The sequence below is a fragment of the Streptomyces sp. NPDC050504 genome (assembly GCF_044458065.1).
In the GTDB taxonomy this organism is placed as follows: domain Bacteria; phylum Actinomycetota; class Actinomycetes; order Streptomycetales; family Streptomycetaceae; genus Streptomyces.
This window is the reverse complement of record NZ_JBITHO010000015.1, coordinates 115,343-156,481: the sequence shown is the minus strand read 5'-3', so window position 1 is coordinate 156,481 and position 41,139 is coordinate 115,343. Positions and strand designations below refer to the sequence as shown.

29 protein-coding genes and 1 pseudogene (1 of these 30 running past the window's edge) are annotated in these 41,139 nt (G+C 73.0%); 9 read left to right on the top strand and 21 right to left on the bottom strand.

The window, feature by feature from the left end; all coding sequences use genetic code 11:
• The first annotated feature begins 194 nt into the window (after positions 1 to 194).
• Positions 195 to 644 (top strand): hypothetical protein, encoded by a 450-nt coding sequence (locus tag ACIBNE_RS38675; RefSeq protein ID WP_399280316.1) that lies wholly within the window; start codon positions 195 to 197, stop codon positions 642 to 644.
• 17 nt (positions 645 to 661) lie between these two features.
• Here the strand turns inward: ACIBNE_RS38675 and ACIBNE_RS38670 are convergent, their stop codons facing one another.
• The 12 genes from ACIBNE_RS38670 to ACIBNE_RS38615 form a co-directional block, all read right to left on the bottom strand.
• A complete protein-coding gene (locus tag ACIBNE_RS38670) occupies positions 662 to 2,572 on the bottom strand; it encodes an ABC transporter ATP-binding protein (protein ID WP_399280314.1) in 1,911 nt (636 codons plus the stop codon).
• 185 nt (positions 2,573 to 2,757) lie between these two features.
• Positions 2,758 to 3,675, bottom strand: a complete 918-nt coding sequence (locus ACIBNE_RS38665; RefSeq protein ID WP_399280312.1) for a branched-chain amino acid transaminase — start codon at positions 3,673 to 3,675, stop codon at positions 2,758 to 2,760.
• Complete coding sequence (locus tag ACIBNE_RS38660; protein ID WP_399280310.1) at positions 3,672 to 4,724, bottom strand: Ldh family oxidoreductase; 1,053 nt, start codon at positions 4,722 to 4,724, stop codon at positions 3,672 to 3,674. Before ACIBNE_RS38660 ends, ACIBNE_RS38665 begins: the two co-directional genes overlap by 4 nt.
• Before the next feature lie 11 nt (positions 4,725 to 4,735).
• The gene (locus tag ACIBNE_RS38655) at positions 4,736 to 6,715 is read right to left on the bottom strand and encodes a diiron oxygenase (RefSeq protein WP_399280308.1); all 1,980 of its coding nucleotides are present in this window, start codon (positions 6,713 to 6,715) and stop codon (positions 4,736 to 4,738) included.
• A gap of 50 nt (positions 6,716 to 6,765) precedes the next feature.
• A complete protein-coding gene (locus tag ACIBNE_RS38650; protein WP_399280306.1) occupies positions 6,766 to 8,115 on the bottom strand; it encodes a KamA family radical SAM protein in 1,350 nt (449 codons plus the stop codon).
• Positions 8,112 to 8,786: a TauD/TfdA family dioxygenase gene (locus ACIBNE_RS38645; protein WP_399280304.1), complete on the bottom strand. Its 675-nt coding sequence runs from the start codon at positions 8,784 to 8,786 to the stop codon at positions 8,112 to 8,114. Before ACIBNE_RS38645 ends, ACIBNE_RS38650 begins: the two co-directional genes overlap by 4 nt.
• A 270-nt stretch (positions 8,787 to 9,056) precedes the next feature.
• Positions 9,057 to 9,965 (bottom strand): helix-turn-helix domain-containing protein, encoded by a 909-nt coding sequence (locus ACIBNE_RS38640; protein WP_399280302.1) that lies wholly within the window; start codon positions 9,963 to 9,965, stop codon positions 9,057 to 9,059.
• 167 nt (positions 9,966 to 10,132) lie between these two features.
• A complete protein-coding gene (locus ACIBNE_RS38635; RefSeq protein ID WP_399280300.1) occupies positions 10,133 to 11,128 on the bottom strand; it encodes a LacI family DNA-binding transcriptional regulator in 996 nt (331 codons plus the stop codon).
• The gene (locus ACIBNE_RS38630; protein ID WP_399280298.1) at positions 11,125 to 12,951 is read right to left on the bottom strand and encodes a glycoside hydrolase family 36 protein; all 1,827 of its coding nucleotides are present in this window, start codon (positions 12,949 to 12,951) and stop codon (positions 11,125 to 11,127) included. Before ACIBNE_RS38630 ends, ACIBNE_RS38635 begins: the two co-directional genes overlap by 4 nt.
• A gap of 2 nt (positions 12,952 to 12,953) precedes the next feature.
• A complete protein-coding gene (locus ACIBNE_RS38625) occupies positions 12,954 to 13,844 on the bottom strand; it encodes a carbohydrate ABC transporter permease (RefSeq protein WP_399280296.1) in 891 nt (296 codons plus the stop codon).
• Positions 13,841 to 14,758, bottom strand: a complete 918-nt coding sequence (locus tag ACIBNE_RS38620) for a carbohydrate ABC transporter permease (protein WP_399280294.1) — start codon at positions 14,756 to 14,758, stop codon at positions 13,841 to 13,843. The genes ACIBNE_RS38625 and ACIBNE_RS38620 overlap by 4 nt, the downstream gene beginning before the upstream one ends.
• A complete protein-coding gene (locus ACIBNE_RS38615; protein ID WP_399280292.1) occupies positions 14,758 to 16,167 on the bottom strand; it encodes an ABC transporter substrate-binding protein in 1,410 nt (469 codons plus the stop codon). The genes ACIBNE_RS38620 and ACIBNE_RS38615 overlap by 1 nt, the downstream gene beginning before the upstream one ends.
• A 274-nt stretch (positions 16,168 to 16,441) precedes the next feature.
• On the opposite strand from ACIBNE_RS38615, the gene ACIBNE_RS38610 reads away from it, so the two are divergent.
• The 3 genes from ACIBNE_RS38610 (at position 16,442) to ACIBNE_RS38600 (ending at position 21,249) form a co-directional block, all read left to right on the top strand.
• Positions 16,442 to 18,448, top strand: coding sequence for a hypothetical protein (locus ACIBNE_RS38610; protein ID WP_399280290.1), 2,007 nt, complete (start codon positions 16,442 to 16,444; stop codon positions 18,446 to 18,448).
• Positions 18,445 to 19,674 carry an aminotransferase class V-fold PLP-dependent enzyme gene (locus tag ACIBNE_RS38605; protein ID WP_399280288.1) on the top strand — a complete coding sequence of 410 codons (1,230 nt, stop codon included), beginning with the start codon at positions 18,445 to 18,447 and terminating at the stop codon, positions 19,672 to 19,674. The genes ACIBNE_RS38610 and ACIBNE_RS38605 overlap by 4 nt, the downstream gene beginning before the upstream one ends.
• 414 nt (positions 19,675 to 20,088) lie before the next feature.
• On the top strand, positions 20,089 to 21,249 hold the full coding sequence (locus ACIBNE_RS38600) for a hypothetical protein (RefSeq protein WP_399280286.1): 1,161 nt from the start codon (positions 20,089 to 20,091) through the stop codon (positions 21,247 to 21,249).
• Between the two features lie 61 nt (positions 21,250 to 21,310).
• On the opposite strand, the gene ACIBNE_RS38595 is transcribed toward ACIBNE_RS38600, so the two are convergent.
• A complete protein-coding gene (locus tag ACIBNE_RS38595; protein ID WP_399280284.1) occupies positions 21,311 to 22,579 on the bottom strand; it encodes an alpha/beta fold hydrolase in 1,269 nt (422 codons plus the stop codon).
• Positions 22,580 to 22,811: 232 nt separating this feature from the next.
• Entirely contained in the window at positions 22,812 to 23,720 is a 909-nt protein-coding gene (locus tag ACIBNE_RS38590; protein ID WP_399280282.1) for a dihydrodipicolinate synthase family protein, read from the bottom strand.
• A 271-nt stretch (positions 23,721 to 23,991) separates the two neighbouring features.
• Here ACIBNE_RS38590 and ACIBNE_RS38585 point away from each other — a divergent pair, with 271 nt between their 5' ends.
• Positions 23,992 to 24,792, top strand: a complete 801-nt coding sequence (locus tag ACIBNE_RS38585; protein WP_399280280.1) for an RICIN domain-containing protein — start codon at positions 23,992 to 23,994, stop codon at positions 24,790 to 24,792.
• A gap of 79 nt (positions 24,793 to 24,871) precedes the next feature.
• Here the strand turns inward: ACIBNE_RS38585 and ACIBNE_RS38580 are convergent, their stop codons facing one another.
• Complete coding sequence (locus ACIBNE_RS38580; RefSeq protein ID WP_399280326.1) at positions 24,872 to 27,103, bottom strand: HelD family protein; 2,232 nt, start codon at positions 27,101 to 27,103, stop codon at positions 24,872 to 24,874.
• 253 nt (positions 27,104 to 27,356) lie between these two features.
• Here ACIBNE_RS38580 and ACIBNE_RS38575 point away from each other — a divergent pair, with 253 nt between their 5' ends.
• Positions 27,357 to 28,232 carry a hypothetical protein gene (locus ACIBNE_RS38575; protein WP_399280278.1) on the top strand — a complete coding sequence of 292 codons (876 nt, stop codon included), beginning with the start codon at positions 27,357 to 27,359 and terminating at the stop codon, positions 28,230 to 28,232.
• 45 nt (positions 28,233 to 28,277) lie between these two features.
• On the opposite strand, the gene ACIBNE_RS38570 is transcribed toward ACIBNE_RS38575, so the two are convergent.
• A complete protein-coding gene (locus ACIBNE_RS38570; protein ID WP_399280276.1) occupies positions 28,278 to 29,615 on the bottom strand; it encodes a right-handed parallel beta-helix repeat-containing protein in 1,338 nt (445 codons plus the stop codon).
• Between the two features lie 123 nt (positions 29,616 to 29,738).
• Between ACIBNE_RS38570 and ACIBNE_RS38565 the strand changes: the two genes are divergently transcribed.
• Positions 29,739 to 30,860 carry a Dyp-type peroxidase gene (locus tag ACIBNE_RS38565; RefSeq protein ID WP_399280274.1) on the top strand — a complete coding sequence of 374 codons (1,122 nt, stop codon included), beginning with the start codon at positions 29,739 to 29,741 and terminating at the stop codon, positions 30,858 to 30,860.
• A 105-nt stretch (positions 30,861 to 30,965) separates the two neighbouring features.
• Here ACIBNE_RS38565 and ACIBNE_RS38560 read toward each other — a convergent pair whose 3' ends face one another.
• Positions 30,966 to 34,304, bottom strand: coding sequence for a SpaA isopeptide-forming pilin-related protein (locus ACIBNE_RS38560; protein ID WP_399280272.1), 3,339 nt, complete (start codon positions 34,302 to 34,304; stop codon positions 30,966 to 30,968).
• Between the two features lie 288 nt (positions 34,305 to 34,592).
• Here ACIBNE_RS38560 and ACIBNE_RS38555 point away from each other — a divergent pair, with 288 nt between their 5' ends.
• Positions 34,593 to 36,083, top strand: coding sequence for an MFS transporter (locus ACIBNE_RS38555; protein ID WP_399280270.1), 1,491 nt, complete (start codon positions 34,593 to 34,595; stop codon positions 36,081 to 36,083).
• Entirely contained in the window at positions 36,064 to 36,447 is a 384-nt protein-coding gene (locus ACIBNE_RS38550) for a VOC family protein (protein ID WP_399280269.1), read from the top strand. Before ACIBNE_RS38555 ends, ACIBNE_RS38550 begins: the two co-directional genes overlap by 20 nt.
• Positions 36,448 to 36,480: 33 nt before the next feature.
• Here the strand turns inward: ACIBNE_RS38550 and ACIBNE_RS38545 are convergent, their stop codons facing one another.
• The 4 genes and pseudogenes from ACIBNE_RS38545 to ACIBNE_RS38530 all read right to left on the bottom strand — a co-directional run.
• Positions 36,481 to 36,846, bottom strand: a complete 366-nt coding sequence (locus ACIBNE_RS38545) for a PH domain-containing protein (RefSeq protein ID WP_399280267.1) — start codon at positions 36,844 to 36,846, stop codon at positions 36,481 to 36,483.
• 65 nt (positions 36,847 to 36,911) lie between these two features.
• Positions 36,912 to 38,189: a phosphatase PAP2 family protein gene (locus ACIBNE_RS38540; RefSeq protein WP_399280324.1), complete on the bottom strand. Its 1,278-nt coding sequence runs from the start codon at positions 38,187 to 38,189 to the stop codon at positions 36,912 to 36,914.
• A gap of 232 nt (positions 38,190 to 38,421) precedes the next feature.
• Entirely contained in the window at positions 38,422 to 40,677 is a 2,256-nt protein-coding gene (locus ACIBNE_RS38535) for an amino acid adenylation domain-containing protein (RefSeq protein ID WP_399280265.1), read from the bottom strand.
• 124 nt (positions 40,678 to 40,801) lie between these two features.
• Positions 40,802 to 41,139 (bottom strand): annotated as a pseudogene (locus ACIBNE_RS38530) (condensation domain-containing protein) (its annotated part continues 901 nt past the right edge of the window); the annotation flags it as partial.

Sequence of the window (41,139 nt, the reverse complement as noted above, 5' to 3'; positions counted from 1 at the left end):
GTCAGCGGGGTCGTGCAGCCCGTCCCGGGGGTGGAGTCCCCGCCGTCCCCGGCGCCGCGGGCCGCCCCCGGGGCGCGCCACCCCCGCGCCGCACCCGGCGGGGGGCGGGGTCGTTCCCCCCCCCCCGCCCCCCGGCCGTTCGCCCGACGGGTCCCGGTTTGCGCACCGGGGCCCGCCGGGCGCAGTCTGACGCGGTGACAAGAACCACGCTCAGTACTCGCCCCCGCACCCACCGCATCCGCCTGGCGGCCGTGGGCGCCGCCACCCTCCTGGCCACCGCGCTCGGCTCGGCCCCCGCCGACGCGGTCACGCCCTGGGAGCTGGCCGGGGCCTGGGGCTCGCCCGCCGGCGGCGAGCGCACCCACCCCCGCGAGATCCACTTCGACGCGTCCGGGTCGTACCGCGTCGACGACCTCGTCTCGCCCTGCCCGCCGCGGGTCGTGTGCATCTGGTCGGGCATCACGCACGCCGAGGGCACGTACCGCATCGAGGGCGACACGGTGCTCCTGACGTACGCCGAGGGCGGCACGGTCACCGGTCCGCTGCCGCAGGAGCTGCGCTTCCGCCCCGAGGACCGGACGCTCACCGAGCAGTTGCCGAGCGGTGGGCGCACGGTCTACACCCGGCTGAAGACCTGGCGCTGACGGCTGCGCCGAGGGGATCAGGACCGGGGCGCGGACAGCGCCCCGTCCGCCTGGCCGCCCGCCCCCGCGTCGGAGTCGAACTGGGTCCGGTACAGCTCCTCGTACCGCCCGCCGACCGCGAGCAGTTCGTCGTGCGTGCCGCGCTCGACGATCCGTCCGGCCTCGACGACGAGGATCTGGTCGGCGGCCCGCACGGTGGACAGCCGGTGCGCGATGACGACGGCGGTACGGTCGGCCAGCGCCTCGCCCAGGGCCTCCTGCACGGCCGCTTCGGACGTGGAATCGAGGTGTGCGGTGGCTTCGTCGAGGATGACGACCCGCTGGCGGGCGAGCAGGAGCCGGGCGATGGTCAGGCGCTGGCGCTCGCCGCCGGAGAGCCGGTAGCCGCGTTCGCCGACGACGGTGTCGAGCCCGTCGGGCAGCTCGGCCACCAGCCCGTCGAGGCGGGAGCGGCGCAGGGCGTCCCAGATGTCGTCCTCGGTGGCGTCGGGCCTGGCGAGCAGCAGGTTGGCGCGCACGGACTCGTGGAAGAGGTGCCCGTCCTGGGTGACCATGCCGATCGTGTCGCGGATGGCGTCGGAGCCGAGGTCGCGGACGTCGACCCCGCCGAGGCGCACGGCGCCCTCGTCGGCGTCGTACAGCCGGGGCAGCAGCTGCGCGATGGTCGACTTGCCCGCGCCGGAGGATCCGACGAGGGCGACCATCTGGCCGGGCTCGGCGCGGAAGGAGACCCCGTGCAGGACGTCGGTGCCGCCGCGCGGGTCGAGCGTGGCGACCTCCTCCAGGGAGGCGAGGGAGACCTTGTCGGCGGAGGGGTAGCCGAAGGTCACGGAGTCGAACTCGACGGAGACGGGCCCGTCGGGCACCTCGCGGGCGTCGGGCTTCTCCTCGATCAGCGGCTTGAGGTCGAGGATCTCGAAGACGCGCTCGAAGCTGACGAGGGCGCTCATCACCTCGACCCGGGCGCCGGCGAGCGCGGTCAGCGGGGCGTAGAGGCGGGTCAGGAGCAGCGCGAGGGCGACCACGGCGCCGGGGTCGAGGCTGCCGCGCAGGGCGTAGTGGCCGCCGAGTCCGTACACGAGCGCCAGCGCCAGCGCGGACACCAGCGTCAGCGCGGTGACGAACGCGGACTGGGCCATGGCGGTGCGCACCCCGATGTCCCGCACGCGGGCGGCGCGCGCGGCGAACTCGACGGACTCGTCCGTGGGGCGCCCGAAGAGCTTCACGAGCGTGGCGCCGGGCGCGGAGAACCGCTCGGTCATCCGTGTGCTCATCGCCGAGTTGTGCGCGGCGGCCTCCCGCTGGAGCCGCGCCATGCGGGCGCCCATGCGGCGGGCGGGGACGACGAAGACGGGCAGCAGGACGAGCGCGAGCAGGGTGATCTGCCAGGAGATCGAGAGCATCACCGCGAGGGTCAGCAACAGCGTGACGACGTTCGACACGACGCCGGAGAGGGTGTTGCTGAAGGCGCGCTGGGCCCCGATGACATCGTTGTTGAGCCGGCTCACGAGGGCGCCGGTGCGGGTGCGGGTGAAGAAGGCGACGGGCATCCGCTGGACGTGGTCGAACACGGCGGTGCGCAGGTCGAGGATCAGCCCTTCGCCGAGGTTCGCCGAGAGCCACCGGGTGACGAGCCCCAGGGCCGCCTCGGCGACGGCGATCCCCGCGATGAGCAGGGCGAGCCGGACGACGGTCCCGCTCTCCTTCCCCCCGACGATCGCGTCGACGACGCGTCCGGCGAGGACGGGGGTGGCGACGGCGAGGAGCGCGCTGACCACGCTGACGAGCGTGAACCGGACGACGCGCCCCCGGTGGGGCCGGGCGAAGACCGCGATGCGGCGCAGCGTGGCCCGGGAGAAGGGCCTGCGGTCCTCCTGGGCGTTCATCACGCTGTGAAGGGAGGTCCACGCGGTGACTTCCATGCTCATGGAGGGTGCCTTCCGGGGGTGGTCGATCGGACGCGAGGCGCGGACTCTACCCCGTGCTGGGGTACGGCGGCGCGCACGAAAAACGCTATGACCTCAAGCGGACTTGAGGTCAAGGGCGCCCAGCGGCTCGGGCACGCGCCGGAAGGCGGGGCGCGGACGGGAGCCGTACCGGGCGGCGCGCCGCCCTACCCCCGCACTCCGGTCAGCCACTCCCCCGAGCGCGTCCCCTTCCCCCGCACCGCTTCCTCGTACGCCGCCCGCAGCAACCGCGTCACAGGGCCCGGGGTCTCCCTTCCCACCACCCGGGTGTCCACCGCTTCCACCGGGACCACCCCCACCGCCGTGCCCGTCAGGAAGAGTTCGTCCGCCGTGTACGCCTCCGCGTGTGCCACGGGGCGTTCCTCCGTGGGGACGCCTGCCGCTCGCGCCAGCTCCAGGACCGTCGCCCGGGTGATTCCGGGCAGGATGCCCTCCGTCACCGGAGGCGTGCGCAGTACGCCTCCGCTCACCAGGAAGACGTTCGCCGCCGACGCCTCCGCCACGTGTCCCGTCGGCGTGAGCATCAGCGCGTCGTCGCAACCCGACCTGACCGCGCCCAACTTGGCGAGCGACGAGTTCAGGTAGGCGCCCGTCGCCTTCGCGAGGGGCGGGATCGCGTCCTGGTGGTTGCGGCGCCACGCGCTCGTCATCAGGCGCCAGTTGCGTGCCGGGCGGCCCTCCTCCCAGGGCCACGCCGCCACCGTCACCCGTACGGCCGTCAGGTCCAGCGCCACGCCCATGCTGCCGTAACCGAGGTAGACCAGCGGGCGAACGTAGCACGACGCCGAACCCGTCGCGGCGACCAGGTCGCACACCGCTCGCGCCAACTCGCCCTCGGTGTAGGGGATGTCCATCATGTAGACGCGCGCCGAACGCGTCAGGCGCGCCAGGTGGTCGTCCAGGCGGAACACCGCGGGGCCGTCCGCCGTCCCGTGCGCCCTGATGCCCTCGTACACCGCCCAGCCGTAGTGCAACGACTGCGTCAGGACGTGGACCCGGGCCTCGTCCCAGGGGACCAGCAGGCCGTCCATCCAGATGTGCCCGGACGGGGTGATCGCGTTCAACTCGGCCTCCTCGCGGCGGTTTCGTCCGCTCCGTAGCGACGTGCCAGCTCCCGCATCGACGCCGCGGTCTCCGGATCCAGCGGTACGCCGTCGCGCAGCGCGTCCCGCCGCCTCTCGCGCTCCGGGTCGCCGGGGCACCGCACCGAGTCCCCCGCCCCGCGCACCGTCTCGACCAGGTCGTGCAGGCGGTCCGCGAACTCGGGCCCGCCCCCGAAGAACGCCGGGTCGAGGCAGAGCAGGAAGTGCGCCACTTCGCGGCCCCGGCCCGCCTCCGCGCGCTCGATGTGGTCCAGCTGCCAGTCCAGCGGCGCGTCCGCGAGCGCCGCCGTCATCAGGGTCACGGCCATGCCGAGGCCCTGGCCCTTGTACCCCGGGGCCAGCGGTGACAGGGCCCGCGCCGCGCCCGGCGACCGGGTCTCCCGCCCGTCCCCGTCCAGCGCCCAGCCGCCCTCCAGCGCGCGGCCCCTGCGGCCCCGCTCCCGCACCTCGCCCAGGCACACCTGGCTCGTGGCCATGTCCAGCACGAACTCGTGGTCGCCGTCCGCCCCCGCCGCGACGCTCACCGGGTTCGTGCCGAGCAGCGGCGCGACACCGCCGTACGGCGCCACCCGGGACGAGGCCGACGTCATCACCCAGCCCACCATTCCCGCCCGGGACATGGCCCTGCTGTGGATCGACGCCGCGGCGAAGTGGTTGGAGTTGCGCACCACGACCGCCGCGATCCCGTACTCCGCGGCCCGCCGCACCGCCTCGGCCGCGCCCGCGAGTCCGGCCACCACGCCGAGCGCCGCGTCCGCGTCCAGCAGCACGGCGGGGCCGCTCTCCCGCACCGCCCCGATCTTCGGGCGGGGGTTGGCCACGCCCCGCTCCAGATCGTCCAAGTAGCCCGGGAGCAGCCGCAGCCCGTGGGTCGCGACGCCCCGCGCCGTGGTCTCCACCAGCGCGTCCGCCACGGCCCCAGCGTCCCCATCGGCCACGCCGTGCCCGGTCAGGGCGCGGACCGCGATCCCGCGCGCCTCGGCCCAGTCCATCCGGTGCGCGCTCGACATCGCCCGGCCCCCTACAGGACGTAGGGGAGTCGGCCCGACACCTTCACGCTCGACCAGTCGAACTCCACCTCGTCGAGGACCTCCAGCTCGGTCAGCACCCGGTGCAGGCCGCTGTAGTCCCGCAGCAGCGCCGTGCGCCCCGCCGCCCGGCAGTCCGCCAGCATCCGCGCCCCGCCCTCGACGCCCACCAGCCGCATGATCGCCTCCCAGACGCGGTAGTCGTTCGCCGAGTACGCCTCCAGCGCCCGGCACAGCGCGTCCAGCAGGAACCCCTGCTGCTCGCGCGTCAGTTGCGGAAGGAGTACCTTCAGCAGCTCGCCGCTGATCGAGCCGTGGCACACCTCGTCGTGGCGGTGCAGCCGCGACAGCGCCACGTTCATCGGCTGGACCCCTTCGGCGCCCGCCACCAGTTCCAGATAGGCCCCGATCGACAGCTCGGTGGTCGTGCAGAAGGCGATCGTGAGCAGACTGCGCCGCCAGCGCTCCGACGCCGCATCGACCAACTGACGGTGTTTCACCGATACGTACGGCAGGGGCAGTTCGCCCTCCCGGTAGTGCGCTCCGCGCCTCGCCCTCGTCATTCCGCTGGCCATGCGGTGCATCAGGATGTGGTACTGCTCGTCCACCATCGCCTGGAGCAGCGAGACCTCCAGTGCCTCGCCCCACAGACCGGGGAACTCTCCCTTCAGGACCAGCCCGAAGGCCGGGTTGACGACGTGCGTCTCGGAGTACTCGGTGTTCCTGTTCAGCGCGATCATCGCCCAGGTCAGGATCGCGGAGCGCCGCTCGGGGTCCAGCCCTTCGTACGTGGGGTGGTCGGCGAACGGGACGATGTCCTCCGGGTAGTCGGGCAGCGCCGGGTCGAACAGGTCGAGCAGTTCGGGATCGTCGCGCTTCACGGCCGCCCGGCGCTTCCAGTTGGCCGCCAGCCGGTGGATGACGGGGTTGTCGACGGCGCCGAATACCTCGGTGCCGAAGGCGTCCTCGTCGGGGTTGCTGATGAACCTGTCGTCCATCGCTCGGGCTCCTCTCGGGGTCGGGAAAGGCGTGGTGGGCACTGGATCGGCGGGCGCCGGGGTGCTCGTCCCCGCCCCGCCCCCGCCGGACGACGTGCGCATCGACCGCTGGGCCACCACCACCCCCACGAGCACCGCGCCGATCCCCGCGCACTGCACGGGCGTCAGCGTCTCGCCGAGGAGGAGGTACGCGGTGCCAGCGCCCGCCACCACTTCGAGCGTCGCCAGCAGGCTCGCCGCCGAAGGGGCCAGGAAGCGCTGCGCCGCGATGCCGCTCAGGTACGCAACGAGCGTCGCCACCAGCGCCGCCCACGCCACGACCGCCCACACGGGCGCGGTCACCCCGCCGTACGCGACCGTGTCGCCCAGCCTTCCGTACGGGAACGCCGTCACCGGCGACACGACGTTCAGGGCGAGCGCGCCGACCGCGATGCCGAGCGCCGCGACCGGCAGCGGGGCGTGCCGGGCCAGGGCACGCCCCGCGACCAGGAACCGCACCGACAGCGCGACCGCGGTGCCCAGCGCCGCCAGCACCCCGACCGCGTCGAGCCGCAGCCGCGACCACACCTCGCCCACCAGCAGCAGCCCGCCCACCACCACGGCCGTGCCCAGCCACACCGCGCGCGGCTGCGGCACGCGCCGCACGCAGCGCAGCCACACCACGACCACGACCGGGCACAGGAACTGGAGCACCACGAAGACGCCGACGGGGATCCTCGCCACGGCGACCCCGCACAGGGTCTGCAGCGCGGCGAAGGAGAAGACGCCCAGCACCACGATCACGCCGTACGCCTCGCGCGCCGCGGCGAGCAGCTGTCCCGGGCGGGTCAGGGCGGCGATCGTCAGGAGCAGTACGGCCGCCACGCTCAGCCGGGCCTGGGCGATCTCCGTCGCCGAGAGCCCCGCCGAGTCCAGGATCTTGGTGGCGGGCCCGACGGTGCCGAAGGTGCAGGCCGACACGACCGCAAGCGCCACGCCCGTGCCCGTGCCCGATCGTGAAGGCCCCCCGCTCCCCCGTCGCGCGTTCAGCGTCGGCCCCCTCGCGCCCCGGCGGGGTCCGCGGCCCGCTCCAGGGGGAAGAACAGCCGGTCGTACGCGCCGAACGGCCGCAGCTCCGACCACCACTGCGCCCGCGGGTCCCACCGCGCGTGGAACGGCCTTCCCACCAGGTCGGGTTCACGGGCCTGGAGGAAGCGCAGCGCGAAGACCCTTTCGCCGTCCGGGAGCCGCGCCACGCCGTCGACCGTCACCTTGCCCTCGGTCGTCGACATGACCGGGCCCCTGGCGGTGCGGCCGAGGCCGGAGAGGCGGGTGGTCGCGCCCCGGTGGATCTCGTACGCGCGCTGGATCGGCAGGCCGAAGTAGCGCCGCGCCCCCGTGTCGCGCTCGACGAAGAAGTAGTACGGGTGGATGCCCAGTGCGATCTGCGCGCGCCACGCCTGCGCCCACACCTCCGGGTCGTCGTTGACGTGCCGTACGACCGGGGCCTGCGAGCGCAGTTCGGCGCCCGCCGAGCGCAGCGCGGACACCGCCGACCTCGTGATGTCCGGGTCGAGTTCGCGCGGGTGCGACACGTGCACCATCACGGCGACGTGCCTGCCCTCCCGCGTCAGGCGCTCCACCAGCCGCAGCAGCGCAGCCGCGTCCGGATCGGTCACCAGGCGGGCCGGGTGGAAGGAGAGCGCCTTGGTGCCGATCCGGACCGTCCTGATGTGTTCGAGTCCGGGGCGCAGCAGCGCGTCGATGTACGGCTCCAGGAGTTCGGTGCGCATGACGAGCGGGTCGCCGCCGGTGAACAGCACGTCGCTGACCTCGGGGTGGCGCCGCAGGTAGTCGGTGACCCGTTTGGGGCCGTCGTCGGCGATGCGCAGGCCGGGCTCGCCCACGAACTGGGCCCAGCGGAAGCAGTACGCGCAGTACGCGTGGCAGGTCTGTCCGTGGCGCGGGAAGACCAGCGCGGTCTGCTCGTACTTGTGCTGCATCCCGCCGACCTCGCCGCCGTCCTCCCGCGGGACGTTGCGGGTGAGCTGCTCCCCGGGGTGCGGGTTGAGCGCGCGGCGCACGGCCGCGACGGTGTCCCGCAGTGCGGCGGGGTTGCCCAGGGCGCGTTCGACGGCCCTGAAGTGCGCCGGGTCGATCATGTCGCGGTGCGGGAAGAGCAGCCGGTACAGCGGGTCGTCCGGGGCGCTACGCCAGTCGACGAGGTGGTCGACCACATGGCCGCTGACCTTGAACGGGAGCACCTGGGCGACGACTTCGACGTCGTGGGCCAGTGCGGGGTCGGCGCAGCGGTCGCGGACGAGCGCGGCCAGCCTGCGCCCCGAGACGGTGCGGGTCGCGGAGCCGGACGCAGAGCCGGACGCGGGCCCGGTCATGCGTCGATCCAGTACCGGGTCAGGTGGCGCCCCTCGTCCTCGTACTCCGAACGGGCGTGCAGCATCCGCTGGTTGTCCCAGATGAGCAGGGCGCCGTCGGGGACGAGCACCTGGACGCGGTACTGGTCGAACAACTCGGCCACGCGGCGGGCGAGTTCGGCCCCCTCCCGGCCGAGCGGAAGGTGTTCGGGGGCGGGCGCCGCGTCGAGGGGCGCGTCGTAGTCGGCCGCGGTCAGCAGGTTGTAGCTGAACCTGAGCACGGGGCGCCCGTCGTCCTCCTCGTACAGCATGGGGAGGGTGATGGGCCCGGCGGGCCCCGGGAAGGCGATGCTCCGGTCGGTGAGCAGTGCGTGCTCGGCCGGGCCGAGCAGCTTCCGCAGCGCCTTGAGGTCCAGCAGGTCGGTGTGGCCGCCGCCGCAGCGGGCCTGGCGGTGGCAGTAGAGCGCGAGGTGGCGCGGGCTGGGCAGCCGGCCAGGGGCCTCGGTGTGGCAGCGGATGGTGTTGCGGCTCTGGGAGTAGGCGCGGCCTTCGTTGCCGGGCCGGTGGACCACCTCGTGCTCCACGGCTCCGGTGTACTGCGGGACGAACCTGCCGATGTCCTGCATGATTTCGATCGCCTCCGGCTGGCCTTCCAGCCGCTCCACGACGACGTACCCGTCCGCTTCGAGCACGATCCTGACCCTGTCGGCACGCGATGGCGAAACGCCCGGCGTCGAGATGCGCGGCGCCGGAGCGTGCGGTGACGAAGCGTGTGGCGATGGCATGAGCGGTCCCCCTGGTCCCTGATCCGTGACCCGGTCCCGTGCGCGCACGTCCGTCTGACGGGTGCGCCGGGTGCGTGCCGGTGCCACCGAGCCTCGCAAGCGCTCTCAGGGGCCGTATTGAAGAAAACCGACCTCTCCACCGGGATGGCTCGATTCCGTGCGTCCCGGTGCGCGCCCTCAGTTGGGCAGCAGCAGGCTCGTCGGCGCGCGTTCGCCCCGGTCCACGTCGACCGGGCCCGCGCGGCCCGCGCCGGTGGCGCGGGTACCCCCGGTCGACCGCGTGCGGGCGAACCGGGTGAGGGTCCAGCCGGTCATCGTCTTGAACTCGCGGCTCAAATGCCCCTGGTCGGAGTAGCCGGACAGGGCGGCGGTGACGGCTCCCGTCTGCCCCTGCGCGAGCAGTCCGACGGCCGCGCGCAGCCTCAGGATGCGTGACGCGGTCTTGGGCGGTACGCCGATCTGCTGGTCGAAGCGCCGTTCCAAGTGCCGTTCGCTCCATTCGCATTCGCGCGCGAGGGCGTGCACGGGGATGCGTCCCCCGGTGCGGTTGATCCGCTCCCAGGCCCACAGCACCCGTGCCGAGCAGCGCGGCCCGTCGCGCAGCCACCGCGTCAGCGCCTCGTCCAGCAGCGCGAAGCGCTCGGCCCAGCCGGGGCACGCTTCGAGACGGTCGTCCAGGGCGCCGAACCGCGCGCCCAACAGGTCGGCGGGCTCCACGAGTCGGTTGGCCAGCGCGTTCATGGGCGTCCGGAAGAGGGCGTACGCCATCCAGGGGGCGATCACCACCTCGACGCCGCTCAGCCGGCCGTCGTGCTCGCCGAGCCGGGCGCGCGGCTGGACGCCCGCGAACACCGAGCCGTAGAAGGCGGAGTCGGCCGGTTCGGTGCCCACGGGCTCGTACACGCGGAGCTTCTGTCCGAAGAGGATGACCAGGGTCGACATGAAGTCGGGCAGTTCGAGGCGCCGTCGGGGTCTGGTCAGGTCGAACCGGAAGCCGCGGTAGCCCGCGACGCCCGGCCTGAGCAGGGGCGAGGGGCGGGACGTCGCCCTCTCCCAGGTTCCGTCGGGGCAGCACTCGTACTTCACCGGAGCCTCCGCAGCGGCCGACTCCCCGCATTGTCGGTCGTGCGTACGGGATGTGGGGCCCGGGTTTCGCGTCAGTGTGCGGCGGACCGGCCCCCGCCGCGCACGAAGGGGCCCCGGGGCGGCCGGCGCCGCGCCCCGGGGCCGCTGACCAGGCGGGCGCCGGGCCGCTAGGCGGGCGCCGGGCCCGTGGAGGCGCGGATCACCAGCTCCGGGTCGAAGAGGAGTTCTCCCGTGGGCACCTCGCGGTTGCTGACCAGGGCCAGGACGCTGCGGCCCACCTCCAGGGCCAGGCGGTCCGCGGGCTGACGGACCGTCGTGAGGGCCGGGTCGGTGAACTCCGTGATCGCCGAGCCGTCGTATCCGACGACCGAGACGTCGCCCGGGACCGACAGGCCCTGGCGGCGGATGCCGCGCACCGCGCCGAGCGCCATGTAGTCGCTGGCCGCGACGATCGCGGTCGCGCCGAGCGCGATCAGCGACGGGGCCGCCGCCTGGCCGCCCTCGACGGTGTACGACTGGCGCACGACCCAGGGCTCCGGGTCCGCGGTGCCCCGGCGGACCATCGCGTCCACGAAGCCCTGGACGCGGCGGTCGGCCGGCCGGTTGCCCGAGGGGCCCGACACCATGCCGATGCGCCGGTGGCCCAGGCGGTGCAGGTGGTCCACGGCCAGCTCGGCCGCGAGCGCGTCGTCGGTGGAGAAGACCGGGACCGCCACGCCGTCGGCGAACTCGCCGTTGATGCCGACGTACGGCACGCGGCGCTGGCGCAGCAGTTCGTAGCTGTCGGTGTCGGCGCCCTCGACCGTGTTGGAGGCCGAGAGGAACACCACCGCCGCGACGCCCTTGTCGACCAGCGAGGTCAGGAAGTCCAGCTCCTGCACCCCGCCGGGGAAGACGGGGCACAGCACCGTCTTCAGGCCGTGCGGCGCGAGCGCGGACTCGATGCGCTCGGCGACGTCGGCGAAGAACGGGTTGGAGACGAACTCCGTGACCACGGCGACCAGTTGACCCTGCGTCTGGCGCTCGTAGCCGAGTTCGGCCATGGCCCGCTCGACTGCCTCACGGGTCTTGCGGGAAACGCCCTGGCGCCGGTTTATGACGCGGCTGACGGTGGCCTCGCTGACCTGTGCGTGGGCTGCGACGTCGGTGATGCCGACCCTCATCGCTGTCCTTCCGTGAGTGTGAGCGATATCAGACCACCGCGCGGTACGGCCAGCGGGTGGGGCCCGTCAGGCAGGAGCGTCAGCGGATCATCCATCTTACGGCCGTCGGGGCCGTGCACCCGAGCCGTGACCGCGCCGCCGCCTCCGGCGACCTCGATCATCAGCCGGTCCCGGTCCGAGCCGTTGACCAGGTGGAAGGTGCGGTGCGCGGTGAAGTCGACGTCCACCACCCGGTCGCCGTGCACGCTCACCAGGCGCTCGTCGCCGCGCGTGGCGGTCACCACCTGGTACAGCTCGTCGGGCCGTCCGGGCTCGACCTCGCCGGCCAGCAGGAGCTCGCGGTGCTCGCGCCAGCGCGCCAGCCAGAAGCGCACCACGTCCAGGTGCTCGGGCGGCGCCTTGTCGAGGAGCACGGAGATCTGCGGCACGGAGTGCAGGGCGCCGATCAGCTGCCGGGCGACCGCGTCCGGACCGGCGCCGTGCGACCACATCATCATGTCGGAGTGGACGACGGCGCCCACCGCGAGCAGCGAGGTGTCGAGCGTGCGGACCCGGTTGGCGGTGGCGTCGGCCGGGCAGTCGAAGGAGCGCAGCATGTTGCCGAACGGCACCATGCCGGGTCCCGCGTACGGCTGGCGCAGTTCGAGCAGGACGTCGGGCCTGATCGCCTCCAGTTCGCCGCGCAGTTCGGCGAGGAGTCCGGTCATGGCCAGGCCCACGTCGCCCGCGCCGTCCCCGGCGTACACCGCGGCCTCGTCGAGGAAGTCGAGCTTGAGCCCGTCGAGTCCGTGGTCGCGCACGAGGCGCACGCAGGTGTCGATGACGTGGCGCCGCACCTCGGGCCGCCGGGGGTCGAGGACCAGGGCGCCGGGCACGCTGGCCGGGACGCGCGCCACCGGGGCCCACCGGGCGTAGCAGTCGGCCTCGGGGCCGATGAGCAGCGGCGCGACCCAGAGCAGGTAGGCGAGCCCGTGGTCGCGGACGCGCGCCACGTGGCCGGTGAGGTCGGGGAACTTGGCGGGGTCGGGCAGCCAGTCGCCGACTCCGGCGTAGCCGCGGCCGCTGCCGTACAGCTGCCAGCCGTCGTCCAGGATGAGCGCGCCGCAGCCGAGGTCGGCGGCGAGGGCGGCCTGGGTCTCGACGGCTTCGGCGGTGACGTCCTGGTTGAAGGCGTACCAGGTGGAGTACACGGGCACCTTGGCCGCTTCGGGCACGGGCATCGGCGGGTGGGCGGCGGCGAACCAGTCGCGCAGCGGGCGCATCGCCGCGCCGACGGAAGGGGCGCGGGGCACCAGCAGCAGGCGGTGTACGCCGTCCTTCGGGGAGAGCCGGAGGTGGACGACGTGGGTGTCGTTCTCCTCGGAGACGCCGAAGCGGACGGTGGCCTCGGAGACCGGGTCGGCGGCGGCGAAGGTGAGGAGCGTCGCGCCGGAGTGCTCGTAGAGGCAGCCGGCCGCGGGCCCGTTGACGAGGCTGACGCGGCCCCGGCCCTCCCAGTCGGCGACGAGGGTGCGCCGCCAGGCGCCCTGCGGGTGCCAGTACCCGGCGGTGTCGCCGAGCGGCACGGAGAGCCGGATCTCCACGGGGGTGTCGGGCGTGCCGTCGGCGCGCACCTCCAGCATCCGCAGCCCGTCGGGGAGTTCGGTCAGGCTCCACCGGGGGCGGGGGCCGCCGTCCAGGGCGAGCACGGCGATCGACACCTGGTCCAGGAGCGGTTCGGCCTCGGCCGGGGCTTCGTGCGCGAGGGTCACGGGCTCGTCGGTGTCGGACACGGGGCGCAGGTCCGTCTCGGGGGCGGGGCCGGGCGTGGGGTGGGTGTTCATGGTCATTCCTTCACGGCTCCCGCGAGCAGTCCTGAGACGAAGTGGCGTTGGAGTACGAGGAACACCGCGGAGATGGGGATCGCGGCGATGGACGTGCCGGCCAGGATGGCGCCGAAGTCGGTCTCGTCCAGCCCCTGGAGCGAGGCGAGCGCCACGGGGATGGTGAACGAGGTGTCGTCGCGCAGCACGATGAGCGGCCACACGAAGTCGTTCCACTGGTAGAGGAAGAGGAAGATGGCGAGGGTCGCGAGCGCCGGGCGCATGGGCGGCAGGGCGACCCGCAGGAACAGCCGCAGTTCGCCGCAGCCGTCCATCCGGCCGGAGTCGAGCAGTTCCTTGGGCAGGGCCGCCATCGACTGGCGCATCAGGAAGATGCCGAAGGGCAGCGCGAGGTTGGGGGCGATGACGGCCTGGTAGGTGTTGAGCCAGTGCAGCTCGGCCATCATCTTGAACAGCGGTACGAGGGTGATCTGCGCGGGGACGACGAGGCCGAGCATCAGCAGCCCGAAGAGTGCCTCGCGGCCGCGGAAGCGGTAGACGGCGAAGCCGTATCCGGCGAGGGTGCAGACCGCGCCCGCGACGAGGGTGTAGACGATCGCGATGCCCAGGGAGTTGAGGATCACCCGGCCGAAGTGGGCGGACTCCTGGAGGGTGTTGAGGTTGTCCATCAGGTGCCCGCCGGGCACCAGCGGCGGCGGGCTGTCGAAGATCTCCTGCGAGCTGTGGGTGGACGCGACGACCAGCCAGTAGAGCGGGACGGCGACGGCCGCGAGCGCGAGGGCGAGCCCGGAGGTGAGCAGGATGCTGCGGCCCTGGTGGCGGTTCGGGCCCCGGTCGGGGGCCTTGTCCCGGCTCCGGGCGTGGCGCCTGGCGGTGCTGTGGGTGGACGTCACGACTTCTCTCCCAGGATGCGGAACTGGAGCAGCCCGAGGAGACCGATCAGCACGGTCAGGGCGTAGGCGAGGGCGGAGGCGTACCCGAAGTCGAAGTAGGTGAACGCGTTGCGGTACAGGTACACGCCGATGGTCAGGGTGGCGTTGTCGGGGCCGCCGCCGGTGAGGACGTACGGCTCGTCGAAGAGCTGGAGCGTGCCGATGGTCGACAGGACCGTGGTCAGCAGCAGCGCGGGGCGCAGTCCCGGGAGGGTGACGTGGCGGAAGGCGGCGAACGCCCCCGCGCCGTCCACGGCCGCCGCGTCGTACAGCTCGCGCGGAACGGTCTGGAGCCTGGCGAGCAGGATCACCGCGTTGTACCCGGTGTAGTGCCAGGTCAGCGCGAGGCCCAGGGAGATGCGCGCCCACATCGGGTCGGTGAGCCAGGGCACGGGGTCCACGCCCACGAGCCCGAAGAGCCAGTTGACCAGTCCGTACTCCTGGTTGAGGAGGACGGAGAAGACGATGCCGTACGCGACGAGGCCGGTGACCATCGGCAGGAAGAAGCCGAGCCGGAAGACCGCGCGGCCGCGCAGCAGCGTGGAGTTGAGCGCGACGGCGAGCAGGGTGGCCAGCGCGAGCATCACCGGGACCTGCACGGCCAGGATGACGCCGGTGTTGCGCAGCGCGGTCCAGAAGAGCGGGTCGTCGAGCAGGCGCGTGTAGTTGTCGGCGCCGACGAAGGTCTCCACGCCCGCGACCGTGCGGTGCAGGCTCATCACGAAGGACCAGCCGATGGGGTAGAGCTTGAACGCGCCGAAGAGCAGCAGGGCGGGCAGGACGAAGAGGTACGGGGCCGCCCGGCCGCGCCGCTTGGGGCGGGCGGCCGGGGCCTTCGTGCGGGCCGGAGCTGGGGCGGGTGGTGCCAGGGTCATCAGGAGGCCTTCTTCCGGCCCGTCTGACGGGCCAGGTCGGCCGCCGCGTCGCGGAGGACCTTGGCCGGGTCGGCGCCCTTGAGGAGCACCTTGGACTGGGCGTCGGTGACGAGCTTGAGGGCGCGCGCGTAGTCGGAGGTGTAGTTGACCCCGGGCGAGGGGGCCGTGAGCGCGGAGAGGAAGATCTCGCCCTTGCGCTGGCCGCTGAAGAACTTCGAGGGCTCGTGGAAGACCGAGTCGTCGTACGCCTTCATGAGCGCGGGCGCGATGCCCTTGCCCCGGTAGATCTTCACCTGGGACGCGGGGCGGGTGAGGACGTACTCGATGAACGACCAGGCGGCGGCCTGCTGCTTGCTGCTGCCCGCGACGGCGAGGTGGGTGGAGTTCACGGTGGCCGCGGTGGCTCCGCCCCTGCGCACCGCCGGGGGCAGCCTGACCTTCCACTTCCCGGCCTCGTTCGGCACCTGCTCCTCGATGATCCCGCCGAACCAGGTGGGCCAGGGCAGCACGGCCGCCGTGCCCTTCTTCAGCGAGCTCATCAGGGCGTTCCAGCCGCCCGCGAGGTCGCTGACGAGACCCTCGTCGTTCATCTTCTTGATCAGGGTCATCGCGCGGACGGCCTCGGGCGAGTCCAGGGTGATGCGGCCTTCGAGGTCGAAGTAGAAGGTGCCCTGGAGCTGGAGGAGCATCTGGAAGAGGTTGGCGGCGTCGGGCTGGGACGCGGGCTTGTCGATGCCGAGGAGGTGGGCGCCGGTCTTGGCCTTGAGCTTCTTGCCCGCCTCGATGGTCTCGTCCCAGGTCTGGAGCGCCTCGACGTCGACCCCGGCCTTCTCGAAGAGGTCGGCGCGGTAGTAGAAGCCCGCCGAGTTCGCCTCCCAGGGCAGGGCGTTGACCTTCTTGCCGTCGGGGCTGACGGTCTCCCACAGGCCGGAGGCGAAGGCCGTCTTGTGGGCGGTCGCGCCGAGCGGGCCGAGGTCGGCGAGGCCGCCGGGGAAGCGCTCGACGTAGCCGGGCAGGTAGTCGACGCCTATGTGCAGGACGTCGGCGAGGCCCTGGCCGCCCGCCGCCATGCCCGCGGTGATCTTGTCCCAGATCGCCGGGTTGCCGATGTCCTCGACGGTGACCTGGATGTCGGGGTACGCCTTGTTGAAGTCGGGCACCAGGGCCTTGAGCTCGGCGGCGGGGCCCTGCCACGACCAGACGGTGATCTTGCCCTTGCGCGCGTCGCCCTTGCCCCCGTCGCCTCCGGCGTCACCGCTGCCGGAGCAGGCGGTCAGGCCGAGGGTCGAAAGGGCACCGGCCCCGACGGCCAGGGCGCCGCCTCCCAGACGCAGGACGCTGCGGCGGCCCGGCTGCGGCGCGGCCTGCTGCTCGGACTCGGACTGCCCTCTTGCCGGCTCTCGGTCCATCACGTCGGTTCCCCTCACTGTTGCTCGGCCCGCACTGCCGGCCTGTTCGCGTGGCCTGTTCACGCTGTTCGCGCGGCCACAGACGCTGACGGAGCGGGACATTACAAGGACCGACGAGCAAGTTGCAATGGATCGATGAAAACTTTCAGTTCACCCATCCATTGATTGCCGTCGGATCCATTGCAATCATCCGTTCGGGATTGCTAGCGTGCCGCGCGCCCCGGCCGAAACGGTCCGGCAGGTCCCGCCACCCCCCTCCCTGGAGAGAACCCTCATGACGCGTTCCCGCCTGTCGCTGCTCTCCGCAGTCGCCCTGCTCGCCGCGCTCGCCCCACTGGCCCAGCTCCCGGCGGGCCCGACGGCCGCCGCGGCGAGCGCACCGGCGTCCGCGCCCGGCTCCGGACCCGCGCAGCCCGCCCTGCTGACCGTGAACGACCCGGGCTTCGAGGGCGGCGGCGAGGGCTGGGAGTTCACCTCGGGCACCGGGGTCGCGACCAACAACCCGCACAGCGGGAGCAGACTGGCCTACCTCGACGCCGGTACGGGCATGAAGGTCTCCCAGACCGTGCGGGCGACCGGCCGCGGCTCCTACGCCGTCTCCGCCTGGATCGCCACCGGCGGAGCGGGCGGCCGCTACGTCCTGCGGGTCAACGGCGCCACCGCCGCCTCCCTGGACCTGCCGTCGGCCGCGAACTTCCGCCGCCACACCCTCGGCCCCGTCGCCCTCGCCCCCGGCGACCGGCTGGAGATCGCCTTCGAGTCCGCGTCCGGCGGCTGGGTCAACGCCGACGACGTGATGGTCTCCCCCGCGTCCCCCGCCGCCCCCAAGGTCACCTCCAGCAACCCCGAGATCGCCGAGATGTTCGCCTGGGCCAGCGGCAAGGCGAACAGCTGGGTGCACCTGCCCGGCACCACGGGCCCGCTCAACGCCGACGAGCGCCAGACCGGCGGTACGGGCACCGGCGTCTACGCGCCCTCCTACTGGGCGGGCTACGCCAACCGCAGCGGCTACTACTCGCGCGACATGGCCCACCAGCTCGCGGGCGCCGGCACGCTCGGCCTGCACGCCGAGAACAAGGCGATGCTGCGCGCCTTCGCCGAGTCCGCCACCGCCGAGCACGCCTACTACCCCGTGTGGGCCCTCAACTTCGACAACAGGACCTACCTGTCCATCGACTACCGCAACCCGAACCTCTTCGTCCGCGAGGTCCCGGCCGTCTTCGAACTCGTGCAGAAGGCGGAGGAGGCCTACCGCTGGAGCGGGGACCGCTCCTACCTCGACGACCCGGCGCTGTGGGACTTCTACCGGCACGCGACCGACGAGTTCGTCGCGCTCCACGACGGCAAGAAGGACAACGGCCGCGTCAAGGTCGCCGAGGGCACGGGGGGCGGCATCTTCCAGGGCGTGGCCAGCTACAACGAGCTGAGCGACGAGCCGCTGGCCGAGGCGGGCGACGCCATCGGCTCGCAGTACCAGGCCTACCGCGCGATGGCCTCGCTGGCCCGCGCCAAGGGCGAGCACGCCACGGCCGCCCGCTTCGAGCGCCGCGCCCGCGACCTCAAGAAGTACTTCAACACCACCTGGAGCGGCGGCGGTTCGGGCGCCGACATGGTCCGCGGCTACACCACGGACGGGCGCGCGCTGACCGGCTGGGGCAAGGAGAACAGCTGGTTCATGCCGCTGAAGCAGCTCATCGAGCCCGGCGCGCGGCGCGAGGCGTACCTGGACTTCATCGACGCGCAGGCCGAGGGCCCCGAGCGGCCCGAGAACATCGAGGCCCTGACGTACCTGCCCGACACCTTCTTCACCAACAACCGGCCCGACACCGCCTGGAAGTGGATGCGCCACGTCTACTCGCAGAAGGACGTCCAGCACGTCAACACCCGGCAGGGCACCAACGGCGACTACCCCGAGGTCTCCTTCACGCTCGTCGGCCAGACCGTCCAGGGCCTGATGGGCGTCGCGCCCGACGCCCCCGCCCGCACCCTCACCACCCAGTCCCGGCTGCCCTCGGGCACCGACTGGCTGCGCGTGGACGACCTCAGGGTCGGCGACAGCACCTTCGCCCTGCGGCACGACGCCAAGCGCCGCTCCACGCTCACGCACACCTCGGGCACCGCGCCCTACACCTGGGAGGCCCGCTTCCCCGGGGCGCACAAGACGGCCACCGTCGACGGCTTGCCCCGCCCGGCCCGTACGGAGACCATCGACGGCGTGACCTACACCGTTGTCCGCACCAAGGTGAAGCCCGGCCGCACCGTGACCGTCGAGGTCCGATGAGCACGCCGATACCGCCGCCGCTGTCCGCACCGCCGCCGCTGTCCGCACCGCCGCCACCGCCCGCGCGGGCGGTGGCACCCGCGGCGCCCGCAGCGCCCTCCGCGTTCCCCGGCGGCCCCGAGCTGTTCCGGCTCAGCCCCCGGGTGACCCACCTCAACCACGGCTCCTTCGGGGCGGTCCCGGTCCCCGTGGCCCGCACCCACCAGCGGCTGACCGAGGAGGCCGCCGCAGACCCCGACGCCTTCTTCCTCGGCGTCGCCGACCAGCTCGCGGCGGCCAGGAGCCGCATTACGGCCCACCTCGGCACCGCCCCCGAAGGGGCGGCGCTGGTCACCAACGCCACCGAGGCGGCCAACATCTCCCTCGACGCGCTCGGCCTGGCGCCCGACGACGAGGTGCTGGTCACCGACCACGGCTACGGCACGGTCGTGGCGGCCGCCGCGCGCAGGGCCCGCCTGGTCACCGTCGCCCTCGACCCGGAGCTGCCGGACGAGGCCGCGGTGCGCAAGGCGGTGCTCGCCGCCGTCACTCCCCGCACCAAGGTGGCGCTGCTCGACCAGATCAGCTCCCCGACCGCCCGGCTCATCGCCACCCCCGAACTGCTCGCGGACCTCGCCGAGCGCGGGATCGCGACGGTGGTCGACGGCGCCCACTCCCCCGGCATGCTCGCCGCCCCCCTCGCGGGCAGGCCCGACTTCTGGTTCGGGAACCTGCACAAGTGGGCGTACGCCCCGCCGGGCAGCGCCCTGCTGGCGGTGGCCCCCGAGCACCGCGAGCGGGTGCGGCCGCCGGTTCCCTCCTGGGAGGACGACCGCGGCTTCCCGCGCGCGGTCGAGTTCCGCGCGACCGCCGACTACACCGGCCTCCTGGCGGCGCCCGACGGCCTCGACCTCATCGCCGACCTGGGCTCCGAGCGGGTGCGCGGCCACAACAGCGCGCTCGCGGCCTACGGCGCCGAGCTGCTCGCCCGCCTCCCCGGCGTCACCCCGCTCCCGGCGGACGACCGGCTGGCCATGCGGTCCCTGCGCCTGCCGCGCGGCCTCGCCCGCACCAAGGTGGAGGCCGAGGCGCTCCGCGAGGAGATCACCGAGCGGCTCGGCTTCCGGGTGCTGATCTGGCCCTGGCCCGACGGCGGCGGCATCCGGGTCTCCGGCCAGCTCTACAACCTGCCCGAGGAGTACGAGCGCCTGGCGGCGGGGCTGCGCCCGCTGCTGGACGGGCGCTGACCGACACCTGCCCCCTCCCCCGACCGTGCCGCCGGACCTCCCCCGGCGGCACGGTCGCGCCGTGTGACGATGCACGGATGACCACCGGCACCCCGTGCGGCGGCTGCGACCTCCACACCGGGTGCTTCGAGCCGGAGTTCGGCGCGGAGCGCACCGGTCGGGAGCCGGACAGCTCGCGGAAAGTCGATCCGTTCGACCGCACCGCCCCGGTCCGGGAGCGCGTGACGGAGGGCTGCGGGACGGCCACCGGTCCTGGGCCGCGCGCCCCACTCGTCCCGAATGTGAGTCCTGTCACCCGCTGTTCGACCCCGCCGCCCCCGAGACACGCCCCCGCGCCGTGCTTCCACGGGCCGGGAGCGCCATACTTAGCCACCCGAACCCGGCCACCCGACCGTCCGCTCACAGAACGACGTCATGTCAAAGACCAGCACCCCACGGACCACCGTTCCCGACACCGCCTGGCTGGGACGAGGACGCCACCTCGGGTCCTCGCCCGAGCAGGACGTCCGGCGCAACCTCATCGCGCTCAAGGCGGCGGGGGTCGTCGACGACTTCCTCGACCTCGACCCCGCCGACGCGGCGCCGCCCGCCGGGCTGCCGCCGCTGCCCGGCGCCCAGACCGGCTTCGAGCCCGCCGCCCCCTCGCCCCGGCGCCTCTTCGAGGCGCGCTGGCGGGAGGAGGACGACGTCACCGTACGTGCCCAGTTGACCACGTACGACCTCGAAGGCCACCGCAGGAGCGAGGTGGTCGGCTGGGTGCTCGCCGCGGACGCGGGGACGCTCTGGGACGAGCGGTGGGCGTCGCCCGCCACGATGTTCTGGCCCGACACCGAGCGCGTCGCCTGGGACCACGACGCCGTGCAGGGCCCCCTGCTCAGGGCGGCCAACCCGCTGCCCGCCGACGAGAAGGAGCTGCGCGCGCTGCTGCGGGAGTGCACGCGCCACAGCTGGAACATCCAGGTCGTCGTGCACGAGGCGATGACCGCGGACGCGGTCGGCCAGCTGTCGCTGACCCGCTTCCTGCCGCCCGGCCTGCGCCACCGGGTGATCGAGCACCGTGCGGCCCCCGAGCAGCACCAGATCGTCAACTGGGCCGTCAAGGACCTGAACGTCCAGGTCCCGCGCGGCGGGGCCGTGGTCCTGCCGACCGCGCTGACGGGCCCGGAGTACACGGCGGAGGACTTCACCGTGCGCTCCGTCTTCCTCGACGGCTCCGAGCCGACCGAACTGGTCGAGAAGATCGTGGCCTTCGCCGATCTGCCGCAGACCGCGACGGAGGAGGTGGAGCGCGTACTGACGCACCTGCGCCGCCGCTGGCACCTGCTGACCGAGGACGAGCAGCTCGTCTACGCCCGCACCCTCGTCGTCTCCTACGCCGAGGCGCTGGACGCCATGACCAAGTCCCGTGACCTGTACCGGGAGGCGGCCGAGCTGGCCCACGCGGCGCTGGCCGAGGCGAACGGTCCCGGAGGCGCCGCGCCCGGCCGCCCGGCGGCCGGGGCGGACGAGGGGCCGTTCGGGGCGCTGGGCAGGGCACTGGGCCGCTTCAAGGGGCCCAGACGGGACAAGGAGTGAACACGCGCGAGCCCCGGCGGGAACGTTCCCGCCGGGGCTCGCGCGTGCAGGTGAGCGGTGGCTAGGCGCGGCCCGCCACCATGTCCATGAGTCGGGCCAGGACGCGGCCGCCCGACGCGGCGCCCCCGTCGTGCTCCCACTCGTTGGTGACCCAGACGCGCGAGGCGCCGATGTGGCGCGCGGTGTCCAGGGAGAGCCCGGCGTCCACGTACATGTCGTCGTGGTAGACGGCGGCGGCCAGCGGAACGCTGTTCTCCGCGAGGCGGGCGAGGTCGTACAGGGCGGGCCAGTCGGCGCGCTCGGCCAGCAGGTCGGCGGCGTCGGCGAAGGGGCGCAGCCCCTTGATCTCGCGGCACATCCAGGGGTACATCATCTCGCCGGTGAGCAGCAGCGGGTCGGCGTCCTCGGCGAACTCGGGGAGGCCGTCGAGGAGGCGGCCCGCGGCCCAGCCGGTGGGGCCGGTGGCCGCGTTGCCGTACAGCGACTCGTGCAGGACGACGAAGAGCGGCGTGTCCGCGAAGCTGGTGAGGTCCATGACCTGGTGCAGGAAGGTCTCGGACAGCTCGCCTTCGGCGTCCAGGGCCTCGTCGAGGAGCCAGTGGATCCGCTCGAAGCCGTCGCCCATGCCGAGGGCGAGGCCGAGCGTGCGCAGCCGGTGGACGGTGAGCCGGTCGCCGTCGGGCAGCCGGACGTCGGACGCGGCCAGCAGGTCGGCGATCTTGCGCAGGCGGGCGCCGTCCTCGGGGTAGCGCGCGTAGAAGTCCAGGACGCGCTCGCGCACCCGGGGGTACGTGCGGGCGTAGACCTCGTCGGCGGTGGCCCCGATGCCGGGCAGGCCGCCGGTGACGTAGCAGGACTTCAGGCCCTCGGGGGCGCGGGAGAGGTAGGTGAGCGTGATGAAGCCGCCGTAGCTCTGGCCCAGCGTCTCCCAGGGCTCGTCGCCGCACAGCTCCTTGCGGATCAGCTCTGCGTCCCCGACGATCTGGTCCGCCCTGAAGTGCCCGAGGTACGCGGCGAGGTCGGCGGCGGAGCCGAAGCGGGCGGCGGCCCTGGCCGTGACGGGCGTGGAGCGGCCCGTGCCGCGCTGGTCGAGCAGGAGCACCCGGTGCGTCTTGAGCGCCTGGTCGAGCCAGCCGGGCGAACCGGCGGACGGGCGCGGGGACTTGCAGCCTGGGCCGCCCTGGAGGTACAGCAGCCAGGGCAGCTCCTCCCCCGCGCGGCCGGGGTCCGCGACCTCCCGGGCGAAGACCTCGATGGTGGGTCCTTCGGGGGCCGCGTGGTCGAGGGGGACGGTGAAGGTGTGGTCGACGGTCGCGTACGCGGGGTTCATGGTTCCTTTTCTCCGCTCGGTCTCTCTGCTCGGGCCGCTCCGCGGGGAAGCGCCGCGAGGTGTGACATCTTCCCAGTTCGCAGAGGTGCGCAAGGGTCCCTCACGCACCCGGCCGCCCGGTCGGCCCGGCCGCTCTGGCGACCTGGCGACACGGGCGGCCGGGGGGAGGCCGGGCGGGTGGAGGTTGGATGAGGGCCGGGCGGCGGTCGGTGGCGCGGCCCGGCCCCCGGCTCTAGCGGTACCCGGCGGCGACGGCCTTCTCGGTGTCTTCCCGCACCCCGGTCTCGATGGCACCGGTCAGCGGCGTGCGCGGGGCCCTGACGGGGCCGCCGCGGCGGCCCGCGATGTCCATGGAGAGCTTGATCGACTGGACGAACTCGGTCTTGGAGTCCCAGCGCAGCAGCGAGTGCAGCGACTTGTAGAGCGGCAGCGCGGTCTCCAGGTCACCGGCGCGCGCGGCGTGGTACAGCTCCGAGCAGGTGGCGGGGAAGGCGTTGGGGTAGCCGGCGATCCAGCCGACGGCCCCGGCCAGCGCCAGCTCCAGGAGCACGTCGTCGGCGCCGATCAGCAGGTCGAGCTCGGGGGCGAGCTCACGGATCTCGTACGCCCGCCGGACGTCGCCGGTGAACTCCTTGACGGCCACGATGGAGCCCTCGGCGTGCAGCCGGGTGAGCAGCGCGGGAGACAGGTCGACCTTGGTGTCGAAGGGGTTGTTGTACGCGACCACCGGCATGTCCGCGCGGGCCACTTCGGCGTAGTGGGCGCGGACGGACTCCTCGTCGGCGCGGTAGGCGTTGGGCGGCAGCAGCAGGACCGAGCCGCAGCCCTCCTCGCGCGCCTGGTCGGCCCAGCGGCGCGACTCCGCGCTGCCGTACGCCGCGACGCCGGGCATGACGCGGGCGCCGTCGCCCGCGGCCTCGACGGCGGTGCGCACGACGCGGGCGCGCTCCTCGTCGGTGAGGGTCTGGTACTCGCCGAGCGAGCCGTTGGGCACCACACCGTCGCAGCCGTTCGCGATGAGCCACGCGACGTGCTCGGCGTACGCGTCGTAGTCCACCGACAGGTCGTCACGCAGCGGCAGGGTGGTGGCGACCATGATGCCGCGCCAGGGCTGCTCGGGGGTCCAGTGGGAAGCGGTCATGACGGGAACCTCTCTAGGGCGTGTGACGTGGCTCTCGCGAGCACTTCAGTAATATTTCACATTGCACTATTGCTGCCAAGAGGTGGACACCGAATGAAGCTCGGAGACCTGCCCCGAGCAGGGCGTTCCGGCCCCCGCCGGTGAGCCGGACTTGATACTCCGGTGAGACTCCGGCGGCCGCGGGCGCGGCTACTGTCGGTGCCACCGCGGGCCCGGCGGAGCACGACCGCACGAGAACGTCCCCAAGCCCGATCCCCGAAAGGAGCCTGGCGTGAAGCTGGCTCGATGGCTGTCCACAGCGGCCGCGTCCGTACTCGCCGCCGTGGCGCTCTCCACCGCCCCCGCCTCTGCCGCACCTTCCCCCGCCTCCCCCGCCGCGAACCCCGCGACCCAGTGGGCCACGGCGCAGAAGGCCGCGCGCAACGCCGAGGAGAACGCCCCCGCGTCCGCCGCGGCGGCCACGCCCACCGTGGCGAAGCACTTCCTCGGTACCGGCTACGGCCCGCTGAACATCGCCACCGACGCCGCATACAACACCGCCTTCGCGCAGGCCGTCAACGAGGGCTACCAGGTCAACCGCTGCGCCCTCAGCGCCGGGCCCGTCCCCAATCAGATCGGCAGCAACTACTACCAGGTGCTCCTGGAGATCTACTGCACCCCGCCGCCGCCCCCGGGCTCCGGGCGGATCGTGGGCGTGCACTCCAACAAGTGTCTGGACGTCAAGGGCGGCAGCCTCAAGGACGGCACCCCGGTCCAGATCTACGACTGCAACGGCACCGACGCCCAGGCCTGGCGGCTGGAGGGCGACGGCACCGTGCGCGCGCTCGGCCGGTGCATGGACGTCAACGGCGCCCAGACCGCGAACGGCACCCTGATCAGCCTGCACGGCTGCCACCAGGGCCTGAACCAGAAGTGGGAGCTGCTGCCCGGCGGGCTGCTGCGCAGCGTCCACTCCGGCAAGTGCCTCGACGTGCTCGGCTGGGGCACCGGCAACGGCTCCCGCGTGGGCATCTGGGACTGCGCCCCGGCCCACACCAACCAGCAGTGGCGCGGCGGCCCGCTCGGCTCGTGAACCGAACGGCGGCACGCGCGTAGTGGAGGGGTCCGGGGCCGAGCGGTTCCGGGCCCCTCCGGCGTCCGCCGGAAACGCCCTACAGCTCCTCGCCGCCGCGCTCCTCAAGTCCCCCGAGTTCCAAGGGGAGTTCGCCGGTGTGCAGCACGCCGAGCCGCTGGGTCGCGCGCGTCAACGCGACGTACAGGTCGCTCACCCCGTACTCCCCGGGCTCCACCACCAGCACCGTGTCGAATTCGAGGCCCTTCGCCTGCCTCGGGTCCAGCAGCACCACGTCCCGCGTGAGGTCGGGCGCGGCGCCGCGTCCCGCGTCCGGCAGCTCCTCGACCAGTGCGGCGTGCAGCGCCGCCGGGGCGACGACCGCGACCCGGCCCCTGCCCCTGGACTCCTCGACGGCCCGCGCCACGGCGGGCGCGAGGCGGTCCGCGGCGACCCGCCGCGACCACGGCCGCACACCGGTGGAGCGCACCGAGCCCGGCGGCTGGAACGACGGGTCGTGCGCCCGCAGGAAACCGGCCGCCACCTCCATGATCTCGGCGGGCGTACGGTAGTTGACGCCGAGCCGCACGTGCTCCCAGCGGTCGCCCACGTACGGGTCGAGGATCCGCTCCCAGGAGCCGAGCCCCGCCGTCTCCGCGGTCTGCGCCGGGTCCCCGACGAGCGTCATCGAGCGCGTCGGGATGCGCCGCATGAGCAGCCGCCAGGCCATCGCCGACAGCTCCTGCGCCTCGTCCACGACGATGTGGCCGAACGTCCAGGTCCGGTCGGCCGCCGCCCGCTCGGCCGCGCTGCGGCGGTCGGCCTCCTCGTGCCGCTCGGCCATCCGCTCGGCGTCGATGATGTCGTGGGCGGCGAGCACCTCCGACTCCTCGTCCTCGAACTCGTACGTCTCCGAGCCCGCCGAAAGCTCCAACACGCCCTGGGCGTAGGCGATCCGCTCCTGACGCTCGGCCTCGGCGGCCGCACGGGCCGCGCTGTCGTCCTCGCCCAGCAGCTCGGCGGCCTCGTCGAGGAGCGGCACGTCGGCCGTCGTCCACGCGCCGCCCCGCCTGCGGATCGGCTCGGCCGACTCGTCGTCGAGGTGCACCGGCTCCGCGAGGAAGTCGGCGACGAACTCCTGCGGGGTGAGCCGCGGCCACAACTCGTCGATCGCCGCGTGGACTTCACGGCTCGTCGCGATCTCCTTGCCCAGCTGCGCGACGTCGTCGGGCCCCAGCAGGTTGGGGCCGCCGAACGGGTCGGCGCCGATCCGCTCGGCCAACTGAGCGGTGAGCGCGTCGATGACGTGGAACGCGAAGACGGGCCTGGCGAGGTTGTGGGGCAGTCCGCTCCCGCGCGCCTGCCAGCGCGCGTCCTCGGCCATGGCCCGGTCCAGCCGGAGCGTCCCGTAGCCCTCGTGGTCGATGTCCGTCCAGCGTTCGGGCACGGCCTGCCGGTCCCGCAGGGCCTTCGCCAGGACGCCGGCCATCTCGGCGCGCCCCTTGACCTCGGCGGCGGCCGGACCGTCGGTGCCGGTGGCGCGCACGCCGGGGAAGAGTTCGCCCACGGTGGCCAGCAGCACCCCGGTCTCGCCGAGCGAGGGCAGCACGTCGCCGACGTAGCTCAGGAAGGCCGGGTTGGGGCCGACGACGAGCACCGCGCGCCGGGCCAGCAGCTCACGGTGTTCGTACAGCAGGAACGCCGCCCGGTGCAGCGCGACGACGGTCTTGCCCGTGCCGGGGCCGCCCTCGACGACCAGGACGCCGTGGTGGGGCGCCCTGATGATGCGGTCCTGCTCGGCCTGGATGGTGCGGACGATGTCGTGCATCCGTCCGGTGCGGGCCCCGTCGAGCGCGGCCAGCAGCACCTCGTCGGCGTCGGCGCCCTCGTGTCCGGTGCGGGTGGGGTCGCCGAGGTCCATCAGCTCGTCGTGGAGCGCGGTGACGGTGCGCCCCTCGGTGCTGATGTGCCTCCTGCGGCGCAGGCCCATCGGGGAATGCCCGGTGGCCAGATAGAAGGGGCGCGCCACATCGGCCCGCCAGTCGATCACCAGCGGAGTGCGTTCCGCGTCGTCCCGGCGAATTCCGATGCGCCCGATGTGGTGCGTACGGCCGTCACGAAAGTCGAGTCGGCCGAAACAGAGCCCGTTCTCGCCCGCGTCGATCGCGCTGAGCAGCCCGGACTGCTCGGCGACCAGCACGTCCCTTTCCAGTCTGGCCTGGAATCCGGTCCCGACCTGCACGAGCGCACCGCGCACCGACTCCTCGGCCTCTTCCCTGAGCTGGTCGAGCCGGGTGTAGAGGCCGCTGATGAATTGCTGTTCCTGCCGCATTTCCTCGGTTGACAATTCCACTCCTGACGCGATATGCTGCACGCAGATGACTTCTCTTCATGCCTAATCCCGCATTAGGCATGAAGATTCAAATATACGCTGGATCGAGCCCCGGATGTCAATTCATCCGGGGCTCTCTTGCTATGACGAATCCGCGTGCCGCACGTTCGGCGACACGCGGCACGGCGGCGCTGCGCCGTTGCCGGGGGCGGTCGGGTCATCCTGGGGCGCGTCCGCCCTGGAGGTGTTGTCCATGTCGATCCGCCCCCGTCCGTCCGCCCTGCGGCCGCGTTCCCTCGTACTGCTCCTCGCCGCGCTCGGCGCCGCCGGTGCCGTCGGCGCCGCCGTGCTCCTGCCGGACGAGGAGGAGGATTCCCGGCCCGTCACCCTCGCCGAGGCCCAGCAGCTGGCCTCGGCCCGCTTCGGCCTGTACGACTCCGGGACCGTCCGGGTGGCCCTCACCCTGCCAGGCAGCGGCGGAACGACCACCGTGAACGGCATGGTCGACTACCGCGCGCACCGCGCTGTCGGCCGCTACGCCACACAGGGCCCGGTGGCGTCCACCGGGCTCATCGCCTGGGACGCGACCGGTCTCGCCGTCGCCCTCCCGGACGGGCCGGGCCCCGGCAAGGCCGCTCCGGGCGGGCCGGGGCCCGGCAAGTCGGGCGGGGCCGGGGCCGCCGCGTCCGGCGACGACCCCGCGCAGCTGGTGCGCGCGGCCGCCGCCAACGAGTCCTGGTCGCCGCGCGCCTACACCACCGACCCGCTCGACGTCGCGCTGCGCCTGGTGATGGCGCTCGGCAACGACCGGCCCGACAACGCCCAGCTCCTCGCCCAGTCCGGGCCCCGCCGCCTCCGCCAGGAGACCCTGTCGGGCACGGACTACACCGTCTTCTCCGGCCCCCGCCCCCGCGCCACGGCAAGCGCCCCGGCGCCGGGCGCGGCCCCGGCCCGTACGGACTCACCGCTGACGTACTGGGTCGACGGCTCCGGGCGGCTGGGGCGGGTGGAGGCCAGGCTCGCGACGCTCTCCGACCCGGCCCGCTGGGACATCACCCGCGCCCCCGCCGGACTCAAGGTCCCGGGCGGGCCCTGGAAGGGGCGGGCCGCCGCCCCGACGGGCCGCTAGCCGGACCGGACGACACGGGCGCCACCAGCCGGTCCTGACGGATCGTCACGCCTTCTCGGCTCCGGCCGGGCCCGGCAGCGGGTACCTGGCCGGGTCCACCTTGCCCGGCAGTCCGACCGCCGCTCGCGCCGGAGCCTTCCCGGGGGACGGCATGTCGGGCTGCGCCGGGGGCGCGGGGACCTCGCGGAACGACATGCCGGGCGGCACGGCGCCGCCCGAGCGGGGGCTGCCCGGCGTCGCCAGCGGGGCGTCGCGCCCCGGGCACGCGGTGAGCCCCACGGGCAGCGACACCGGGCTCGTCGGGACGGACCCGTTGCGCACGAAGCAGTTGCCCGCGCTGCGCCTGGCCTCCACCACGAGGCCCAACTGGCCGCCGTCCAGGGCGTTGTCCCGGATCTCGTTGCCGCGCACCGGATAGCCCTGGACGTCCTGGAGGAAGAACCCGGCCCTGCTGTGCCCCTCCACGCGGTTGCGTTCGAAGCGGTTGTACGTCCCCCCGCCGATGCCCACCCCGATGCCGAATCCGCCGTCCGCCTGCTCGGGGCTGTGCCGGTCGTTGTTGTCGGCGATCAGGTTCCCCGCGACCACCGCGCGGTGCTGCGGGCCCAGCGCTTCCAGGTTGTTGGAGTTGACCGTCATGCCGACGCGGTTGAGGCGGGCGGTGTTGCCCAGGAAGTACAGGTCCTCGGACGCGTTGGTGACCTCGATGCCCACGGCGTTGTGCTCGGTGGTGTTGTCGCGGACGACCGTGTTGCACGGCTTGCACTGGCCGACGTAGATGCCCGAGTCGGCGTGGCCCGAGCCGTACGAGTGCTCGATGACTCCGTCGCGGGCGTCGAAGGCGTAGATGCCGTAGAGGGCGTTGTTGTGCGCGGTGACGTAGGAGGCCCGGAAGCCGCGCAGGGCGGGGAAGGCGGCGGTGTCCAACGGGTCGTAGCCCGCTCCCCCGGCACCGGGCCCCTGGAGGGCCTCGTCGGTGACGCCCGTGAACAGCAGCCCGTTGGCGAGGTTGTTGCGGACCGTCAGGTTCTCCACGACGGACGCGGCCCCGGTGACGGTGATGCCGTTGGCGCGCTTGAACTCGCCGTCCACGACGACCTCGTCGCGGTCGGTGCCCCGCAGCACGACGCGGGCGGTCTTCAGCTGGACGCTCTCGCGGTAAACACCCGGAGAGACCAGCACCATGTCCCCCGAACGGGCGGTGTTCACTGCCTTCTGGATGCTCGGGTACTGCTGGGGGACGCGCAGCACGGTCGGCGGCCCCGACAGCTGCCGGCCGTCCGACGAGGCGCTGCCACAGGCCGGGAGCGCGGCCAGCAGGGCCGTACCGAGGCAGGCCAGGCCGAACCGCCGGAACCCGCGGCGCATTTCACGGCGTTTCATGACATGAATCCACATGGGCGCAAGGTGTACCGTCAGGTCCGCCGCAATCGTTCAGGCTCCCGGCACACCCCCGTACGCCGCCTCCCCGCGCGGGGGACGCCGTACAAGGAATGTGGAGTACGGATGACGGCCACGCCCCCCGCCGGTCGACGGACGCCCAGTCGGCGCACCCTGCTCACCGGCTCCGCGGCCCTCGCCGCCACCACCGCCGTCGGCTCCTGCGGGGACCCCGCGGAGCGGTCGACCGCGTCGGCCCCCGCCCCGAAGGCCGGGGCCCGCCCGGCGACCAGGCAGCGCGGCATCGCCGAGCCGCAGCCCAGGTACGCGCTGGTGGCGGGGCTCGACCTCGCGCCCGCCCGGCGCACGCCCGCGTCGGTGCGGCCGCTGCGCGCGGCCCTCGCCGCGTGGGCCGCGCTGCCCCTGCCGCCGCGCGCCACCCTCACCGTCGCGCTCGGCCCCGCGCTCTTCCCCGCGCTCGGCCTGCCCGCACCCGCCGTCCTGCGCGCGCTGCCGCCCTTTCCCCGCGACCGCCTCGACCCGCGCAGGGGCGGCGGCGACGTCCTGGTGCAGCTCTGTGCCGAGGGCGAGGGGGACGCCGGGCCGCTCGCCGACCTGCTGACCGCCACCGCGTCCGGCCTGCTGGTGCCCCGCTGGCGAGAGCGCGGCTTCCTGCCGCCGCACGCCCCGGGCGAGACGCCCCGCAACCTCTTCGGCTTCAAGGACGGCACCGAGAACCCCCCGTCGGACGAGGCCGACCGCTGGGTGTGGCACCCCGACGGCAGCACCGTCCTCGTCTACCGCCGGATCCACATGCGGATCCCGGACTTCGCCGCGCTGCCGCCCGGCGGACAGGAGGAGGTCATCGGCCGGCGGCTGGCCAGCGGCGCCCCGCTGACCGGCCGCCGCGAGCGCGACCCCGTCGACCTGTACGCCAAGACGCCCGAGGGGCGCTACCTCATCCCCTCCGACGCCCATGTGCGCCTGGCGCACTCGCGCCTCGACGGCGGCGCCCGCATGCTGCGCCGCGGCTACTCGTACGACAACGGCCCAGGCGACCGGGGCCTGCTGTTCCTCGCGTACATGCGCGACCCCGCCCTGTTCGGCCGCGTGCAGCGGCGGCTCGACGACGGCGACGCGCTGCGCGTGTTCACCGAGCACCGCGCGTCGGCGCTCGGCCTAGTCCTGCCCGCGCCGGGGCCCGGCCGGCCGTTCGGCCATCCGCTGCTGGACTCCGCGCGGGCCTGAACGGGGGCACGGAACTCCACGCGGGCCTGAGCGGGGGCACGGACGAGCGGCGGCCGCCCCCGGGTCGGGAGCGGCCGCCGCGGTGCGCACTGCTGCGCGCGGGTGCTACTTCTTCTTCTTGGGCTCACTCGGCTTGTTGTACAGCTTCACCGTGAGCACCTTGGTCTTCTTGGTGACCTTGTAGGGGCCGAAGACGCGCTTGGCGGGCAGTTGGTAGCCCTCGGGCACGGCCGTCTCCTGGAGGTAGTACCGGCCCAGGCGGGTGGTGTACTCGCACTTTCCGCGCGGGTCGGTGGCGCACGCGGCACCGACCTTGGTGTCGCGCTTGGCACCGGTGCTCTGGAGGCCCGGCTTGCCGTTGGACTCGCGCCACAGCTGGAAGACCGCGCCCTTGAGGGGCTTCTTCGTCTTGGCGTCGAGCTTCAGGAGCACGAACTTCGGCGGGATGCCGTGCCACGGGTCGCGGTCCTTGACGGGCTTGCCGGAGAACTCGCCCTCGCCGTCGACCGTGGAGTTGTCGGCGTGGACCTCACCGGCGCGCAGCCCGGTGAGCAGGGCGGTGCACTTGTAGGTGGCGCCCACCGCGAAGCGGGACTTCGCCTTGGTGTCCTTGTTCGGCGGCCAGGTGTTGTCCCAGCGCACCTTGCGGCCCTTGGGGTCGAAGCTGCTGGTGCCGTCGGGCCAGTTGCAGCGCAGGTTGCTGACCTTGGCGCCGCCCTTGGTGACGATGTCACCGACCTCGATCTTGATCAGCGGCTCGCTGCCGTTGTTGGTGATGTCCATGTACAGGGTCTTCGTCCGGGTGTCCGGGAGGATGACCTTGTCCTTCTCGGTGTCGGCGTCGGAGTTGGTCTCCTTGTCCTTCTTCTCGATGTCGATCTTCGGCTCCACGTTCGGAACCGTGGTCGACACGCCCTGTGCGTAGTTCTCGAAGGTCAGGGTGAGAGGACCGAAGACGGCGGGCTTGGGCAGGGCGTACTTGCCCGGGGCCTTGGTCTCCTGCCAGTAGTAGGTGCCCAGCGGCTGGCCGTCCCTGGCGCACAGGCCCTTGGCGTTCGTGGTGCAGGTGGCGCCCACCTTGGTGTCCGCCGGGGTGTCGCCGGCGGCGGCCGTCTGGAGGCCGTCGGTGCCGTTGGTGTCGCGCCACAGCTGGAAGACGGCGCCCTGGAGCGGCTTCTTCGTCTTGGCGTCGACCTTCAGGACCCGCACCTCGCCGTCCGGCTGGTTGTAGCCGAAGTCGTAGGTGTGGTTGTCCTGGCCTGCGCTGCCGGTGGTGATGGTGTGCTCGGGGAAGCGGCCCCCGGCCGGGACCTTGCCGTCGCTGTCGATGAAGTCGTTGGCGCCGGCGTCGTTCTTGGTGACGGCCCAGCGGTAGAGCGGGCCGCCCTCCGCGTAGTCCGCCGGGTTGTCGATCTTGATCGTGTACTTGGTGTTGAACTTCAGGCCGTCGGCGGCGCTGTCGAAGTAGTACTCGCCGCGGTCGGTGGTGGTCGTGGTGGCGACCAGGGCGCCGTTCGCGTCGTAGAGGTTGACGGTCGCGCCGGGCACCGGCTTCTCGCCCGGGTCCTGGACGCCGTCCTTGTCGACGTCGTACCAGACGCGGTTGCCGATCTGGATCGGCGCCTCGTCGCAGAGCACTTCGAGGTCGGCCATCGAGCCGCCCTTGCCGAAGGTGGTGCTCTGCACGTTGCCGAAGCCCTGGGCCGCGCCGCCGCCGACGCGGTTGACCCACAGGGTGCCGCTGGAGAAGGTGGTGGCGTTGTCCACGTCGATGCCGGACGAGGCGATGGTGTCCTCGACCTTGGAGAGCGCCACGCCGCCGAACGCGGACTCGGGGTGCCAGACGGTGCGCTGATCGCCCGGGTAGAACTCGCTGATCCCGGCGACGGTGGAGTTGTTGGTGCAGCCGCCGTTGCCGTCCATCACGAACTTCCCGTCCGCGGCCTTGCAGGCCCGGTTCAGGTCGCCGCCCGACATCGCTTCCAGCAGGAAGGTGCCGGTCGCGTCGCGCTCCGTGAGGTTCTGGCCCGCCTGGTCGGCGAAGCGGTCGCGGAAGCCGAGGATGAGCTGCCCGTCGGTGTCCACGATGACGTCGGTGAGGAAGGGCTGCGGGTAGGCGTAGCGGCCGCCGCGCCCACAGTTGCTCGTGCCCTGCGTGTTCCTGAACTGGTCGGACCAGGGGAACCAGCCGGCGCCGTAGCAGCCGTTGGCGATGGTGTCGGCGACCTGGCGCGGGAAGTCGAGCTTCTGGTCCATGATCACGCCGCCGAAGGTGCCTGCGGCGGGGTCGAAGGTCTGGACGCTGGCGCGCATGTCGGCCCGGTCCTGGCTCGACTCGCCGGAGCAGACGCCGCCGACGTAGACCGTGCCGTCCTGGATCCCGATGGCGCCCGGACGCCAGTCGCCGGCGTCGGCGCAGCCCGGGTCGGGGATGGTGTACGAGGCCTTCGGCGCGGCGGCCGTCTTCTGGGTGGCGTCGTAGCGGTAGAGCTTCCTGTCGTTCAGGTTGACGACGTAGAGGTCCTTGCCGTCCTCCGAGACCTCGACGTCACCGAGCGACTCTTTGGACACGGCCTTCTTGAAGGGCAGGTCCATGTCGGTGTCGAAGTCGTGGTCGGTCGCGCCCGCGTTCGGGACGGTGGCGAACTGGGTCGTGGCGCCGCTCTCGCGGTCGGTCACGTAGATGGCGCCCCGGCCGCCGGGACCGTAGTCCGACGCCCGGCGGGCGAACGCCCCGGAGAAGATCCACTTCTTCTGCTTGCTGTATCCGATGCCGTACAGCGCGCCCGTGGTGGCCTTGTCCGAGAGGTCGGTCGTCTGGTTCCTGTTGCCGCGCGCGTTGTACGGGAACGAGATCAGGGTCCGCGTCTCGTTGTCGGCGGGCCCCTCCTTGACGTCCTTGCGCATGCACGCGGTGACCAGGGTGGCGTTCTTCTGGCAGTAGTCGCCGGGGTTCCAGAACGCCGTGGTCACCTCGGCGTCACCGCCGCCCGAGAGGTCGACGAACTCCTCGGTGCTGGAGAGGAACTCGGGCGAGCCGCCCAGCAGTCCTTCGCGCGAGGCGTGCGCCGAGTAGAGCACGCCGGGCTTTGGGTTCATCACCTGGATGCGGTACTTGCCGCCCTTGAGCGCCGAGGTCGCGGGCGTCAGCGTGACGGTGCCGTCGGGTCCGGTCCTGCCCGTGATGGTGGTTCCGGCGTCGTCGGTGAGCCGGACCTCCACCTCGCTCATGCCGGGTTCCAGTACGTTGTCCCACTTGCCGTTCGCGTTCACTTCGCGAACCACACGGACCTTGACCGTGCCGTCCCCGGCGTCGGCGGCCTGTGCCAGCGGCGCGACGCCGACCGCGAGCCCGGAGGCCAGCAGCGGAAGGACCAGTCCCAGGGCGCCCACACGCTGCGGCAGCTGCCGCTCGCGTGAGGCGAATGGATGGATCGTTGGCAAAACGCCTCCTGTCTCGGAACCCCCACCGGGTCAGGCCCGCGCGGAAGGAGCGGTGCGAGCCACGTGCCCGGAAATTCATGGATATCTGGTGGTGATCGATGGCGCGCGCCGAGTCACCCGCAAGGACCAGCGATCGCGGCCCAGGAGGGGTACAGGGGGCGCATTTGGGGTCACGCGCACCAGTAATGGGCCTTGGGTTCCATTACTGGGTCGACCTTGCTACGGTGGCATGCACTAACGGGTATTCGTTCCCGTTAAAGCTTCCCGTTCCCACAGGAGGGCGCAGCCATGTCCGCCACCGCATCCGCACCCGGGCGACCGACCACCGCTCCCGCGACCCCCGCCGCCCCGCCGCGCATGACGCGGCGCCAGAAGCTCGTCCTCGTCCTGCTGCTCGGGTCGCAGTTCATGGTCGCGGTGGACTTCTCGATCCTGAACGTCGCGCTGCCCGCCGTGGGCGCGGGCCTCGGCTTCCCGCTCGCCGACCTCCAGTGGATCGCGACCGCCTTCGCCCTGGCCGCCGCCGGATTCACGCTCCTCTTCGGCCGCGTCGCCGATCTCGTGGGGCGCAAGCGGCTGTTCGTCGCGGGGATGGCCGTGCTCGGCGTCTCCTCGCTCATCGGCGGACTCGCCACGTCGCCCGAGGTCCTGCTCGCCGCGCGGGTGCTCCAGGGCCTGGCCACCGCCGCCGTGACGCCCGCCGGACTCGCGCTGCTCACGACCGCGTTCGCGGAGGGCCCGCTGCGCGAGCGCGCGCTCGGCCTCAACGGGGCGCTGATGTCGGCCGGGTTCACCGCGGGCGCGATACTCGGCGGCCTCCTCACCGACCTGCTCTCCTGGCGCTGGGCCTTCTTCGTCAACGTGCCGGTGGCCCTCCTCGTGGTGGCCCTCGCACCGCGCACCCTCACCGACTCGCGCCCCGCCGAACGCGTACGCCTCGACGTACCCGGCGCCGTCACCGTCACCGGCGGACTGCTCCTGCTGGTCTACGGGCTGACGCAGGCGGGCGCAGCGGGCTGGACCGCCCCGGTCCCCCTGGCCGCACTGCTCGCCGGGGCCGTGCTCCTCGTCGGCTTCTGGTTCGTCGAGAAGCGCGCGGCCGCGCCGCTCGTCCCGATCCGCGTCCTCAGGCGCCGCAGCGTCGTCTGGGGCAACGCGGCCGGACTGATCGCCTTCGTCACCGAGACCTCCCTGGTCTTCCTGCTCACGCTCTACCTCCAGGAAGTCCTCGGCTACACCCCGCTGGCCACCGGTCTGGCCTTCGGCGTCCTCGGCATCGGCACCGTGCTCGGCGGCACGCTGGGCGGACGCGCCGTCGGCCGCTTCGGCAGCCGCAGGACGATCGTCGCGGGCGGCGCCGTCCAGGCGGCCGCCACCCTCGCGCTGGTCGCGCTCGGCACGTCGGGCGCGTGGATCTGGCTGCTGCTCGCCGCGACGTTCGTCGGCGGCGTCGGCAACATGCTGGCCATCGTCGGCTTCATGGTCACGGCGACCTCGGGGCTGCCGGACGAGGAGCAGGGCCTGGCGACCGGGCTCGCGACGATGACCCAGCAGATCGGCATCACGCTCGGCATCCCGGTGATGAGCGCGATCGTGACCGCACGGGCGGGCGCGGACACGGGCGCGGGCGCGGTGCTCGACGGGGTCACGGTCGCGGTGCTCGTCAACGCGCTGCTGGTGCTGGGCGGTTCGCTGCTGGCCGGCGCCTTCCTCGCGGGGCGCGGCCAAACTCCCGTACGGCGTACGTACACTGACGGCCATGGCATGCCGCATCAGTGAGCTGGTCCTCGACTGCGCCGACCCCGAACGGCTCGCCGCGTTCTGGAGCGGGGTCCTGGGCTACGTCGAGATCGAGCGCGAGGCCGACGGGAGCATCGCGATCGGGCCTCCGGGCATCGACTTCGGCGGCCCACAGCCCGTCCTGGTCCTCAGCGCCTCAAGCGCCCCGAAGGCCGGGAAGCTCCCCCTGCACATCGACGTCAACCCCACCGACCGGGACCAGGACGCCGAGCTGGAGCGGCTGCTCGCGCTCGGCGCGAGGCCCGCCGACGTCGGCCAGACCGGCGAGGAGCGGTGGCACGTCCTGGCCGACCCGGAGGGCAACGAGTTCTGCCTGCTGCGCAGCAGGCTCAAGCCGGTCTGACCGCGTCCGCGCGCAGGACCGCCCCCGCGCGCGTCACCTCGCCACGAACTGCGTCAGGATCGCCTGCACCTCGTAGATGTCGACGCCCTTGGTGAAGGTCTTCTCGATCGGCGTCGGGCTGCCCGATATCCAGATCTTGAGCTCGGCGTCCATGTCGAAGTGGCCCGCGGTCTCGACCGCGAAGTGCGAGATGCTCTTGTACGGCACCGAGTGGTACTCGGTCTTCTTGCCGGTGATGCCCTGCTTGTCGATGAAGATCATGCGCCGGTCGGTGAGCAGGATCGTGTCACGTATCAGGACGTACGCGCCGTAGACCTGCTCTCCGTTGCCGAAGAGGCGCGCGTAGTCGTTCTGCGCCTTCGCCGGATTGACCGTGTGCGCGTTTCCGAACAGTGCCACTGTGGGCTCCCCAGGGTGGTGCGTGCATGTGTTGTGCAGGACGCGCCACGGCCCGGGGAGGTTCCCTATCGGCCCGTGACCTGCGCCTCCGGCTCGGGACACCGCACCGCGGCGTCCTGCCGCTCCCACAGCCCGGTCGTCCGTACGTAGCCGTAGACCACCGAGGCCATCGCCAGGACGAGCAGCGGTCCGAACAGCCACGGGAGGTCCGCCATCCGCGTCGGAAGGAAGCGGTACGACACCAGGTACGCGACGAAGACAGCCGCCCCGTAGGCGGTGAGCCGGACTCCCGCCCGGTCCCAGCCGCGGTCGTAGGTGCGCAGGCCGATCTCGATCGTGAGCGTGAACACCACGCCCGCGATGATGTCGGCGCCGTAGTGGTAGCCGAAGCCCAGCGTCGCGCCGAGCGTCGCGACCAGCCAGAACGTGCCCGCGATCCGCAGCGCGAGCGGGCCCTTGCGGGAGTGGACGAAGATCGCGGTGGCCCAGGCCGTGTGCAGGCTCGGCATGCAGTTGCGCGGGGTGACCTCGTCGAACGGCATCGACTGCGGGGGGTCGAGCGGCGGCGGCGTGTCCGGCCACAGATCGGCCACCGCCCACTGGCCGCCGTCGGCGCCGTACGCGAAGATCGGCCCGACCACCGGGAAGATCATGTAGATACCCGGGCCGAGCAGGCCGATGACCAGGAAGGTGCGCACCAGGTGGTGCCCGGGGAAGCGGCGCTCGCGCGCCACGTTGCGCAGCTGGTACAGCGCGACGACGACCGCGGCCACCGCCAGCTGGATGTAGACCCACTCCAGGATGTGGAAGCCGACCGTGCCGGTCGCCTCGACGATCCGGCCGACCACCCACGAGGGGTTGCCCAGCGCGTGGTCGGCGGTCGCCACGTACTGGTCGAGGACCGTCGGGCGGGTCTTCGAGGTGATCAGCAGCCAGGTGTAGCCCGTCTTGCGGCCCGCGACCAGCAGCAGGGCCAGTCCCACGCCCTTCAGCAGCAGGGTGCGCTCCCGGCCCGTGCGCCGGGTGACGGCGATGACGGCACAGGCCAGGGTGACGATCAGCGCGCCGTTGCCGAACATCATCTCGGCGCCGACGATCCGGCGGACGCCCCAGAAGACGAGGTCGATGCCGATCGCGGCGCCGAGCGCGATGAACCGCTGCCGCCAGGTGAGCACCACCATCATCAGCGCCATGCTGACGTAGAGCACCGTGCCCGACTTGGGCGCGAAGATCACCTCGCGCGCCTGGTCGGTGATCGGTCCCGGCTGGCCGTAGTGGCGCGCGGCGATCTCCAGCCCCACGAAGAAGCCCAGGCCGACCACGCCCACCGCGCCCCACAGCAGGACGCGCGGCCTGCGCCACCACGCGGTCCGCCGAGGGCCGCCGTCCGGGTACGCGTCCGCCTGCGAAGGCTCTCGCGTTACGTTAGATGTCAATTTTTCAGCCGATTTGTGATATTTCAACCTGATCATTACGAGCGCAAACATGCTAACGGAGCGCGCGGACCGGCCCGCCGGTCACGGCGGGGCCGGTCCGCGGGCCGGCGGGCCCGTCAAGCAGTCGCGCACCCAGGTCTCACGCGTTCTCCACTCCGTCCAGCAGGGTCGCCACGACCTTCCCGACCTGCTTCAGCGGCTCCGGGTCGCACATCGCGCCGTGCGTGGCGGCGACGGGATGGACGTGCACGCGCCCGGTCGTGTGCGCCCGCCACGCCGTCGCGACCGCCTCGGGGTCGGTGCGGCCCTCGAACGCCGTCAGGTGGTGCAGGTCTCCGGTGACCTGTCCGGGGACGCTCCCCCGGAACATCGCCACGTGCCCGCGGATCGTCTCGACGAAGCCACGGACGCGCTCCTCGGTGAGTTGGAGCGGCGTGCCGGTCTTCTCTGCGACCAGGTCGAGGACGTCGGGCACGGTGAGCGTGACGCCCGCTGCCTCCGCCCCCGCCCCCGCCTCGATGCCGAGCCCCTGGAGGAGGGCGACCAGCGCGCCGTGCTCGTCCAGCCCCGGAGCGTCGGCGGACGCGTCGGGGACGACCGAGTCCAGCATCGCGAGCAGCGCCACCTCGTCGCCGTCCCGCCGCATGCGTTCCGCGAGGGCGTGGGCGATGTTCCCGCCGATGGACCAGCCCAGCAGGTGGTACGGGCCGGTGGGCTGGATCCGCTTGATCGCACCGAGGTACGAGGAGACGAGCGCGGCGAGGTCGGCGGGGCCGGCCGCGGCGGCGCCCTCCCCGTGCGCCGGGGCCTGGAGTCCGTACGCCGGGGCCTGGAGTCCGTACACCGGCTGGTCCGCGTCCAGGTGCCGCACCAGGCCGACGTAGCACCAGCTCAGCCCGCTGCCGGGCGGCAGGCAGAACAGCGGGGGACGGCTGCCGCTCGACCGCAGCGGCAGCACCTGGTCGAACGGGTTCGCGGGGAGCCCGCCGTCGAGCAACCGCGCGAGGCCCGCCACGGCCGGGTGCCGGAAGACGTCCACGAGCGACAGCCGTACGTCCGTGGCGTCGGCGATCGCCGTGACCAGCCGCACCGCGAGGAGCGAGTGCCCGCCGAGGTCGAAGAAGCTGTCGTCCACGCCGACGCGCGCCAGTCCGAGCACATCGGTGAACGCGTGGGCCACCAGCCGTTCCCGGAGCGTGCGCGGGCTCGGGCTCGATCCGCCCGCCGCCGTGCGCGGCGCGGGCAGCGCCCTGCGGTCCAGCTTCCCGTTCGGGGTGAGGGGCAGGGCGGCCAGGCTCTCGACGGCGGTGGGCACCATGTGGTCGGGCAGCCTCTCCGCCAGACGGGTGCGGATGCGGGCCGTGTCGAGGGGCGTCGCCGGGTCGGCCGGGACGACGTAGCCGACCAGGCGCTTGTCGCCCTGGGCCTCCTGCCCGCCCCCGGGCTTCTCCTCGCGTACGACCACGACGGCCTGCCGGACCTCGTCGTGCGCGAGGAGCGCCGCCTCGATCTCACCGAGCTCGATGCGGAAGCCGCGGACCTTGACCTGGTCGTCCGTGCGGCCGAGGTACCGCAGCGTGCCGTCGCCGCGCCATGCGGCCAGGTCGCCCGTGCGGTACAGCCGGTCGCCCGACGGGCCGAAGGGGTTGGCCACGAACCGCTCGGCGGTGAGGCCGGGGCGGCCTAGGTAGCCGCGGGCGAGGCCCGCCCCCGCCACGTACACCTCGCCGACGCTGCCGGGCGGCACCAGTTGCATCAGCCCGTCCAGGACGTAGACCTGTGCCTGTGGGATCGGAGAGCCGATGTGCGGCACTTCGGGGGGTCCCGTGGTGGTGGCGCACACCGTCGCCTCGGTGGGGCCGTAGCCGTTCACGAAGTGCCGGTCCTCGGCCCAGCGGGCGATCTGCCGGCCGCCGAGCGCCTCGCCCGCGGACACCACGCTCCGGAGGGAGGGCAGGGCGTCCGGGTCCAGCACCGCCAGTACGGCCGGGGGCAGGGTCACATGGGTGACCTGCTGCCCGTCGATCAGATCGACCAGGGACGGGCCTGGCATGACCTGGGCCGCCGTGGCCACGACCAGGGTCGCCCCCGAAGCCAGCGTCACGACGACCTCGGAGACCGCGGCGTCGAAGCTGGGCGAGGCGAACTGGAGGACCCTGCTGTCCTGGTCGACGGCGAACCGCTCGGCCTGGGCCGTCACCAGACCGGCCAGTCCGCGATGGGTCACCGTCACGCCCTTGGGGCGCCCGGTGGAGCCGGAGGTGTAGATGACGTACGCGGGGTGGTCGGGCAGCGGCGCGCCGCGCCGCTCGCCGTCCGTCAGGTCGGTGTCGTCGAACGCGGCCAGCCGCTCCACGGCCCCGGGGCTGTTCAGCCGCAGGAGTTTCGGGGCCACGCCCCCCCTGCACGTAAGGCAGTTGACCGCCGGGCCGCTGTGCGTACGGCAGCCGGTCGTCCGACTCTTCTCCTTCGACGATCAGTACGGCAGGTTGCGCGTCGCCGAGCATGAAGGCGATCCGCTCGGCGGGGTACTCGCGGTCGACGGGCACGTAGGCGCCACCGGCCTTGGCCACCGCGAGCAGCGCCACGACGGACTCCGGTGAGCGCGGCAGCGCCAATGCCACCAGGCTCTCCGGCCCCACCCCGTACTCGACCAGGAGGCGCGCGAGCCGGTTGGCCCTGCCGTTCAGCTGGGCGTAGGTGATCCGCTCGTCCTCGAAGAGCACGGCAACGGCGTCGGGGGTGCGCGCCACCCGGGCTTCGAAGAGCTCGCCCAGGGTCGGCGCCGGGGAGACCGCCTTTGCCGTCGGGCTGTTCCACTCCGCCAGGACCTGGCGGCGCTCCCGGTCGGTCAGGA

Coding starts and splice junctions, on each gene's coding strand:
- ACIBNE_RS38670 (WP_399280314.1), bottom strand. CDS start 2,572: ATGAGCATGGAAGTCACCGCGTGGACCTCCCTTCACAGCGTGATGAAC.
- ACIBNE_RS38660 (WP_399280310.1), bottom strand. CDS start 4,724: ATGTCGAGCGCGCACCGGATGGACTGGGCCGAGGCGCGCGGGATCGCG.
- ACIBNE_RS38650 (WP_399280306.1), bottom strand. CDS start 8,115: ATGACCGGGCCCGCGTCCGGCTCTGCGTCCGGCTCCGCGACCCGCACC.
- ACIBNE_RS38635 (WP_399280300.1), bottom strand. CDS start 11,128: ATGAGGGTCGGCATCACCGACGTCGCAGCCCACGCACAGGTCAGCGAG.
- ACIBNE_RS38630 (WP_399280298.1), bottom strand. CDS start 12,951: ATGAACACCCACCCCACGCCCGGCCCCGCCCCCGAGACGGACCTGCGC.
- ACIBNE_RS38620 (WP_399280294.1), bottom strand. CDS start 14,758: ATGACCCTGGCACCACCCGCCCCAGCTCCGGCCCGCACGAAGGCCCCG.
- ACIBNE_RS38615 (WP_399280292.1), bottom strand. CDS start 16,167: ATGGACCGAGAGCCGGCAAGAGGGCAGTCCGAGTCCGAGCAGCAGGCC.
- ACIBNE_RS38610 (WP_399280290.1), top strand. CDS start 16,442: ATGACGCGTTCCCGCCTGTCGCTGCTCTCCGCAGTCGCCCTGCTCGCC.
- ACIBNE_RS38605 (WP_399280288.1), top strand. CDS start 18,445: ATGAGCACGCCGATACCGCCGCCGCTGTCCGCACCGCCGCCGCTGTCC.
- ACIBNE_RS38600 (WP_399280286.1), top strand. CDS start 20,089: ATGTCAAAGACCAGCACCCCACGGACCACCGTTCCCGACACCGCCTGG.
- ACIBNE_RS38595 (WP_399280284.1), bottom strand. CDS start 22,579: ATGAACCCCGCGTACGCGACCGTCGACCACACCTTCACCGTCCCCCTC.
- ACIBNE_RS38590 (WP_399280282.1), bottom strand. CDS start 23,720: ATGACCGCTTCCCACTGGACCCCCGAGCAGCCCTGGCGCGGCATCATG.
- ACIBNE_RS38580 (WP_399280326.1), bottom strand. CDS start 27,103: ATGCGGCAGGAACAGCAATTCATCAGCGGCCTCTACACCCGGCTCGAC.
- ACIBNE_RS38575 (WP_399280278.1), top strand. CDS start 27,357: ATGTCGATCCGCCCCCGTCCGTCCGCCCTGCGGCCGCGTTCCCTCGTA.
- ACIBNE_RS38570 (WP_399280276.1), bottom strand. CDS start 29,615: ATGAAACGCCGTGAAATGCGCCGCGGGTTCCGGCGGTTCGGCCTGGCC.
- ACIBNE_RS38565 (WP_399280274.1), top strand. CDS start 29,739: ATGACGGCCACGCCCCCCGCCGGTCGACGGACGCCCAGTCGGCGCACC.
- ACIBNE_RS38555 (WP_399280270.1), top strand. CDS start 34,593: ATGTCCGCCACCGCATCCGCACCCGGGCGACCGACCACCGCTCCCGCG.
- ACIBNE_RS38550 (WP_399280269.1), top strand. CDS start 36,064: ATGGCATGCCGCATCAGTGAGCTGGTCCTCGACTGCGCCGACCCCGAA.